Origin of the sequence: Vibrio sp. 10N.261.55.F4 (assembly GCF_041470465.1) — a bacterium.
GTDB classification, from domain to species: domain Bacteria; phylum Pseudomonadota; class Gammaproteobacteria; order Enterobacterales; family Vibrionaceae; genus Vibrio; species Vibrio crassostreae_C.
Window position 1 is genome coordinate 1 of record NZ_JBFRMM010000041.1, and the last position, 57,671, is coordinate 57,671.

Here is a 57,671-nt window from a genome sequence, read left to right on the forward strand (position 1 = left end):
CAGGGCAAGATTACGAAGCCCCTTGCCCTGCAAGGACTTGCGAAAGGTAAGCGTTATTGCGGTTCGCTTTTTTCTGCTTTCTTTTGATCCCTGCTTTGAAGCTGATTTCTTCCGTCAGCAGATTTAAAGCTATATGTCTTATAACTGCTAAATTCTCACCGGCTTGCTCTCGACGTATCCGACATTCATCTTCTTTAAAACCAACGTCTAATCGCCAGTGCATCTGATTTTCAATGCTCCAATGTGCTCGCGTGCTCTCTAGTAAAGCTTTAGCCGTTAGTTTTGCTGAGCTTATGTAGTGCTTGATTTGCATTGTTTCTGCTGGCTTATCACCTTCTTGACGAATTGAAACGACCATACCAATTGTGGAGAGTTCAGCCCAATCAAACGCTATATAGCCTAAGAAATCTGTATTGTGAACAACCATACTCAAACGCGTTTCTGTACGACCATGCCCTTTCTCTTGAGTGACGTATTTATCACCTTCAAAACTATTAATCATACTAGAATTAAACACTTGGCTAATCGCTTGCTCCAATCGTTTTTGATTACCTTTTACCGCTAAGAGATAATCTGCATCTTGAGCGACTATCTTTTCAGCTATATCCTTCTGGCATCCCATAGCATCAATAGTCACTAAACAATCTCGCAAGGAAAGCATTTCAAGCAGTTCAGGGATCGCTTTTATTTCATTGCTTTTATCCGCAGTCTTCACTTGTCCTAGTACAACTTGGTTTGCTGCACTAAAGGCACTAACCATATGGATTGCACCACAACGCTTGTCTTTGTTGTATGTGCCTCTGAGAGTTTTGCCGTCGATAGCAATCACTTCACCCTCTGTCGTCTCATGACAGTCTTTCATCCACGCAGTAAAGCATCGTTGCAGTTGCTTGGCGGAAATAAGATTGATAACTCGGGCAATGGTATCGTGTACTGGTATGCCTTGTTTGAAATCACCATACTGCCTAAGCCATTCCAAGTTATCTTCACCAAAATCTTCAATATCCTCCCAACCTTCAGCACCAGCAATCACTGCTGCAATTGTTAAGAAGATAATGTCGGTTAGCGTGTGCTCTATTTTCCAAGCTTGGCGAGGGTCTCGAATAACTGAAATATGGTCCAAAAGGCTTAATCCATTCATTGTGGCTAAATATCTGCTGTTAAAAAACAGTATATGATCACACCTAAATCTGATCATCAAATCGATCTTGAATGTATTGAATTTGTTGTGACTTCAGTGTACAAATTAGTGGAAACATCACTTCACGCTACCCCTTATTCCATATGGGTTTTTCATGATCTTGCCCTGGGGTATTCCCTTTATGAATCAAACTCAGATTGTGAATTGATTAACAAAGGAAAGAGTTTACCGTTTGGAGGAGTAAAGGTTTATGGCAAGCATTTTCGATATGTCAGAATAAAAGCTAACGCTGAAAGCATTTTAGCATCCAAAGTGGTCTCAGATATTGTTCCATTCACGAGTGAATACATACAGAGCCTATTAGACAATCACTCGTAATTACCGCCTAAGCTCTTGTATCCTTAGCTCTAATCAAATAGAAATATAAAGGCCTTTGGCTATTTGGATGGCACACTTTCATATTGACACTCAAATTGGAAACTGAACTCGATAAATAATAAAAACCCATTAAATCAAACACTTAAAACTGGCACGTAACTTGATTGAATATCTAGACCTTCCATCACAAGGATGTAGATATGAGAATTACAACGTTAAGTTTGCTATTAAGTGCCCCTCTAGTCGCCAACGCAGCGCCATTCGATACCTGCCCTAGTCAAGCATACCTCTTTCAGTCGAAACCCGTTGAAGTTTGGGGTGTAAACCTAGTAACAGGTTCAACCACACTGTTAGAAGACGATACGGGTATGAATGCCAATATCAATGGTGTCGGTTTCGACTTTCAAGACAGATATATTTATGGCTATGACACCACCAACAAACGTTTAGTGCGTCTTGGTCAAGACTTCCAAGCAGAAGTTATCAATACCAGTGGCTTACCAACCGATCACACTTTCTATGTCGGCGACGTCTATGACCATGTGTATTACCTGTACCGCACAGGGAAAGGCTTATTCACCGTAGACCTCTCTCCTTTAGACTCTGATCCGAATGCGACCGTCACGGTCAACAAAATCGCTGGTAGTCCAGCAACTGTGAGGTTGACCGACTTTGCCTTCCACCCAAGTGATGGCTCTTTATATGGTATCGATAATAACTCGGGTGGCTTGTACCAATTCAACCCAACCACAGGCGCAGAAACCTACATTGGTGACACCGGCGAGTTAGGTACGTTCGGTGCTGGCTATTTTGATGTCAACGGCTACTACTACGTATCTCGAAACCAAGACGGTAAAATTTACCGTATCAATCTGTCTCCAGACAACGCTGCCAATATCGCGGCAGGTATTGTTCCAGCCGTTGAATTTGTTTCGAATGGCCCAGCTTCTGGTCAAAACGATGGTGCTCGTTGTGCTAATGCACCTGTTGTTGATGAAGACTCAAACATCGACTTCGGTGATGCTCCAGACAGCTACCTAACGTTACTGGCGAGCAATGGCCCTCGACATGAACTCGATGGCATCACATGGTTAGGTACAACTCCTCCAGATGCGGATTTAGATGGTTATGTCACACCTCAATCAGATGAAACTGTCGGGGTGGATGATGAATGGGCAAACGGTGGTATCGGTTTTGTTACCGCACTTGAAGCAGGGCTTGATTCAAAAGTAGTAATTGAAGCTTCAACAACCGGTTACCTTTCAGCTTGGATAGACTGGAACCAAGATGGCAGCTTCGATGGCGCCAACGAGCAAGTGTTTACAGATTACGCGCTCGATGCTGGTGAAAACGATCTATTCCTAAATGTCGACATCAACGCACTAACCGGTACTACGTGGGCAAGATTTAGATTCAGCCAACAAACCAACCTAAGTTACTTTGGCGGTTCAACCTCTGGTGAGGTGGTCGATATTCAAGTCGATGTTCTTAACGATGGTGCCACTGCTCGTTACTTCCCAAGTGCTTCTGGTTACGCAACGCTCGCGTACGAAGATAACTGGCCTTATAAAGCTGACTACGACATGAACGATGCTGTTCTTATGTATCGTATTACTGAAATCCTTAAAGATGGAAAAGTCGTTAAATCAACTATCGACGGCCGCCTAGCTGCTGTCGGGGCATCGTACAGAAATGGTTTTGCTGTTCGACTTCCTAACCTCGACCCGAGCTTGGTGAGTAGTGGTAGCTCTTACATGAAACACAACGGCGTATTCACTGACCTTGACCTAGAAGATGGACGTAGCGAAGCAATCTTTGTTATCGCCAATGACCTGACAGAAAAAATCAGCACTGGCTGTACCTTCTACCGCACCAGTAATGGATGTAAAGAAGATGAGCAGTTCTCGTTCCAAATTGGTATTACTTTAGCCGGTGACGGTGTGAGTACTGGCAGCTGGACCGATATGCCTTACGACCCGTTCATCTTCGCAACGCCTGGGTATTATCATGGTGAAAACCTACCTCTACATCCAGGACGCAGCTGGGAGGTTCACTTGCCAGACCAAGCTCCAACCGAAGCATTTGATACCACTAACCTCTTTGAAGCTGGTTTAGGCGTCGATGACAGTAATCCATCAACAGGTAAATACTTCAAAACAGTAGAAAACCACCCTTGGGCACTAATAGTGACTTCGGATGACGAATGGGAGTGGCCTTTAGAGTACGTCGATATTGTTACCGCTTACCCAGGGTTTAAAGAATACGCAGAATCCGGCGGTGAAACGAACCAAACATGGTACCAATCACCTGCAGACAACCAACGTTACGAACCATAAGGAGAGACGTTATGACTATTCACACTAAACAATATCGAGACAATCATTGCGTTGATTCAAGTCGCAATCTCTTTGAGGAAAAACGTATGTCTGTACAAAGCACTTGGAACATCAAGAAGTCACTAGCCGTTATTTTAGCTGCAGCGCCATTAGTATTAGCCGGCTGTGGAGGCGGCGGCGGTGGGGGCGGAAGTACATCTACGGCATCACCATCTACACCCTCGACACCTGCAACTCCGTCGAATCCGGTAACAGCAACGACTCCGGTAACAGCAACGCCTTCGCCGTCTCCCGCGACAAGTGCGGTAGCAGCGCAGAGCTATACGATGAGTGATTTGGTGGTACCTGATGGATTTGACTACAACTCTGTTGAACAGTTTGATCTCAACATTGACATCAGCAGCATTTCGACAGACCGTTCTTTTGTGACCGTTTATAGCCGCTTTAGTACAAGAGATGACTCAACCTTGAAGCCGGATTACTCCAGCAAGGTCATTGCGGGCCCACTAGATAACGGTGTGTTCGCCTCCAACTTTGCAGCACCAGTAAACCATGACGCACTCTTGATAGAGATTTGGTTTTACGATGGTCAACCTCCATTACAACAAGTGGTTTCTAGCGGCGACTCTCAGATTGTCTGGCAGTAAATTGTTTAACAGCAGGTAACTTGTCGTTAGCGAGATCTCTGACGAAACAGAGTCAAAATGGATTGTTTGTAAGTAGGAAGTGAGCAGAAATGCTCACTTTTTTATTTTCGTCGAAGAGCAGTTAATTCAGCTTTCTTAGCGAGTAGCATTCACTTTACCACCAACCTCACTTATATTTTCAACATAACCTTCAAAGACTTACTCTCATGAAACAGTTAAAAATAGGTCTATTTATCTTAATGTGTGGCGTAGGCGTGTTAGTTGCCCTTGCCTATTTCCCGCTAACATCAGAGACGGGGCAACGTATTCAAGCCAAAGTAATTTCGAACACGCTTACTCAATCCTTAGATGGGCACAGGCGTTATCTGACGGTTCAGACAAAAGATAATGACGTATTTCGGCTCTCTATTGCTCCTACCACAGACTGCCCTATTGATTCTGTGGTCGCGCTTGATACATTAAACAATCAAATAACCGGACAAAGCAGTTATCAGTTCATCCACTGTCGAGCTGCACAGTAGCCATCGATGCAACAACGGTATTCGTAAAGCAACTGTATTCGCAAAAGCAACAGTAATCGCTCTACCACTGTATTCGCTAAAACAGTAAGAATCGCTAAAACAACAAGAATGGATATAACAATAATGAATCAGCCACTCATTTCACCACAACAACTTCAACAACGTTTGCTAGCAGAAGACAATATCATCATCCTCGACGCCAGCATCGAGTTTCAAATTCCAAGCGAGTCAGAAAAGATCAAAGGACAAATGATTCCTGGTGCTATTCGTTTTGACTACGACAAAGACTTTTGTAACAAGCACACTCTGCTTCCTCACATGTTTCCGAGCGAAAAACACTTCAACACTCGCGCAAAAGAAATTGGCATCAATCAAGACAGTACGATTGTGGTTTACGATAACTCCGGAACCTTCGCTTCTCCTCGTGCGTGGTGGATGTTTATGGCAATGGGACACAACGACGTATTCATCTTAGATAGCGGTTTGCCAGCTTGGATCGAAGCCGGTTACGCGACCGAGACTGACTATCGCACCGAAGTAAAAGCGGGCAATTTTGAAGGCCATATTCAAGACAACTACTTTGTCAGTGCTCAGCAGATTGAAGGTTACTCAACTGACAAGAGCGCAAACATTGTAGATGCTCGTTCTCAAGCTCGTTTCGATTCAGAAGTTCCTGAACCACGTGAAGGCTTGCGTAGTGGCCATATACCGAATTCTATTTGCCTACCATTTGCCCAAGTACTCAAAAACGGCAAGTTAAAGTCCCAAGAAGAGCTTATTGATATCTTTTCAACGCTAGAATTAACGCCTTCTCAACCTATGTTCTTTAGCTGTGGATCTGGCGTAACAGCTTGCATCATATTATTAGCCGCTAAACTCGCTGGCTATAACGGTGAAATGGGTGTTTACGACGGTTCATGGACGGAATGGGGTGCTAACGACAAACTCCCTATCGCCGTGACTAAAAAGTAATTCAACTTCGCTTAATGCAACTATTAGAATATACTGCGCATGCATAAAGAGCTTACTGATAATGATGGCCCCACGTCTCATGAAGTAAGCCTCTATGTCGCAGTTAACGCTATGTTCATTTGAGACCAAGACTCGATTCACGCCGTTTGATTTGTAACCCACATCAACTTGCTAACCATAATTCGTGATTAATCATAAACTAATCGTTATCGACGTTATGAATACTAATTTTTCACTCAAGAATCTCTGCTCGTAGTCGTTACACTATTTAATCATTAATACTTTCATCATTGATGTTTGTATTTTTCGTTGCATGAATCGCGCTGACAACCCAATAGTTTGTCACTTGCAGTCTGTTAAAAGTAGTAACCAACAAAGGCATCTCATGGCTCTATTTAAGCAAAATATCTGGTCGCTGTACGCGTTTGTCGTACTACTGACCCTGATACTTTTCGCCGCGTTGGGAATAACAAACTGGAAAGCAAACAGAGACGACTTCATAGAGCAGCAACACATTCAGGTTGAGCTTTTTTCTAGCTCCGTCAACTCGCTGCTGACCAGTCAAGAAGCCTTGTTAGAAGTAGTTGGCCATCAACTGGCTCAACAGTCTGATTTCACACGTACTGCATCTATCCAGATTAGGCCAATATTAGACAAGCTACTTGAGACCCACCCTGCGATAGCAGCGTTTGGCTTGTTGAACACCGACGGTGATTACCTCTCGATTAGCTCAAATCTCGAACTTGCGAATCAAAGGAACTTGCTGCAATACGCGCCAACCAGAGGCTCCTTCCTAGACGCCCTATCAAGCAGTAGCATGGTGCTTGGCCGTACCTATTTTCAAGATTCGTTGAATAGCTTAGTCATCCCGCTGAGAAAATCCATTTCAATCGATGGCAAGAAAACCGATGCAGTAATGACCGCAGGGCTACGATTAGACGCAACGATCGTATTTGAAAATAATGCTCACGCCGGAAGTTTCAATACACTAAGCCTGATCAGAAAAGACAGCTATCGCCAGTTTTATTCAAGTGATATTGAATCTGAGAGTGCCTATTCCTCTCCAGTCGGCAAAGATGTCATACAGCGTATTGCAAGTATCTTTACCGACCACTTCGGAATTAGCGTACAAGAAGCGATGAATGGGCAAGAAACCTATTCTTTTGTCGTCGACGATGAAGAGTACCACTCTTTGATGAGCGCGAAATACATCCCAAACTACAAATTATGGGTGGTAGGACGTACGGATCTAACTCACGTCGATAGTATATTCATACAAGAGTTCAGCATTCTTTTCGTTGCCTTTATTTTTCTTCAGTTTGGTTTCTACTTTTTGGTTAAGTCGATTGCCAAGAATGAACAACGGACTCGTAGCCAACTCATTTATCAGGCGAACCATGACCCTTTAACCTCTCTGCCAAACCGTTTGTACATGCGTAGAAACATTGGTAAATGGATTGACGATGAGTCAGAGCCGTTTTCGCTGTTGTTTATCGATATCGATAACTTTAAATGCGTCAATGACACCCACGGGCATGACTTTGGAGATAAGGTTCTCAAACAGATCGCTTTGCGTTTGATGAGGTTCCGATCTCGCCTCAGCCTATTGGTACGTGAATCCAGTGATGAGTTTTTGTTCTTGACGCCCTTGTCGAATGAAGCTGAAATTAAACGACTCGCCAAGCGCATTATTGAAGTGCTTTCTCAACCTTATGAAGTTGAAAGCGCTCAGTTTTTGTTAGGTTGCAGCATCGGCGTAGCGCGTTTCCCAGAACACGGAAAAGATCTGGATAGCCTGTTACGTTCTGCCGATATTTCAATGTACAAAGCGAAACAGCAGCAAAACTCGTACAGTATTTTCACAACGGAAATGCAAGATGCTCATCTCTACAAAATGAAAGTAGAACAAAGGCTACGCATCGCTATCGAGAAACAAACGCTGTTCATGGTTTTCCAACCGCTGGTTCGTGCAAATGAAAGTATTCATGGTGTAGAAGCACTCGTGCGCTGGATTGATGAGGAATTGGGTTTTGTTCCGCCAGATGTCTTTATACCGATAGCAGAGAACACGGGTTTAATGCAAAAACTGGGGACTTTTATTATTGAGTCCAGCATTATGCAGATCGCCCACTTGCACCGAACAACAGAACAAAAGGTCGGGCTGTCGATCAACATATCAGTGCGTCAGTTTTCTCATCAATCCTTCTCTGAGCACTTGTTCGCGACACTAGAAAAGTATCAACTCTCTCCTAGCTGTTTAACGCTAGAAATTACCGAGAGCTTGTTCATTGAAGATGTGACTTTGGTGAAACCGACTTTTGAAGCCCTCAAAGAGAAGAATATAAAGATCTCTTTAGATGATTTCGGGACAGGTTATTCATCACTAAGTATGTTGAAAGCACTGCCTATCGATGAACTTAAAATCGATAAGAGCTTTATTGAGAACATTGCTGTCGATCAGCAGTCACTCACCATGGTGCAAAACATCATCGCAATCGGTAAGAACTTCGGCATGGTGGTATTAGCAGAAGGCGTAGAATCAAACGAACACTTCGCAATTCTAAAGGCATGTGGATGTGACTTAATGCAAGGCTATTACTTCTCTCGCCCTATTCCTTATGATGAGCTGGCTACTCACCTAAACAAGAAAGTGACCGAGCACGCGGAATGTTCTGTTTAAGAACGTGAGTTAAATAGACGAGCTAAATAAGGTAGGCGGCTAAACACCTACCTTATTTTCTAGGTATTTTCTGTTCAGTTATTTATTCATTTCACTTTTTATTCATTTCACTATGCATAACATCGATCAACTGCCCGGAAGGATCTCCTGATAATTCCCAAGTAAAAATGCCGCCTAGGTCTGATTTCTTCGCCCATTCTGCCTTTGCTTTAATAGAACGCTGATCTTCAAAAGATATGAATACTTTTTTATCTGGGTTCCACAAATAAGGTGCTTGAGCTTGCTCATCATACTTATACTCATAACCTTGTTTACTACTGTAGTTATTCATAAGATCCCAAAACATGAAGTAACCGTTTTCACCGGTACCAAACTGCGCCCCTTGTTCAGAAACTAGGTCACCTTTAGGCAGCTCTCCAGCAAAGTCTTTTGTCCCTTGCCAACCTCGACCATAAAAAGCCGCCCCGATCACGAGCTTCTCGCTAGGAATACCTTGCTCTATCATCTGATTAATGAAGACATCAGCTCCCATTCCCCACCAACTACGCTCGGTGGCATGTAAGTTTGTTGTGTGACCTGTTTGAGTTCCCCAGCCTCCGAGGAAGTCATACGTCATCGCAAACATGTTCGTCAGATATGGGCTAGCTGCGTTCCAGTCAATTTGAGCTGCCTTAGCACCAACACCGACAGCCGTTGAAAGCTCGTAATCTCTTTGAGTCGTCTTTGATAGAGCGTCCAAATCACTTCTGATTGTTTTTACTAAAAGAGTAAAAGCTTCACGCTCTAGCGCTTTTTGCTCATCCGTTAGTTTCGTCTCTGGGTTCCAAGGCGAAGTGGTTAAGCCGCCGCCTCCTGGGTATTCCCAATCAAGATCAATACCATCAAAGAAGTCGTATTTTTGGATCAATTCAACAGCAGTTTTTGAAAAGTGCGCAATGGCTTGAGGATCTTTCGCCATCGCATGGAAAGGTTCAGACATTGTCCACCCTCCAAATGAGGGCAAAATTTTGATATTTTGATTGTCGGCCTTCAGTTGAGCTAACTGGGCAAAGTGACCTTTATAGGCGACATCAACACCCACGTCTCCGAAATCGACTTCTAACGCAGCTTCTTTATCCACAATAATCGCGGTATATGGTTGTTTGTCTGCACATTGCTGCTGAATTTGTTTTTGGACGGGCTCACCAGCACCGCTATGAGGACCACACATGCTCAAGAAGGCGTAAATAATATGTGAGAGCTTGTCTGCAGGTATGTCGTCAACGGTATAAGGGTTGTCTTTATTCAGATATTGCCAATCTGCAAAATACCCAGCGACGACTTTATCATCAGCATGTGCCGTAGGCGTGAGTATACAAGCAGCGGCTATTAAGCTAAGCGCACTGATAGAATTAAATTTAAAGATAGAACTTGATTGGTCACTGTTACTAGAAATAGCTTGTGTGATAAATGACAGTTTCATAATTATCTCCTTTAGTGTGGCTTAACATTAAAGAGTGATAATTCTTTCAACCGCTGAACAAATTCACTATTCGAGTCATGTCTAATAGTTATCCCCTTTATTGCACTGGTTTCATTAGGGGGAATTACCATCATTGCTCAAATAGTGAATTCAACGAAGCATGAGTATCTTACTATTTACTGCTGTTTGGTTTATTCACGCTAAGTTGTTCATCTAAGTTAAGTACCGTCAAAGCATTACTTACGCTGGTCGCTATCACATCGACCACACCGGTCCTTAGTGCGCCTAATAGAGCTAATGGCTTACTGTTCTCGGCTGCAATGGCAATGACTTCTGCAATTGGGCGGAATTCTTCCAAGGCCAAACCAATCACACGGTCACTCATTACTGTGTTTGCTGTTTTACCGTGAACATCGAAAAAGTCATAACCCGCAAAGTCACCGACGACTCCTTGCAATAAACGAGATTGAACGACCTCACCTGCGGTAAACCAACCTAAGTCGACCATATAGCTGTTTTCACTCATATCACCGATACCGACTAATGCAACATCGGCTTTTCGAGCGAGATCGAGTGTCTGCTTAACGGTGCTGTTTTCCATAAATGCGGTTTTTTGCGCTTTATTCTCGGCATAAGCCGGCGCGTATAAGGTTTCAGAAGATCCACCGTACTTTTTGGCTAGCTGCCTGCATATATGGTCGGCATTAAACATACCGCCTCTTGGGTGAATACCGCCGATACCACACACGAATTTACAGTCTCGTGGCGTAATTACGCCAGTGTGGTGAGCAACAGACGATACGTTTCGCCCTTGTCCTACTGTCACCACCATACCGTTTTTCAGTGTACTGGTAAGATAATTAGACACTAAACCAGCAACCTGTAATCGCTGCTTCTCTTCATTTGGTTGGTCTAGTGCTACAAGAGCACGCTTTACACCAAATCGTTCGATCAAACGTTGCTCGATCTTCGCACTAAAGACGGGGTGATATTTCACGGTGATCTCAACAATGCCCTCATCTCGGGCTTGCTTGAGCATTCGACCAACCTTTGCACGGGAGATAGAGTACTTTTTAGATATCTCTTCTTGCGTGGCACCATCTTGATAATAAGCAACCGCTACTTCAGTGAGGAGATCAGTGTTTTCTTCGGAAACATCTTGGATATTCTTACTCATATACCACTCAACCAATATTTAACAATTATTTTACCTGCTTGAAGAACAAATGTTCGATGCTTAAGCAAGTGATACACAAGTTTACACCCCGAACATATGTAACAGCAAGGTACATTTGCTCATAGTCATAACCATGGTTTTGTTGTTGATTAATTCACCTCACTTTGCTCGTTAAACGTTTGCTTGCATAGCCCATGATTACTAGAGCGAAATATATTTGACTGAAGTCACCATACAGTACTATTTACCGTTGACTTTGGGGCTAGATCGGATAAATATGGCTACATCATTTACTCATCGAGCGATCAAATGTTCTGTGCAAATGTTCGTTCGGAGAAAAATTTAAATTAATGTAAGTTTGGCTCACTGGTACAACCATTGAGAACTTCATTAGTTAGCTTGCAAATGCCCACACCTCTCCCATTAATGAGGTGTTATGCGATACATAGGATGATCAAAATGAGCAATAAATTAGAGCAACTTCGTAAACTAACAACTGTTGTAGCTGACACTGGCGATATCGAAGCTATCAGCAAGTACACTCCTGAAGATGCAACAACTAACCCATCTCTAATTCTTAAAGCTGCTCAAATTGCTGAGTACGCTCCTCTAATCGATGCTTCTATCGAATACGCAAAAGCGCAAAGCGGTGATAAAGCACAGCAAGTTCAAGATACTTGCGACATGCTTAACGTGAACATCGGTAAAGAAATCCTAAAAGTTGTACCTGGCCGTATCTCTACTGAAGTCGATGCTCGTCTTTCTTACGACATGGAAGGCAGCGTTGCTAAAGCTCGTCAACTTATCAAAATGTACAACGACGCTGGTATCACTAACGACCGCATCCTTATCAAACTGGCTTCTACTTGGGAAGGCATCCGTGCTGCTGAAATCCTAGAGAAAGAAGGCATCAACTGTAACCTAACGCTTCTATTCTCTTTCGCTCAAGCTCGTGCTTGTGCTGAAGCTGGCGTATTCCTAATCTCTCCTTTCGTTGGTCGCATCATGGACTGGTACAAAGCGAAAGAAGGTCGTGATTTCGAAGCTTCAGAAGATCCAGGCGTAATCTCTGTTTCAGATATCTACAACTACTACAAAGACCACGGCTACAAAACTGTTGTTATGGGCGCAAGCTTCCGTAACATCGGCGAGATCCTTGAGCTTGCTGGTTGTGACCGTCTAACTATCGCTCCTCAACTTCTAGCAGACCTAGAAGCAGCAGAAGGCGAAGTAGTAGAGAAGCTTATCGACTCTAACGGTACTAAAGAGCGTCCAGCAGCGATGACTCACGCTGAGTTCCTATGGGACCACAACCAAGATGCAATGGCTGTTGAGAAACTGGCTGAAGGCATCCGCAACTTCGCCATTGACCAAGGCAAACTAGAAGACATGATCGCAGCTAAGCTGTAATCACTCTTACCAAATTCAAATAGGGGAACGTTCAGTTCCCCTACTTTTATCAATTTTGTTTTTCTTAATTTTTATTCGGAAGTTCTTATGAATCGCAAACATCTAGCTAACGCTATTCGTGCTCTAAGCATGGACGGCGTACAACAAGCAAACTCTGGTCACCCAGGCGCACCTATGGGTATGGCTGACATCGCTGAAGTACTTTGGCGTTCTCACTTAAACCACAACCCAGCAAACCCAGAGTGGGCTGACCGCGACCGTTTTATCCTGTCTAACGGCCACGGCTCAATGCTGATTTACTCTCTGCTGCACCTAGCAGGTTACGAGCTTTCAATTGAAGATCTTAAAAACTTCCGTCAACTGCATTCTAAGACTCCAGGTCACCCTGAGTACGGCTACGCACCAGGCATCGAAACAACGACTGGTCCTCTAGGTCAAGGCATTACTAACGCTGTTGGTATGGCTATGGCTGAGAAAGCGCTAGCTGCTCAGTTCAACAAAGAAGGCCACGACATCGTAGACCACTACACTTATGCATTCATGGGTGATGGCTGTCTGATGGAAGGTATTTCTCACGAAGCATGTTCTCTAGCAGGTACGCTTGGTCTTGGTAAGCTGGTTGCTTTCTGGGATGACAACGGTATCTCTATCGATGGCGAAGTTGAAGGTTGGTTCTCTGACGATACACCTAAGCGTTTCGAAGCTTACGGCTGGCACGTAATCCCAGCGGTAGATGGTCACGATTCTGACGCTATCAACGCAGCGATTGAAGCGGCTAAAGCAGACCCTCGCCCTACTCTAATCTGCACTAAAACAGTGATTGGCTTTGGTTCTCCAAACAAAGCAGGTACGCACGACTGTCACGGTGCTCCACTAGGCGCTGAAGAAATTGCAGCAACACGTAAAGAATTAGGTTGGGAGCACGGTCCTTTTGAAATTCCGTCGGAAGTTTACTCAGAGTGGGATGCGAAAGAAGCAGGCGCAGCTAAGGAAGCAGCGTGGAACGAGAAACTTGCAGCTTATGAAGCAGCATACCCTGAGCTGGCAGCTGAATTCAAACGCCGCGTAAACGGTGACCTACCAGCTGAGTGGGAAGAGAAAGCATCGGCAATCATCGCTGATCTTCAAGCTAACCCAGCAAACATCGCATCACGTAAAGCATCTCAAAATGCTCTAGAAGCGTTCGGTGCTATGCTACCAGAATTCATGGGCGGCTCTGCTGACCTTGCGCCTTCTAACCTAACTATGTGGTCTGGTTCTAAGTCTCTTGAAGCGAACGACTTCTCTGGTAACTACATCCATTACGGTGTACGTGAATTCGGTATGACGGCTATCATGAACGGTATCGCTCTACACGGTGGTTTCGTACCATACGGCGCAACGTTCCTAATGTTCATGGAATACGCGCGTAACGCTATGCGTATGGCTGCTCTGATGAAAACTCAGAACATCCAAGTTTACACGCATGACTCTATCGGTCTTGGCGAAGATGGTCCAACTCACCAACCAGTTGAGCAAATCGCTTCTCTACGTCTAACTCCAAACATGAGCACATGGCGCCCATGTGACCAAGTTGAGTCTGCTGTTGCTTGGAAACTAGCAATCGAGCGTAAAGATGGTCCTTCTGCACTTATCTTCTCTCGTCAAAACCTTGCACAACAAGATCGTGACGCTGAGCAAGTAGCAAACATCGCTAAGGGTGGTTACATCCTGAAAGATTGTGAAGGCAAGCCAGAGCTTATCCTTATCGCAACGGGTTCTGAAGTTGAGCTAGCGGTTAACGCTGCTGCTGAGCTAACGGCTGAAGGTAAGAAAGTACGCGTAGTTTCTATGCCTGCTACTGATGCGTTCGACAAACAAGACGCGCAGTACCGTGAGTCTGTACTTCCATCTGACGTAACGGCACGTATCGCTGTAGAAGCTGGCATCGCTGACTTCTGGTACAAGTACGTTGGTTTCGGTGGCAAGATCATCGGTATGACAACGTTCGGCGAATCTGCACCAGCAGGCGAGCTATTCAAGATGTTCGGTTTCACTACTGAAAACGTAGTAAACACAGCGAAAGAGCTTCTAGCTTAATCTTGAATACATTGTCTCGCCCTTCAATGGGTTGATGCATACAGAAAGCCCCGCATGAAAATACGGGGCTTTTTTTGTCTTTTCTCTCATTCGGATTAAATCTAACGGCTATTTTTCTTCGAAACGCTTTGCCAGTTGGTAGAACTCATTGACTTGTTCTTTTAGCTCTGTGGAGTGGTCTTTCACAGAATGCGTTGCCACTAAGTTTTGTTCTGCGGTCGAGGCGATAGACTGCATATGCAGATTGACTTCACTCGACAGCTCACGTTGCTTATGAGCAGAACTTTCAACAGACTGCATGAGTTCATTCATGGATTGCATTAGGTTTTCGACTTCCGACAAGCGCTCTGCACTCACCTTCGCAACACCACCACATGCGTCCGTTTGCTCACGGTTCGCCAGAATATCTTTTTGCCACCCTTCAATCGTCGTTAGCATGGTATCGATGCTCTCTTTGATCTGAACCGTAGCCTTTGAGGTTCGACCCGACAATGCACGGACTTCGTCGGCAACAACGGCAAAGCCTCGTCCTTGCTCGCCCGCTCTCGCCGCTTCAATCGCAGCGTTCAGGGCCAACAAGTTGGTTTGTTCGGCGATTCCACCAATCTCTTCCATTATCTTGCTTACGCTCTGCGCTTGATCGCTCAGTTGGTAAGTCGTTTGAGTCGCCTTTTCAGCCTGAGAAGCTAGGCTCTCTAAGTTTTGATGAGTTTGATTAATGCTTTCTTTAGCGCAAGCACAGGTTTGCAAAGTCACATCAACAATCTGGTGCGCTTCTTCTGTGCGAGAAGAGACCTCATTGGCGGTGACTTCAACCTCTTCAGTCGCCTCTCGTACTTGAAGAATGTCTTTTGTTTGTTGATCTAAGGCTTCTGATACTTCAAATGACGTCGCATTTAGGTTGTCAGCCAAATCTTGTAACGGCTTGGCTGAGTCTGTCATGCGACCTAATACGGTGTGGATTCTTGCAGACAATAGTTTTAAGTGAAAATCGGCAATAGAGAACTGACTATTACCTGAATAAACAAGACGACTAACACTATCGAATTTAGATTGCAGCTTTTTCAACTGCAGTGGAGTATCAATCAGCTCTTGTCGGAAAAGCAGTGCTAATGCTGAAACAGGAAGTAGGCTCAACAACCATTGTGATACTTGCCCTACTTCAATGAGATTTGAAATTAACGGCGCAGCCAAAGAGCCTAGCAACACGGCGTAACGAACACTGTCACTGATCTTTAATGACCATTGGCGACCCGACTTTTCAGCCTTCAAGAGGCCTTGGTAAGCCTTATCTGCAACTTGTATCCATTCATTCTTTGGCTTAACACGAACAGATTGGTAGCCACTCACCTTACCATTGTCGTAAATTGGAGTTACATAAGCATCGACCCAGTAAAACCCACCAGATTTGGTTTTGTTTTTTACGATGCCACGCCAAGCTTTACCTTGCTTTAGGTTAACCCACATATCAGCAAAAGCGGCTTTCGGCATATCGTTATGCCTTACGATATTGTGGTGTTGCCCTAGCAATTCTTGTTGGCTGTATTCCGCTATGCGACAAAAAGCATCATTACTGTACGTAATCACGCCTTTTAAATCAGTGGTAGAGACAAGTTGTTCGTTTTCGCTGAGAAGCGTTTCACGAGATTGAGTAGATGAGCTGACAGTCATTATATTAACTTAGGTTAATTATTATTTTAGGCGAGGAATATATACAATTATTAAAGTTATGACAAAATGTGAACGTCACATTTTGTGTAAATGCCTGCTATTTATACAAATATTAGCTAAGTACCTCACAAAGCTAATAACTTCACTATCTTCTCATGCCAACAGTCACGACTCATCTAAGTTTACGGCAGTGGTAAATTTCACGGTTCTCATTGAGACAGAGGTATGGAATTTACGAATATTCAGATCTTTGCGTAGTACTCGCTCCACAAAGTCTTCGTAGGCTTGAATGTCTTTGACCGTCACAATCAGCATGAAATCAAAGCTGCCTAATATCTGATAGCACTGCGTGACCTCTTCTGCCTTTGAAATAGAATGGCGAAAGATTTGGTAAATATCCCCTCGATCACGCTCCATTTCCACGGACACAACCAAAGTCATCTTACTGCCGGTCAGTTCTGGATTAATGATGGACACACCACCGACAATCACGCCCTCTTCTCTCAGCCGTTTCACTCGCTTTAAGCAAGCAGGCGGTGACAACCCGACCAGCTCTGCTATTGTTAAATTTCACGTCATTGAAACACTGAAAGTTACTCTCAATACCCTAATTATTGATATTTTGAGTAAAAATAATTTGAGCATGGGTATTTACTAATGACTCAGTTATTACATGCGTATTTTAAAACACCGATAATAAAAAATTATCTTATTAGTTAGAACCCAACGCCTTGTATAAAGCGCCCTCCAGAATAATAACCACGACCTAATCAATGTTATTAAACATCCAAACTATCAACTATTCATTCAACAAAACCCATTAAATAACTGACAATAGAATAAATAACACTCCTTATTTTATATTAACTCTAAATGTTGAAACCGGAACGAATAATTAATTGTAATAATTATCCATTTGATTGGTAAAATTTATAAATATATTTTGTTACATAATCAAAACTGATGGCTTGATATAATAATGTCACACAAAACAATGGCTTTAATGGTTCTAATTTTTTCCTCACTGTCACAGGCTTCCACTATTGAGAACGACGAACTATTGCTGAAGTCATTGATAAAACAAGGTGTTATCTGTTCAGGCTTAACCTATGAGGAAAATCAAGAAGCTTTGCGTATCTATCTCAACGCTAAAAAAGTGAAGAGCACTCCGTTTGATTCAAAAAATAGAAAAGAGACAACCAATACAAAAGAGATAGAAGATAAAAAAAATACAACAAACACACGTCAGTTAAATAAGACACCACAAGAGTGTATTAGGCCAAACTCGGACAACAGATCCGAATAAGGCAAGTTGATACTGATATCGACATGGAAATATAAAAAGGAAATATAATGAAAATGATGAGAAGAACATTGTTGGCTTCAGCAATGCTTACTCTATTTAGCGTCAGTGGTTATGCAAAAACACCTATTGATTTAGGCGTAGTTAATGAAGACAAACTCATTGAAATGCTAGTTAGACAAGGCTTAGTCGACCAAGATGCAACCGATGTGGCAAAGCAGGATGCGCTTGACCGTTACTTGAAAAATAAAATCAATTCCGGTTTCAAAGGCGATGCTCAATTCGGAAAAAAAGCACTTGAGCAACGCGCAAAAATACTCAAAGCCATAGAAAAAGGGTCTGGCGTTAAAAAAGCGAGTGTCTTTGCTTTAGAAGTCGGCACCAAGCGCACCGATAAAGTACTCGCTCTATTGGTCGATTTCCCTGATTTGAACTGGGATGACAACAAGTTGACCGAAGAGCACACGCAGATGCTCTATGAGAGCTACAATCCAGAGCATTATCAAGAGCTGTTGTTCTCAAATTCTGGCTACACAGGGCCCAACGGCGAGAACCTAATCTCGATGCGCCAATATTACCAAAGCGAATCTGGTGACAGTTACAGCGTTGCAGGTCAAGCGGCAGGTTGGTATCGCGCCTCCAAGCCTGCGTCATTCTATGGTGGCAACTCCCCTACCACCGACAACGACTTAAACGCCCAAGAACTGGTTCGTGAAGCGCTAAATCAACTGGCGCAAGATCCGAGTATCAACCTTGCCGATTACGACATCGAAGATCGTTACGATTACGACGGTGACGGAAATTTCCGCGAACCCGATGGTGTGATTGACCACCTGATGGTGTTTCATGCATCGGTAGGCGAAGAAGCCGGTGGTGGCGTGTTAGGCCCTGATGCGATTTGGTCTCACCGATTCAACCTTGGTCGCACTCATGTACTGGAAGGTACTTCTAGCTCGCTTCCAGATCGATTTGGTGGCCAATACGCGGCGTTCGATTACACCATTCAACCGATTGATGCGGCTGCAGGTGTTTGTGCCCACGAATATGGCCATGATTTAGGCTTACCAGACGAGTATGACACGCAATACACAGGCAGAGGCGAACCGGTTTCTTACTGGTCAATCATGTCTTCGGGCAGTTGGGCTGGTCAAATTGGTGGTACACAACCAACGGCATTCAGCTCTTGGGCAAAACACTTCCTACAGAAATCGATTGGCGGACGTTGGGTTAACGATGATCAGCTCTCGATTGATGACCTAGAAGACAATCCACAAGTGTATACGCTGTTCCAAACAACGGATAACAGTCGTCCTAACATGATCAAAGTGGATCTTCCTGAAAAGCAGATTGAAAGTCTGAAACCCTTTGAGGGCGAGTATTCATTCCACTCTCAAAAAGGCGATGATCTGAAAAACAGTATGACTCGCAAGTTGATGATCCCAGCGGGTGATTCTGCACTGCTGTCTTTCAAAACTTGGTATGAGATTGAAAAAGACTACGACTTTGCTCGCGTGCTAATCAACGGACAAGCCATTGCAGGCAACATTACCTCAATGGACGACCCATACAACACGGACCTCGTTCCTGCTATTGGCGGCGAATCTGGCGGATGGGTTAACGCTGAGTTCGACGTTTCACAATGGGCAGGACAAGAAGTTGAACTTTCATTTGAGTACATCACCGATGGCGGCTTAGCAATGGAAGGCTTCTATCTGGATAACCTCAGTGTTGTCGTTGATGGTGAAGTCACCTCAATAGATGATGCTGAGAGCAACTCCACCTTCTCCCTTAATGGTTACAAGCTGAGTAATGGATTCCATCAAGCGCAGCACTACTATCTATTGCAATGGCGCAGCCACATGGATGTTGATGAAGGCCTAGCGAACATCAAACGCATGGGACAACTGATGTCATTCGACCCTGGCTTGATCATTTGGTACGTCGACGAATCACTAACCGACAACTGGGTAGGTAAACACCCTGGTGAAGGTTGGTTAGGCGTGGTCGATGCAGACCAAAATGCCATGGTGTGGGCAAACTCTGGTGAAGCGGCTCAAACACGCTACCAAGTTCGAGACGCAGCGTTTTCACTCAAAGATCATACTCCAATGCGTCTTGTAAACAGCGACAACGATGTACTCGAAGATACCAGTTTGGTTGGCAATGCTAGCTTCTCGGATGACCAAGATTACACATCGCCTCAAGCACCAGATTCAGGACGCATCCTGACGGAGTTTGGTTTAGCGGTCGATATTGTGAATCAGAGTGATAACAACGAATACGGTGTGGTTCGCTTATCTAAAGTAAGCCAACACAACGTCGCTCCTACTGCGAACTTCGAGCTGAATGTGACTGGCCTGAATGTTTCTGTAAACAACTTCAGCTCAGACCAAGACGGTGAGATCACCCAGTACCTGTGGGACTTTGGGAACGGCACAACAAGTACCGAAGTGGCACCAACTTGGTCTTATGAACAGGCCGGTGAATACACGTTGAACTTGACTGTTGTCGACGACAAAGGCGCTACCGATTCATTTAGATCTGTAGTGAGTGTTGAATCTCCAAACGCCCTTCCAGAAGCGAGCGCGAAGTACATTCACTTGGGCCGCTGGGTAACCATGTGGTCTACAAGTTCAGACAGCGATGGTCGTATTGTTGATACCGAGTGGACACTTCCAAATGGAAAGGTCAAACGTGGTCGCACATTCACGTCAATCTTCCCTTCATACGGAAAGCACGAAGTGACGCTAAAGATAATCGATGACCAAGGTGGAATTACCACCAAAACGATTTTGGTCGACCTGTAAATCATCGCAGGCTCTGTCATGCGTATTTACAACACAAGCTTAAGTACTGTTGTCACAGGATATAAGCCAAGACAGCAGTTTTAAGAAAACGTTATTATTTAAGCCGTAAGCAAAGGCCCTACCGATTTGGTAGGGCTTTTTATTGGTCGCAGTTCGAGATACTAGGGTTTTAATCACAGTAACAAATTTACTGAACCACCATTCGATGAGCCATTACACAGGCTGCTTTTGAATACGCGATTTACGAGCACTGAATGCGAACAGCAAGATAACAGCTAACACGAATGGTAATACGTAGATATTGAGGTTCTGCCACCCTGCTGTCGATTCTAGCCAGCCAGAGAGCATGGCGGTAATCGTCACACAGCCAAAGACAATAAATTCATTAAACGCTTGTGCCTTAGCTTTATTCTGCGATTGGTAGGACTGACTAAACAAACCTGTTGCCGCGATAAACATAAAGTTCCAACCGACACCAAGCACAACTAGAGCCGCTCTGAAGTGCCAGATAGATTCGCCATGAATGTTAATCGCGATGCAGACGACGAACAGAACCCCGCCTGCCAAGATCATCATTCTTGAGCCAAACTTCTCGATAAGTGAACCAGTAAAGAATGCAGGAACAAACATCCCCAATACGTGCCACTCAATGACGCCCGCTGCTTTGGTAAAATCAAAGCCACAACCAATCATTGCCAATGGCGTTGCTGTCATCAGGATATTCATCACCGCATAAGCGACCATGGCAGCAAACACTGCGCCAATAAAGTTAGGCGCTTTTACTATCACACTGAGAGGATCGGATTTAGGTGCCTGACTATTAAAAGAGACTTTTGGAAACTGAATTGTTTGTAAGATGAGTAACGCAAGAATGTTCAATCCAATCAAAGAAGCAAAAGCACCAATGTACAAGCCATCTTGCGACCACTGTTGCGACATAATCGCCAAATTTGGTCCTAATACCGCGGCTAAAACGCCACCAGCCATCGAGATAGAGATCGCTCGGTGACGGGCATTTTCATCACACACCTCGATTGCAGCAAAACGATAAAGCGTGCCAAAACCTATGCCTATCCCAAGTAAGAACGTAGCGAAACAAAACAAATAGAAATGTTGTTGAGACAGTGCGTAGGTGGCAAGACTAGCTCCTGTAATGCCAACCACATTACCAATGCTAAATCCTCGCTTTCTCCCTAACTTGCCTGAAATTAAAGATGCTGGAATAGTGGCTGCCATTAAACCCAAAAACTGCAGTGCAACCGGCAAGGTGATCATGCTGACACTGGGTGCAATCTGCTTACCGATCAAACCAATCACAGAGATCAGTAATATGTTACCCGTCATCAACAAGGCCTGACAAAGTGAGAGCAGCCAAACATTTCTATTCATCTTCGTTCCTAAATATGAGCACAGTTGGTCAATAGACCAAAAATTCAACAAAGTCGCAACACTTTGTTACTCATAGCAACTCTACAAAGCGACCAATAGACCAATAGACCAATATAGAGTGCTACCACCACATGACTTTGATTAGCGTTACTTAAGACGCTAGAGTTGAAATTATCATTACTTAAGATAATAATAATTTTCTGTTATTTATAGGCTTTAGTATTTGAAGGTGAGTATGATTAATCCACTTTGGCTCAATACGTTTAAGACTCTGGTTGAAGTTGGCCATTTCACCCAAACGGCAGAAAAGTTGTATATGACACAACCTGGAGTCAGCCAACACATCAAGAAGCTTGAACAAGCTTGTAATTGTGACCTGCTATCTCGAGAAAACAAGAGCTTCGAACTGACCGAACAGGGTCGGATTATGTATCGCTATGCGATCAAACTAGAGAAAGACCAAGAAGATCTTTTTGAGTCTCTGAGTTTTGATAACCCTTATGCTGGGCAATGTCACTTGTCTTGCTCTGGCTCACTCTCTTTGCGTCTGTATCCAAAGCTTCTTGAACTTCAACAGCAACACCAAGAGCTCAGCATTAACTTAGAAGCCGCTCCAAACAAAAAGATATTGAATGACCTAAGCGAAGGCACTACCGATATCGGCATTGTTAGGCATTCCCCGAACGACAGCTACTACCAAAGCCAAGTCATCGGCAAAGAAGCACTGTGTCTTATTGTTCACCACAGCCTTGCTGATTTAGAGATAACGCCGCAAGTATTGAATGACATTGGCCTGATTGCCCACCCAGATTCTGCACATTATCTTTCTTTGTATTTCGACCTTTGCGGAGATAAAGACTTAGCGAACATCAACGTTAATGAGATACCAAGATCTGGCTACATCAATCAGCTTCACCAGATCTTGCTACCCGTATCAAAAGGATTAGGTTTTACCGTGTTACCGGCTGGCGCGGTTGAACACTTCCCAGAAAGAGACAAGTTGCACGTTGTGCCACCCAAAGTAGAGGTTGAGGAAATACTGTATCTGGTTCAAAAACGAAACCGAAAACTGCCGCACCGATACGATACGGTTGTTGAGCTAATCAAACAGAACGTGAGTCGTTAGTTCGGTATAGATAGATTTAAAGCCTTTAGCTAGCGCGTTATTTCGCTGTAAGAGCTAAAGGCTTTAATGTTGAAGTGATATTTATAAAAGACAACTACTCAGAAGCGCCAAGCCCCTCTTTGGCTCGTTCAAAGTCATAATTATCTAACGCACTTTGAACATCTTTAAGAACAACAGAATGTGGATACTGTGCCAGTAACTCAGTCACATATTGAGTTGCATCGTTATCATACGCATCCAGCAGTGATAGCAACTGAGCATGCTGTTCTGACGTGATGCTCGGTGAGTCAGAGGTATCAGCAAGACTCACATCGGCTACTTCAGAACTTGTCGTATTAGATCCTTTGGCACCAGGCACATCAAAGCTGATCTCAACTGCTTTAATCAGTTCAATTAACCCAAGCTCACCTTGTTTAAGATCCTCTTCATCACACGCCTTGTTATGCGCTTTGCTTTCTAAATCACTGAGTAACTCTGCCAATCGCAACCCACCAATCGAAGCTGCCATGCTTTTTAAGGTATGTAGATTACGCTCTAACGTCTCCCATTCGCCTTGTACTAAGCTATCAAAAGCATCCGACATCATGTCTGGTGATCCTTTGCAGAACCTATCCAGCATTTTGGCTTGCAGTTTCACATCATGATAAGTCAGTTGCTCAAACCTCGACTGAGAGAAAACAGGCGGTTTTATGTGAGTATCAGAGTGTAATTCCGCACTCTCATCAGAATCACCTGTCTGTATCGCATCTGAATGCGTTCTACCTTCAACTAATACCTCAGGAACAATGTATCGAGTAATCAGAGACATCGCTTTATCAATAACAATAGGCTTGTCTAAGAAGTCCGTGACACCCGCTTCCCTCGCTCGTTGTTTCGCATCAGCAAAAACATTGGCTGACATTGCAATAATCGGTACATCTATATCGAATTCACGAATCAAACGGGTAGCTTCAAAGCCGTCCATAATCGGCATTTGAAGATCCATGAAGATTATTTCGTAGTCGTTGTTTTTAGCTAACTCCAGCGCTTCCTTTCCGTTTTCAGCAAGATCGGCATTTAATTTAGAGCGACTGAAAAATGCTAAGGCTAGATCTTGGTTCAGCTCATTGTCTTCAACCAATAACACTCTTTGGCCTTTGAACTCTATCTGGTAATCCAGTTGCAGTTCTTGGGCTTTGAAGTCGGCTAACGCATCCGAGCTTGATCGTGGCAATGTCAGTACAAAGGAGAACTCACTGCCTTGCCCGTAAACACTCTCCACCGTAATTTGACTGCCCATCGCATGCACTAATTTCTGGCTAATGTTGAGTCCAAGCCCTGTACCGCCAAACCGACGTGTCGTTGTGGTATCCGCTTGGCTAAAGGCTTCAAACAGCTTGTGACGGTTCCCATCCGAGATGCCTATCCCGGTATCCATCACACTCACCTTCATGGTTAGACTGCTATCGTTCGAGTCAACATGCTCCACCGTTAACGCTACGCTGCCTTTTTCCGTAAACTTAATCGCGTTACCCACAAGGTTGAGTATGACTTGGAACAACCTCAATGGATCGCCTTGCAATGGCGTGTCTAACTCAGAGTCTATGACCATCGACAAATTGAGCTGCTTCTCAGCCGCTTTCGACTCCATCAGCTCAATCACATCTTTAAAGGTCGTTACGGGATCAAACGGGACGTTATCAATAACAAGTTGTCCAGCTTCTATCTTTGAGAAATCAAGGATGTCATTGATGATACCGAGTAACGAATGGCCAGAACGGTGCACTTTCTCAATATAATTTCGAGCGACAGGATTAGATATTTCGCCAATCGCCAGATAAGACAAGCCAATAATGGCGTTCATTGGGGTTCTTATCTCATGGCTCATATTGGCTAAGAATTCCGATTTAGCTTGGCTCGCCAAATCGGCTCTCTGTTTCTCTTCTTCCAATTGTTCGTTAAGGCGCTTCATTTCTGAAATATCGAATGCCCAAAATAGTGTGGCGACTTCACCATCAATCTCAAAAAGATAGTAACTGACCAAAGCAACAAATCGGGTTCCATCAGACTTTCTGAGTACCAACTCCCTATTTTCAACTTTACCGTTAAGGTCGAGCTCTTTATGCACGCCATCACGAACGCTCAGCGAGTCATGGATAGCAGCGACGTCGATAGAAGACAACGCCTGATTATCCACGCCAAACAAACGTTTCGCCGTATCATTCGCGTAACGAACCTCTTCTTCAAATACCACGCTGGCTGCAATTGGAGAGCTATTTAGCATGTTGTAGAGTTGGTTCTGCGCCTTTTCCAGAGCTTCGGTCGCTTCCTTAGCAATACTGATCTGCTTCGCTAATTTACGATTCCAGAAAATAATAAGAAGAAGGATCACCAGAGAAAAAACCGAAATGGTGTAAACCAATTGATAATCAACTCTTTCTATCGCTTTGGGTGCAGCCCATTTTGCAGAGATCTTCTGGTGTTCTTCAGCTGAGATACTGCCTATCGCTTTGTTCACAATAGACAACAGCAAAGGTTCAGATTTGATGACATGCAGAGTTGGCGACAGGAAGAAGTCTAATCGACCGATGATGCCAATTCCTCGATAGCCAAATGAGTCGATTAAGTAATTTAAGACGTCAACGGTATCAATCATCGCATCAAACTCACCCGATTCGACGAGCTCTAATCCATCATTAGTCGATGACACCATCGACCAATTGATCTCAGGGTAACTATCCACAATAGCTTCTGTGTTGGCTCCCCCTTCTAAAATACCTATTTTCCAACCTGCAGCTTCTTCTAAGACAAGGCTGTTCACATCTCGTCTTGAGGCAATAGCCAAACGACTAGAAAATAACGGCTTACCCGCCTTCACGCCCTCGCCAAGCGAACGATTCTCCACAGCGGCCGACACAAGGTGCACTTTTCTATGGTCAACGAGTCGTCGAGTCTCCTGCCAACTGCCGACATCAACATGTTCCAAGCGTAAACCTGTTTTCTGCTCGATCAGCTTTAGGTAATCATCGATCATGCCGATGTATTCCCCTTTGCTCGATACGGCTTCATAAGGCAAAGAGTTAGGATCAATACCGATTTTCAATACTGGATGAGATTTTATCCACTGACGTTCATTTTGACTAAGATTAAGAAGTTCACCGGCTAAACTGTTCGATTGATAAACATCTGAAATATAACGTTTTGCACCATCTCCGAATGAATCAAACTGCTCAATGGCAGGGAAATAAACATAACTTCCTTCCACGGAATCCACATCGAAATAGAACGTCATAAACCCAGCATTGGTGCTGCCCGTCTGCGTTTTATAGCCAACGCCTTTCGTTACGGATGACAATTTAGAGGTGTTTTTCTTGTCCAATGATGGCGTTGATACATCTCCTAGGAACCAAGATTCAAGCGGTCGCTTATTATTATCAGCCAGTGTCGAAATAACCATGAAAGTATTATCTGCATCAAATATGTCAAAAATCTTAGGCAATTCGTCAAAGCGATCATTAACAATAAAGTACGCTGAGATTTGAGCAATAATATCGGCCTTCTTCAGAACCGGAGTCAGGTCGTTCTTAATTTGTCTTCTAAGAATTGGCTCAAACTCCCCGTCTTCCCTTTTCAGGTTTGCCAATGCGGCATTGAAGCGGTCTCTTAGCTCAGCCCCCCTGAAATCCACGTAGATGGGATAACTGACTTTATAATCTTCATGGATCTGAATCTCGCGCATTTCAATAAACCGGGTATTGGTGACAAACCAGGTTAATACGCGCCTTTCTACCATCAGGAGATCAACATTTTGAGCTCTCAGTTGGGAAAACGCCGACTCTAAGCTGTCGAGATCATCTATCCGATCAATGCTCAATTGGCTTTCCAACACTTCTACGGAGTTTTTAATCGGCGATGTTTCATCGAACAACAATGCACCTAAGGACAAATTTTTTGCCGACTTCAAATCCAGCTTACGCCTCTTTAATGACACTGGCACAAAATCAACATCCATCACCTTGTCACTGACAAAGTGCAATGAAGAGTCATCAAGTTGAACGCCAGAAACAAATGATATTGAGTTGTTGTTATCGATAGCTTGACGAGCTGCAGTACGAGGCAAAGTGACAACGTCACCCAATCGATACCCCATATCGTTCAATGCCCTTTGCATAATGTCATGCTCTAAGCCAACAGAAGTACTGTCTGGATACATGTAAGGCGGGTTGCCGAATCCAAATACACCTTTAATGGGAGAGCGATAAGGCGAGTCATCTAACCATTTAGATAAAATGCGGTTCTTTTTACTGATATCAAACGTTGCAATCTGTTGATTCAATAAGTTAAGCAGCTCATTGTCGTTTGAACGAATAACCATGGCTGCTTTGATGTTCTTCCAGCGATCAAGTACATGGTTGACCGCTAAATTCTCGACTCCGCTTTTATGAGCAAGATCCATGGTGGTTACAGGTTCAGCCAGTAAGCCATCAACCGACCCATCTTCTAATGCACGAATAGCATCAATGGCCGTATCGAATTCAACTCTCTCAATCGAACTAAGCTGCACGCCAGATCGCTTTAGGTCGATGCTTTCTCGAACCATGGCAATTCGCCTTTTGGCCTCTTGCTCTATTTTATTATTGAGATGATCTTCGGTAGGAAGAATGACGGCAATTTGGTACGAGATATAAGGATCAGTTTGAAGGAAACGTCCTCCTTCGCTGGGATCAAACTGTTGAAACGGAAACACATCGCCTTTCCCGTCTAACAAAGCTTGCTTTGCTTCAGCATGAGAATCTACGCTGATGAAGTTGGTTTTTACGTTGAAACGCTCTTCAAGATCGTAAGCCCAATCTCGAATAATCCCGTCGACTTTTCCGTCATCACCAATAAATGAGTAAGGATAATGACTGGATAGTGTAACAAACGTGATTTCACGATCAGGATCTTGCCATAGGTTTGGTTGTTGATCCGGAGCAGCCTCAGCGTTAACGCTAGCGGCACGAACAACGAATACAACAAACAAAATTATGGCGATGACATAACGCTTACCCCACTTACCCCACATCTGCCAGAGGTCACTCATCTTTGAACTTCTCTTTAATCTCTAGAATCTCTGGCAATTTAATGAAAAACAGATCAACGATAGTCGGGTCAAAATGCTTACCTTTCTGCTCAGTGATTAAAGCCAAAGCATCTTCGACACTCCAAGCTTTTTTATAAGGGCGTTCTGCCGTTAGAGCATCAAACACATCAGCCACAGCAGCAATTCTTCCAACCAATGGGATACCTTCACCAGCTATCTGGTTTGGATAACCACTGCCATCCCATTTTTCGTGATGATATTGCGCCACCTGAATAGCCATACGCATCAGTTTGGAATCACTCTGCCTACCAAGTATATCAACACCATATTCGACATGCTTTTGCATAATTGTCCACTCGTCGGCGTCCAATTTACCCGGCTTGAGTAATACGCTATCAGGAATACCGATCTTGCCAATATCATGCATTGGTGCTGCATCACGCAACGTCTCGGCATCTTCGTCAGTCATTCCCAAGGCTTTAGCTAGCACTTCACAGTAGTGACTCATACGCTTAACGTGCATGCCTGTTTCATTGTCTTTAAATTCAGCAGCTCTACCCAGTATGTTCAGTGTTTCTAGCTTACCGAGATTGATCTCTTGAGTTTTCTCTTTTACCTGACTAAACAACGCGCGTTGTTGGTCATAAAGTGCGATATGCGTTTTCACACGCTGGAGTGCAATTGCAGGGGTTATCGGCTTGGTTAGGTAATCGACAGCCCCCAAGGAGAGCCCTTTTACTTCGGCTTCTGGACCAATTGTGGCGGTCACGAAAATGATAGGAATGTGAGCCGTATTCGGCTGAGCTTTAAGTTGGCGGCACACCTCGTAACCATCGATGTCAGGCATCATGATATCAAGGAGGATAAGGTCTGGCTGCGGCACCATCTTCGCAATTTTGATACCAATTGTGCCGTTAATCGCTACTTTCACTTGATAAGTATCTTTGAGTATTGCCGTTAACACATCCAAGTTACTTGGGGTGTCATCCACGACTAACACTATGGGTTTCCGACTCATTGATACCTCTTATACAAATCAAACAGTTATAACCCTAGTGTAGAACGGTTTTTAGAGGTTAAGCAGAAAAAAAGCAATTGATTTTCAAAAATGAAGAGTAGATCTGTGAGTGACTTCAAACTGGCGTTATTAGAAGTACGACCAGTCAATATTACGTCAGTTAAGTTATTATTATACAAGGGGAATCACCTTTGCATTGCAACATTTCACTAACAACACAGATACTATCCGAAAACAAAAAGAGCTCCTCATATGGGAGCTCTTTTCGTTCAACGGCTAGAAAGCAAAACAACCGAGTTATTCAGTAATCTAACGACCTGAATAATACATACAGATTCGAACACCATCGAACTCACGAATCTCAAATGGGATCTCGTAAATCGACTCCATCACTGACTTTTCAACCACTTCAGAGACCTTGCCCGACTTAACCACTTGGCCCCTCTTCATCGCGACAATGTTATCTGAGTAACAAGAAGCAAAGTTGATGTCGTGAATCACAATAACCACCGCCTTATTAAACTCATGCGCTAGACGACGTAGCGTCTGCATGATTTCTACAGAGTGTTTAATATCTAGGTTGTTTAGTGGCTCATCCAAGAACACATAATCCGTATCTTGCGCCACAACCATCGCGATAAACGCCATTTGACGCTGACCACCACTCAATTCATCAAGGTATCTGTTTTGGATATCGGTAATGCCAAGGTGCTCTAGCGCTGTATCGACGATCTTATGATCTTCGTCTTTCAAGCGGCCTTGAGAATGTGGGAAACGCCCAAAACAGACCAACTCACGAATCGTAAATCGCATATTGATGTTGTTTGATTGTCTTAACACAGCAAGGTGCTTCGCAAGCTCTTTGGTATCCCATTCAGCCAATAATTTATCGCCAATAACGACCTCGCCCGCATCACTTTCGGTTAAGCGACTCGCCATAGAAAGCAGCGTACTTTTACCCGCACCATTTGGGCCAATGATAGAAGTCACTTCTCCTTTCGGGAACATGGCACTGGCATCATCCACCACAAGTGTCTTGCCATACTTCTTACTTAAACCTGTTAATTTAATCACTACATACTACCTTTACTGAATTCTGGTGCGTAACAACAAGAACATAAAATACAAACCGCCGACCAAGTTAATGATCACGCTCACAGTGGTTTCAAACGCCATTACTTTTTCGATAAACCATTGGCCTGAAACCAATAGAACGACCGCTAACAAACTGCTCGCGATGATAAGCACACGATGTTGATAAGATTTGAATATCTGACGAGCTAAGCTCACGGTGATTAAACCAAAGAACAGCACAGGGCCAACCAAAGCAGTCGATACTGCGACCATCACTGACACAATCACTAAGGTAATCTGAGTCAATCGCTTGGTGTTCACGCCCAAGCTTGTCGCGTTATCAACACCAAGCCAAAGCACATCAAGCTTGGGAGCCAACAACCACAGGCCAAGCAAGCTCAAACCCAGTGGAATAAGGCTGAGGTAAACCAGTTCACCTTTCACGTTATTGAAGCTCGCGAACATCACATTTTGCAGCACGGCAAACTCGTTCGGGTCAATCAACATCGCAAGGAAGTTAGCCAAGCTTGAGAATACGCTGCCGCACACAATACCAATCAACAACAGTGTAAATACGTTGTTTCGCTTGCTCTTGAAGTAAAAATGGAACAGCGCAAACGAGAACAAGATCATCACAGTCACAGACAATGAAAAGTTTGCGATTGAATCAATCACCCAGAAACTGGTACTGCCAAACACAAACAGAAGTACCGTTTGAACCAGCATATACAAGCTATCAAAGCCCAAGATGGATGGGGTTAAAATTCGATTATTAGTAATGGTTTGGAACACCAATGACGATGCAGAAATCGCCACCGCCGCCAACACAATTGACAGTAGTTTAGGTAGTCGTAGAGACAAGAAGAACTCGTAGTTATCCCACGTCAGCCCCTGCCCGATGAATAGCGCTGTCATACCCAAAGACGCGATAGCCAGAATCGCAATTTTTACTGAATCACGCATTCGACTTGTCTCTCATGATTAGGTAAATAAAAATCATGCCACCAAAGATGCTGATTACCATCGAGATTGGAATCTCATAAGGGAAGATGACGATTCGAGCTAGCAGGTCACAAGCCAACACCAAGATCACCCCCCAGTAGGCAGTCCAAGGCAGAATCTTCTTCATGTTATCGCCCATCATCAGCGACACGATATTCGGCACGATAAGGCCAAGGAATGGGATAACACCAACGATCATCACCACAGAGGAGGCACTGATAGCCACTAACGCAACACCAATGAAGACGATCTTCTGATAATTCAAACCGATGTTTTTCGCGAAGCTCTCACCGATGCTCGCCGCACTGAACTGGCTCGCGAAATAGTAAGCCAATACACAAGCAGGCACCGCGAGATAAAGGATTTCATAGCTGCCCTGCAACACGCTCGCAAAGTTCGCCATAGTCCATGCCGACATGGTTTGTACTAAGTCGTACTTATAAGCAATAAAGGTTGTTAGAGACGAAACAACGTTGCCATACATAATGCCAATCAAAGGCACCAATACCGCGTTCTTAAACTTGAGGTGTTGTAGGAAGCGAACCAATAGCATGGTGCCAAACACTGCAAACGCGAAGATAAAGCCTAAGTAGCTCCATTGCGCAGCATTGCCTAGCACTAGAATGCCGACAATGTAACCCAACATCGCACAGTCAATGGTGCCCATCGTCGAAGGCGCGGCAAACTTGTTCTGTACGATTTGCTGCATGATCAAGCCAGAAACACTCAATCCCGCTCCGGCAAGCACGATCGCGAGTAGTCGAGGGATCCGACTAACAATATAAATAGAGTTGGCGTGTTGGTTGCCATTGAAAAAGTCACTAAAACTGATTTCAGCGACTCCAATCATCAATGACGCAACGCATAACACAACAAGAAATACAGCAGCTGCAATGGGTTTCAACATAGAAATAATACTAAAGGTAGGTCTCGGGTAGCCCGTATAAAAAAGTGAAAAAGGGCTTATAAGAACACTCTTATAAGCCCGAAAATCTGATGGTTAGTAACTATTGAATCGTACGTTCAATGTCACTAATCATTCTGTGAATCGCCGTCACACCGCCACCAGCCAGATACCAAGCACTTGAATCAAGGTAAACGATATTGCCGTGCTGCGCTGCAGGTGTTGCCGCAACCAGTGGGTTATCAAACAGTTGTTGAGCGCGACCTTCTGATTTGCCAATCGCTTTTTCGCGGTCAAGCACGTAAAGCACTTCCGGTTTTGCATCAGCAATGTATTCAAAAGAGATTAGGTTGCCGTGTGTTCCTTTGATCGGAGCCACGGTTGCACTCTTTGATTCCACGAAACCAAAGTCATCAAAGATGATTGAGAAACGGCTGCCTTTGTTGAACATCGCAATGTTGTTACCGTTGTTCATTAGCATCATTGCTGAAGTTTCGTCAGACGCTACTTTGTCGTTTACCGCTGTGATAGAAGCTTGAGTCTCTTTAATGATCGCTTCGACTTCAGCTTGCTTACCAAAGATGTCGCCTAGCACACGCCAGTTTTGCTGAGCATCAGCCCAGTACTTGTCGCCTTCAATAGAAAACATGACAGTAGGAGCAATTTGTGCCAGTTTGTCGTAAACCTTAAGCATGCGGTTTTCCGCGATGATGATGTCAGGCTTCAACATGTAGATAGCTTCAAAATCAGGTTCGCTTAAAGAGCCTGTATTTGCCGTCGTATCTTTGTACGAAGCTAGGTAATCAGGCAGCAAGCTATGAGGCGCGCCAACTGGCTGTACACCAATTTTATCGAGCACGTCTAAGCTACCGTGGCCTAGAACCACCACTCGCTGTGGTACTTCAGTAAACTGCGCTGTGCCTTTCACATGCTCAATGGTGACGGTTTCCGCATGCGCGGTCATCATGAATGATGATGCTAGAACGATGGCAAGCCCGCTCAATAACTGGCGAACTGAATTGATTGTTTTCTTCATGTTTCTTCCTTTGCCATTGATACAAACCACCACTCATGACAATGAAAGTCACATTACTCATAGACGAGCATGGGGCGTACACAACTGCTAAATAACGATAATTTAAAGTCTGTCATTGGATTGACAACAAACTTGTAACGCAAGTGAGAACTATTATCAATTATATTTGCACTAAATTGGCGATACAACAACTTTATTATTCAGAAATGTAAAAGTGAGTATTCATATTTTGCGTAGTCAGGAGAGGTATTAGGAATCAGAAATATCAAAAAGACGCGAAGAGGAAAATACTCATCAACCTGAAGAAAAAAAACAGATGGGGAAAGCACCCAAAAACCCTGTAATTACAACGCTGAACCCCAAAATCATGGATTGTAATTTACAATGTAAAGATCATATACAACAGAGACTTAATCATCACCAAATTAGCTGATCAATTAAACCCACTAATGACAACGAATACGAACAGCTGAAAAGCCAAGACTCAGTCAGATATCATGGTCAAATCCCTGACCTTCGCTCATTTAACCTTCAGTAACCGATGGTAAATCACCCAAAAATATTTTTGAATTTAATTGAAATAGGGTTGTAATTTTGAAAACTAGGCGTATAGTTCGCCACCTGGCTCTAATCTATAGAGCTGTTAATGCTAAAGTAAGTCCAAGTTCCACATAGACAGTTCTCGATTCCCTCGTTACACCATCTCTGCGTCAGCTTTCACCCAGATAGTCATTCAATAGCTTTTAAATTCGATCCTACTACCGATCTATCGTCATTTGCTCTTTTGTCAGCGAAGTCAGAATAGATCGAGCACTTAAATACAAATGTAATAAACACAAGGCACAGTTATGTCACGCAGAACAACACGACAAACCCATTGGTACCAACTATCACGCGAAAAAACAGTCAATAAACTAAAAGGTAATAAATGCTCAAGATTAAAATAGATTTACACAAAGAAGAGATTTCATGGGTCACCGAGATTCGACAGCTCAATAGCGATATACTCCACCGCCACATATTGCCCAAGCTACAACATCACAGCTATCTCATCGACTTTGAATTTAATGAACGAGAAAGCATCGGAACTATCGTTTCAGGCAACGGAAACACCCTAGGACATTTCACACTCCTATAGCATTTCCCAAAGGCTACAAAAGAAACACCATCTAGTCCCAAAGATGTAAAAGATGTCACCCTCAATTCGCTCTAGCAGAACAAAATAGAGTAGAAGTAAAACAGATCTGAAACCTAGCCTTTTTGCATTTCACACGCGGCTAACGCTAGCTAGGTTATCGTACTTCTATTGAAACCAACTTATATCAAACTCTGAATCACCATTGAGTCATTATCAGTGCATTCATGGACTAATAAGTTAACGGCATCGACCTTAACTTCTGATCAAGAGTATATAAGTGTTCTGCAGCTTGCATGTGTTGAGGGTAATCACTGAACTTCTCACGATTCTCCTCATTCATCTTACATGTCTCATCCACCAGCATTAACTTCCAATACAGCTTCGTTGTATGCAGCATCGCCAGTAACGGTTTGAACACCTCTTTCTCATAAGCTTGAATCAACTCTTCAATCAACTCGTCACGTTCGTCTTCGCTTGCGATTGAACCTTCGGTTGCCGACAACACTTTTTGATACTTCAGATTTTGTTGCAGCTTATCCATAACCGTTTGGTTATCTTCCGCTAAGTCAACAAGCTTCGACTTAATGATATTTACCCAATTCGCTTGGCTCAGTACTGTGTCATCAACGCTGGTAAAGTCTTCTCGTATTTGTCGTTCAACGTCTTTTTGAGCTTTCTTTAAAACCGCACGCACCTTTTGGAAAGGCAACTGATACTCCTTACTTAGCTCGATAATCAGTTTATGAAAACCACCGTTTGGAAGGTGTAAGTTTTCCTTAAACGTCGCCATTGCAGCTTCTTGCTGTTCGGTAAGGTGAGTCATTCTGTTTCCTATTCTTTATCACTTATGGTGCTGAGCCCGCGATCATACCACTATATAACCTCGTTTTTTCGGTAACTTGATAGGTTATATCTAGGTGCGTACTTAAATTCTCTCAATACGTTATCTTTTGGTTACTTATTAATCCATATGGCGTTAAATGGTAAAACTGATCATCGATTAAAATCCATACTACACCTGTTCCAACAAAACAGACTTCTAACTTATACAGGTACTTAAATGAAAAAGATTGCACTTAAGATTGAGACTGTGCAAGTCGAATGCTCACCAAACTCGCCACCATGATAACTAAGTAAAAGCTGCCGATAATGGATTCCATAAACACAAAGAATTGAGCAATAGGCAGAGCTGGTGATATGTCGCCGTAACCAACCGTAGTCAAGGTGATAAAGCTAAAGTACATCGCATTAAACAAGTTCGTCAGCCAGACTTGCTCTTCTAACCCGTTAAAGGCATTAGGAAAGATCTCTAAAATTAACAAGTAGATGGTCGACCAAGCAAACCCTAGCAACAAGTAAATACAGATGGAGCCGATGATGTGATTGGGTGTCACCGTTTTGGCTTTCATCACCTGCTTCAACGCCGAGTAAATGTGTGAAAACAAGAACACAGCCAACGCCGATAGCGTCACTATCGACAGGTTATAGCCTTCCAAAAATGAAAACACGCCAGACACGAGCGCCGTAATCAATAACAGCCCATACCAAGAGCGATACAAGGCTCGCTCTTTATGAATACCGGCAATTGAACTCGCCAACGTAATAATGATAAGAAATAGGATTGTTTTCTGGCCTTGCGGATAAAACTGCTGCATCACCGCGCAACCAAGAAACAACACCAACAGTGCATAGAATAAGAAGTAGAAGTTGTCGTCTTTAGAGACTGGCTTCATCTATTTTCCCTCGACCTCTGCAGGTTTTTTCTCAGTTTCTTGTTGGTTTTTCTCTTCAAGTCCAAGCCACGCCATCATCAGCTCATAGCTTAAACTCAGTATCACAGCACCGACAAACAGACCGACGATGCCTGACATCGCCATTCCGCCCAGTGCACCCAATAGAATTACCAACATTGGAATGTGAGAGCCACGGCTCAGCAATACTGGCTTTAAGATAGCGTCACTGCCGCTCACCAAAATACACCACACTAAGAACAAGCTCGCCACCAGTGTCGATTCAACGCTGAACATGTAGATGATCGCCGGTAATAGAGCGAGAATCGGTGGAAGTTGGATTATCGCAATGAGCAGCACAGCTAGCGCCCAAAACGCAGCTGCTGGAACGCCTGCAATCACCAAACCGATTGCCGACATCATGGATTGAATCACAGCCACACCAATCACACCTTGCACAACGCTTCGCACGGTCGATTTAGAAAGCTCTACCAATTCTTCACCTTTACCGCCCGTTAAACGCGCCACTAAGTGAGTCACACCAGTTTTGCATTTATCCGCATTGCTCATGAATGCACCAGCAATGATGGTAGAGATAATGAACTGAATGAAGCCACCACCTAACGAGCCAAGAACAGAAGCGGCTTTCGTCGCGAACTGTTTAACTTCGTCTGCATACTTTATGAAAGTGCCTTCAATATTGTTCGAGGCGGCAACCAAGGTTGAATAAACCTTTTCCCCTATTAATGGAATATTTTGTAAGGACTCTTTCGGTTTAGGCAATGACAATGTGCCATCTTGAAGGCCTGTCATCAGGTCAGTCGCGCTGGTATAGATACCAGAAGAAAGCGCCGCCAAAGGAATAAATAGAAGAATCACACCAATAAAGCTCAGCAATGCACTGGCTTTACCTTTCGACATCCCGGTTTTATTTGAAATGGCGACCGCCACTGGATACAACGCAGTCGCAATGATCGCACCCCATATCACCAAAAGAATGAATGGGCGCAAAATCGAAAAACACCAATACACGAGCATGGCAATCGCTGCGATCTTGATGGCAGCGTCTATCGCCTGTTTTGAAAAATCATCGGTTAACTTCATGAGACGTCCTTGTTAGACAAAATTAAGGCTGATTTTGTAGGAACTTCCAATTCCGTGTTTCTAGGAATAGAGAAGCCAAAATCATATATATGCCAATTAACACTAATTGGAATATGCGTATAAGGGTGTTGCTATCGATATCACCGGAGCTCATCAATGTGCTACCAACAAGTACGAGCAACGTACTAAATGCAGTGGCGAAAATAGGTGCTTTTTCGGGAACCGTGTAGATCTTGGTAGCCATAAGAATGGCAATAAGTCCTATAAACAAAGAATAGAAGACAATGTTGGGTACTATAGAAAGAATTGAAAAAGCAGCAATCGCCAGCAATCCCCCGATACCGTTACTTATCACCAGAAAAGCGCTCAACTTTATCGACTTCTCTGACGTAATCATCAACGATAACAACGCAATGAACATCATTGTCAGCAAAGCTTCAGATATTTGAAAAATAAAGAAAAAACACACCACTGGATAGGAGATAATCATCGTTCTAAAGGCCGCATACCAACGCTGTTTCTTTTCGAGTGGCGCAGCAGCGAAGCCAGAGAACGCCGATTTAGGCTCAGGGAAAAACACATGCACTAACGCAAAACAGGAATGTGTGTAACCATAACGCTCTGCCAGGTTAGAATAATGTTTTAAGTCGTTATCAAAGCGGCGTCGATTCCAGCACCCTGTCAGTGAATCCGTTTCCACCAGCATTCTTAATCGACGCTCCAATATCTTGCGTCGGCTAATATCCGTAAAGGTCACCACGTACTTGTTATTGTGCGGCAGAATTTCAGTTAGCTTTTCCACCACAACGTTTACGGTAAACTGCTCACCAAGTCGACTGACGCCACTCAACTCACCTTTCCATCTCTGGTTTTCCTTCAGTGAGCGAGTAATGGTCGTGATTAGGCTGCTGTTATTCATAAAACAGAGATCAGAAATCGGACGAGATTCGACTTGGTCAAAGGCATAACCTGAAACCCGAGAGAATTGTTGATTCACTTGTATGACCCTCAATTGACTATCGAGGACAATAAAACCTGCGACACCATCAATGATCGCTTCCGACAAGTTATTCTTGCTTTGAGCCATTTCATGTCGATAAAGGCGTGCGGTAATAAGAGTGCTAAGTAAAAACAACGCACACACCGAAAAAAACATGGCTGGCGTAGAAGCAATACTCAGCAACCACAAGCTAAATGCCATATTGAGGACAAGTGCAGACACCACGTATAGCGGCATTTTTCGGTCATAACTTAACTTGTTCATAGTTTGCTCTGGTGATGGGCGAATGACTATGATGGCTAAGTTTTAATTAAGATATTTACCATTTTACGACACATACAAATTCAAATTACATATCGAACAATAAGTGCATAGGGTTACACTAACTATTAAGCGGAAGAGATTGAAAAGATTCGAGACCGCCACTTTGAATGCCAACCAGTGCCGGGTTACCTAGGCCTACTAACCGAATATCTCCGTCAAAATAACGAATAAACAAACGGTTAGTGGCCAAGCTCGTGTTTACTGACTTGGTAGATTACTGAACGGCTAGCTCCCCTCTACGTACCCAGAATGCTCGAACATGATCGTAAATCAGGTTGAATACAAACGCGTAAATGGTGATAAAAATGGTCACGCCGATATCCATCAAGAACGCCTGCCATATACCCACATTAAGTAAGTAAGCCATCACCGGGATAGTCGCTATCAACAGGCCCGCTTCGAACAGCACCACGTGAAAAATGCGCAATTTCAGTGAACGCTTAGATTTTTCACCCGTGAAATAACGATCAAAAATACGGTTAAAACAGTAGTTCCAAATCATCGCGATAGTCGCAACAACTATCATGGTTCCTGATAAAGCATTCACATCGTGATCAGTAAATATCGCTAAACCTATAATTGACAGTGTGACGGCCAATACTTCAAACAACACCGAGTGGAACACTCTTTCTAACGTACTCATACATTCCTCTAAATAATCTATTACGTGTTGGATTGGTCGAGATTATGTCACCTGAAATAATAAGAGAAAGTTAACAGCCATCACGAATAGTGATAGCCTAGGAGTTATTACTCCCTTTGGTATTGAGCGAGAGATAACATGTACAGTTTTGAGCAACTAAAAGTCTTCGTCACGGTGTGTGAAAGTGGCTCTTTCTCTGCCGCCGCTCGCAAACTGAAACGAGCTCAGTCTGGGGTAAGCCAATCGATAGCCAACCTCGAAATTGCCATTGACCAAGAGCTGTTTAACCGAGAGAAAAACATCCCCGTTTTAACCAGCAAAGGTAAAGCGTTATTGCCTGTGGCTAAGTCCATTCTTGACCAGCAAAAGTACTTCGATCAAAAAGTAGAATCGCTGACCCAAGAAGATGAGCACGAACTGATCATTGCGGTTGATGAAAGCATCATAGATAAGAACTTCATTAAGATAATCAGCTCACTCGCCGATCAATTTCCAATCACACACTTCGATATCATTACCACCTCAACCTTTGATGTTGAAGACCTAGTAAGACGAGGAAAAGCACAGATTGGCATCATCTACGCGGATGGCGAACTGAAGGTCGATATGGATTTCTTTTTGCTGGGCCAAGCGCGTTTCCTAACTGTTAGCTCTGCCACTCACGAACTGAGTCGCATGTCCGTTGTACAAGACTCAGACCTAAAGCGCTATCGCCAATGTGTGCATCGCAGTTCAAAGCAGCGCGAACTGTGGTTCACCTACGGTATTAGCTCGATGCTTTGGTATGCCAACAACCACAAAACGATCATCGATCTCGTTGAACAGAACGTTGGCTGGGCAAATGTGCCTGAAATGATGGTGATGGAAGGCATTCAAAAAGGCGTACTTGTGGCGTTACCTGTCTCACACGAGCATGGTGGTTGGATTACTCCAGTGGGTTGTTTGGTGTCTCGCAGCCACATCAATGGGCCAGTGTTAACAAGTTTACTTGAAAAACTAAAAGGCCACTCATTAGAGAACAATCAATGGCAAGCCAACTAGCCTCCCCCAATTCTTGAGTTCAGCCTATTTCAGCAACTGAATCCTAAGTCAATAACGGTGGTGTTTTCTCCAGCACTACCTCATTTCCGCTTTTCGTGCCGATAATTTTCTTTGTCGTGTGGATAAAACACCCTAGTTGATATCCCAAAGTGACATAACTAGTATGCGATCCCAAAGGGTTTGTCTTATCAAACTGATATCGACAAACCCAAATCGCTCTTTAACACCACTGACCCAACTTCAAATCTCCCACATAAGTGCCCCTGCCCTGCAACCACTTGTGAAAGCTTCAAATAGATCACTTTTGAATATTGATTCGCACCCAGTTTATGAGCCCTCTTCGAGTGCTTTTTTATATCTAAATGAACCTTTTGGAAAATTTGTCGTGAACGTTTTAAGAAATATTTGCCCTGAGAAAATGGGCAAAGAGCGTAACAAACGAGAGTATGATTTACGCGTACTTAATTGTGTCAGTGAAAGCGAATATGAATCACGTATGGCAGTTTGGAATAGCTTAACTTTGGTTGCTACTCCGTCTGTTTCAGAAACAAAAGGTTTCATCGATGAGGCTTTCAACAAACTTCAGCAAGACTTGAAAGAAGCCAGCCGTGAGTTATCGATTAACTACACAGACTTCATCGCAATGGCGCATGAAGAGCTCAACTATATTAAGGTGTTTGTTGCTGATAAGACCGCACAATACGGCTGGTATGCCGCGATCGTTATTATGATCATCGGCACTATTGCTCTGTGTGCTCAGTAGATCAAACTGTGTATTCAATAGACGCTTTCAGGATTAATAAAAACTTCATGTTCCACAAACAGCATGGCGCTCTTAATAGATTGTCTTAGAAGCTCAGTCGATAACCTTAAAAGCTCAAGCGATAGGCCAATTTAGCCTTTCTATGAGCCTGTTCTTTAACTAGAAAACAAATGGTTAACCTCATTTGTTTTCTAGTCTATCACCCCTTCACTCTCCCATTAGAGACAACAAATCCTGCGTCGCTTGTTTTGGGCTTTCAGCGTGACATATCGCAGACACCAAAGCCAACCCATGAATGCCTGTCTTGACCAACTGCGGAATGTTCGACTCGTTAATTCCACCGATACCCACAATCGGCAACTTCGTTGTCTCCAAAGCCATTTGAATGCCTTCATAACCCCAATGTTTCTTTAGATTCGTCTTGGTCGGTGTGGCAAAAAGCGCACTGAGGCCAATGTAATCGATCGGCAAGCTATCGGAATCTTGTAGCTGCTGCTCAGTTTCAATCGATAGCCCAAGAATCTTATCCGGACCAATCAACTGACGTGCTAACTCTGCAGGCATATCCGATTGCCCTAAGTGCAAACCATCGGCGTCGACAGCCAATGCAACGTCCACTCGGTCATTGATGATCAGCGGAACACCTGAGCCAACCAAAATCGACTTTACGGCTTGTGCTCGTTCAATGAAGGCTCTTACATCCCCATGTTTCTCTCTTACTTGAACCATAGTGACGCCACCCGCGACCGCTTGTTCAACCACAAACTTAAGCGTTTCTAAATCTTGCTGGTCATCCGTTACTAAATAGAGCTTATAAGGGTTCATATCGTACCTTTGGAGTCGATGTCTAAAATTGGCGTTGTACTATTTTACCGACAAATCGCATCATGTGCATGGAAGTTAATACTAAATTAGCTCAATTACACACGCACCATCGAATACGCAACTCGTTGAAAGCATGCCGAAAAACCTGAATCTTTTAACTAAAGCGTTACTTATTACACAAAGTATTCACTTCAAGCATGCCCAGAACGCTGTTTTATGAAATACTCCGAGGTGAAGGAATCAGGTAAATATAGGGATAGTTATGCGCCACCTTTCTATAGCGCTCAAGATCAAGCTGGGTTATGCCATCTGCTTGCTCTTTTTCGTCATTTCAGGCTTTGTGAGTTACAAAGGTATCCAAACCTTGTCGAACGGCTTTAGCCAATACAGTGAGCTCAGCCAAAAAGCGACATTATCAAGCAACATTCAAGTGCACTTTCTTCAGATGCGTTTAGCTTCTGAACGTTACTTAGAGTCATTGGATGAACAGTACGAAACGAATTATCAATCAAGCAAACTTGCGATTGATGAACTGCTCAACAACTTAATCCAATCCACCACCAAAACCGATAGCCTAGCTAGCCTGCAATTAGTGCAAGACAATGTGGCGGCGTTTGATGTGGCTTATGGTTCAATGAAACAGAGTGAGCTTCTCATAGACCAACTGGTCAACGTTGAGATGGTCCAACGAGAAACCAACGCACTGAAAGCTGCTCAGAGTTTGTTGTATGAGTCTTACAATAACAATGATCCAAACGCGAGCTTATACGCGGGCATGTTGATGGAGAATTTCCTCGCAGCCAAGATCACCGTACTCAGTTATTCAAACAACAATGATCTTAAAACCTATGAAGCGGGTAAAGATATCTTTGAATACGCGCTACCAGGTATTGAAGGCGACATTGAATCTCTCAAATCATCGCCTTATCAAAGTGAACTGATTGAAGACTTCTCGAATCAGCGCGAAGCGTATGCAAAAGGCTTTGAGCAAGTTCATCAACAAATGATTGAGAACACGCAAAGAACCGCTAGCCTTGCCTCTATTGGTGACAGCTTAGCTATCGCGGTAGCGGATGCTCAAAGTATTCTCGAGCAGCAGAAACAAGCACTCACGCCAGTACTGCAAGCCAGTGAAAAACGTTCAGTTCAAATCATCATCTTGCTAACGGGTGTCGCTTTAGTTATTGGCATGACGAGCGCCGTTTTGGTGACTCGTTCTATTACCAAGGGCATCGCACAGGTTAAACAGATCACCAATGAGCTTTCTCAAGGCAACTTAAATGTTGAAGTGAACATTGAGAGCAAGAATGAGATTGGTGAACTGCTGACTAACATGGAGATTACGATTGAATCTCTGCGCGATATTGTTGGTCAAGTGAACCGTTCTAGCGTGCGCATTGGTGAGATGTCCGAATCTCTTAATCAAGTAACCAATAACAGCTCGACCAACGCAACACAATTGAACAGTGAAATGATCAATATCTCTTCTGCCGTTGATCAATTGGCTTCGAGCACATCAGAAATTGCGGCAAGTGCTAACCACGCGTCTCAAGTTGCAAACCAAGCAACCGAGAATGTCGCGATGGGACTCAAAGAAGTAGACAAAACACTGCATGAAATTGGCAGCGCCGATGAAAGCATGCAGGTCAGCAGCCAGAAAGTGACGGACCTACACAAAGAGTCGATGAACATTGGTGCCATTCTTGAAGTAATTAAAGGCGTTTCTGAACAAACCAACCTATTGGCATTGAACGCTGCCATTGAAGCCGCACGTGCGGGTGAGCAAGGCCGTGGGTTTGCCGTGGTAGCCGATGAAGTGAGAACGCTAGCTAAGCGTACTCAAGATTCTGCGAGCCAGATTGACGAACTCATCACCTCGTTACAGCGTGGCGCTAAAGATGCGTTAGAGTCGATCAAAGAGAGCCACAGCACGGTTTCAGATGCTTCGACTCAGGCACAACAAGCCTCTCAGAACCTGCATGTGATTAACCAACACATCCAAGATTTGAATCAGGCCAACAGCCAGATCGCAGTATCTGTCGATGAGCAAGATTGTCTGACCAAATCATTGGGTGAGAATGCACAAGGTGCAAACACCATCGCACAAAGTAACCAAGAGTCAGTCAGCAGCATTTCTGGTGCCGCGAGTGACTTAACCGAGGTTGCTCATCATCTAGAGAGCCAAGTAAATCGATTTAGAACCTAACGAAGCCAATTTCTCATATAACGGGATAGCTAACGCGACGAGATAGTTAATACGGTTTTGAAGCAATAATAGAAAAGCCCTCAACACATATGTGTTGAGGGCTTTTTAATAAGCTACGAATGCAGATCTAGATTGAATCTACTGAATCTTCAAACGTTGAATCAGTGTCTCTTCATCTAGCTGATACAGCTCATCGAGTAAGTTCATCTGCAAGCTACCTGGGCCGCGTGAGTTCTCAGCCGCGATTTCGCCAACCACACCCAACACAGCTGCAGCAGCCAAACCACTGTCATCACCGACTGCAGCGAAAGCTCCCGTCAGCGCTGTTAGCGTACAACCCATGCCCGTCACATACGGCATCATTGGGTGGCCATTGTTTAACGTCACAACGCTGTCTTGAGTGACAACGTAATCCGTCTCACCAGAAATCACCACATTCGCACCGTATTCAGCGACTAAGCATTGCGCTGCGCCTAGTGCGGCATCACTGCTATCTAGCGCATCAACGCCTTTGCTCTGCGCCTGCTCGCCCGCTAACGCGATAATCTCAGACGCGTTACCACGAATGATCAATTTATCCGCTAAACGTGCGAGTTCACGAGAAGTCTCGGTACGCAGCGTACTTGCGCCACAACCCACAGGATCAAGCACCACAACCTTGCTGTTCGCATTCGCTTGTTCAACCGCAAAGCGCATTCTTGGCGTCCACACACTATCAAGCGTGCCAATGTTGATCACCAAAGCGCCAGAGAATGACATCATCTCAGCCAGTTCTTGTTGTGAGTGCGCCATGATAGGCGAAGCGCCAATCCCCAATAATGCATTGGCCGTGTTGTTCATCACGACGTAGTTGGTGATGTTCACCACCAGTGGTTTTTGCTCTCGTACTGCGCGTAGCGATTGAATAATTTGTTCAGTAAGCATGGGTAAATCCTTATTCGTGAAAGTCGCTTTTAAGCCGCTGTTGAATCATTAAGAGCGTTCAGCCCTTGCTGCCAAAAAGCCACTTCCATACGCGTTGCGGTTTTGAAGATATGAACGATGTTCTGACCGCGTTCGCTGTTGATATCAATTTCAGCAAGCAGCTGGTTGAAGTATTCCGCGCCCGTTGCTACGCCAGACTGGAACTCTTCACTGCCATACAGTTGCAGCCAGCTTGCGTATGGATTGCCTTCCAAAACAGTTTCACTGCTTTCTAACAGCGCTTTACCGATCACAGCGTAACCAATGGAACACGGAGCCAGTGCTGCATATAAGTCAACAAGATCACCCGTCATGCCTGCATCCAGAACGTAGCGCGTGTAAGCAACTGTACCGAAATCTTCCGGTTCGTTTTCTAGGTCAGATTCGGTTAAACCCCACTGACCACAGTAAGTCACGTGGTGAGAGATTTCAGAATCTAGCAGAGCATGAACACTTGGCAGTGCACGACGCATATCAGCCAAGGCTTTCGCCTTGTAAATCGCCAACGCATAAGCTCGAGCATATTGCTTCAAGAACAGAAAATCTTGTTTCAAATAATGCAGAAAACACGGCTGAGCAAGAGTGCCGTTTGCCAACGTTTTAACAAAATCATGTTCAGTGTAGTCTTGCCAATCTTGTTGACAGGCTTGAATTAAGTCTTGGTATTTCATGAGATTCCTTAGTCAAAAGTCGGTACGTAATCAGCGGCTTTTGGTAGTGATTTGATGATGCCTTTGTCGAACATGAACTGTGCGTAATCGTCGTAACGCTTCATATCTACAGCAGAAGGGCGAAGTGCAAAGCGAGTCAATGTGTCGTTCCATGCGCGTTGGTTAAGCTCGTTATTCAACGTATCTGGTGAATACGCCACAAACTCACTCCATGACTCTTGTGGGTGGTTCACAATGTAAGTCGTTGCTTGTTCCAATGCTTTGTTGAAGGCTTTGATTGCTTCGTCGTCGTGTTTCTTTGCGTTCGCAACAAAGATAAGCTCGTCGTAAGCGGGCACACCGTGCTCTTCAGGGAAGAATGCCTTAGCTTTAAAACCTTCAAGTGCTAATTGGTTAGTTTCGAAGTTACGCAAGCCACCCCAGATTGCGTCTACCTTACCCGATGCCAATGAAGATGAAAGTGCCCAACCGACATTGATGGTTTGCACATCTGTAAAAGCAACGTTTTCTTGCGCTAACATAGTACCGATAGTCGCTTCTTCGTTGCCAGCAATCGCAATACCGATTTTTTTACCTTTAAGATCCGCTAGCGAATCGTTCTTGCCGTTATCCAGTACCATTAGTGTGTTCAGTGGCGTCGCGATAAGGGTTGATGCACGAACTAAAGGAAGACCCGCCGCCACATCCATGGTTAAGCTTGGTTGGTAAGTTACCGCTAAATCAACCTTACCTGCAGCAACCAGTTTTGCAGGTGTGCTTGGGTCTGCTGGTTCTTGAATTTCAATGTCTAAGCCTTGGTCAGCAAAGTAGCCACGCTCTTGAGCGATCACAATCGGACCATGGTTCGGGTTCACAAACCAATCCAACATCAGCGTCAGTTTCTTCTGTTCAGAGTCCGCTAGAGCATGACCTGAAACCAATGAAGCAAGCAGTGCCACTGCACCTATCAATTTTGTATTTTTCACGGTTAACCTTTCCTCTTGAATATTATTCTTATGTTGAGCGAAGCCATCATTGGTTTTCCCAAGGGATAGCTTTTTTGAGTAATTTATCTGTAACGAAGTAGAGCGAGATAGACAGCACCGCCAAGATGAACAAGGCAGCAAACATCTCATCGATGATCATGCGCGCGTTGGCCTGCAGCATTAAGTAACCCAGCCCCTCACTCGAACCAACCCACTCGCCGACAACCGCTCCAATTGGCGCAATCACCACAGCCACACGAATGCCAGACGCTAAGGTTGGCAGTGCGGCAGGAAGTTGGATATGACGTAGCAATTGCCACTTCGATGCACCCATCGTCTTGGCAAGATCGAGATAACCTGTCGGAGTATTACGTAAGCCGTCGTAACAACAAGTCGTCACAGGGAAGAAGATAATGATCGCCGCCATCACCACTTTTGAGGCGATGCCATAGCCAAGCCACAACATCAATACTGGAGCAATCGCAAACACAGGAATCGCTTGGCTGGCAATTAAGATAGGTAACAGCCAGCGTTTTAGTGGTTCGAACATCAACATCTGCAAGGCGAAAAACAGCCCCATCGACAAACCGAGTAGCAGCCCAAGTAAGATCTCCTGCGCAGTCACCCAAGTGTGCTTGAGTAACACATCGTAACGTTCGATTAGCTTAATAAAGACTTCTGCAGGCGCTGGCAGAATGAAGCTCGGCATCTCGAAGATAACGACCACCATTTGCCATAAACCGAGAATCACAGCACTGCTGATCAGCAAACGCATAACGGGATTCATCTGACGAGGGCGCTTAGTCGTGATCTGTGTGTTAGTTGAACTTTCTTCCATTGAGTTTTCTATCTTGGAGCTATCAGTAGCTTCGCTTCGCGTTAGATCATTCATAATCACGCTCCAACTGATCTAAGATCGCTTGTTGTAACTCAGCACATTCACCATCTAACACTCTTGGTGTGGCAGTGAGAGGCACAGATAAAGACTGAGCGTTCGCCGGTGTGCCTTGCAACACATACAAATTGTCCGCCAAACGCACCGCTTCTTGTGGGTCATGGGTGATCAACACAACGGTTTTATATCTCAACAGCTCACACGCTAAGCTCTGTAGTTTGTGTCTCGTTACCGCATCCAGCGCAGAGAACGGCTCATCCATCAGCACCACTGGCTTGTCTTGCATTAAAGTTCGAGCCAAAGCGACACGTTGACGCATACCACCAGACAACTGATCCGGCATCGCATTCGCATAATCAGCCAAACCAACCGCAGCGAGCAACTCGAGTGCTTGATTGGTTTGCAGTGCTTTGTCAGAAGCTGAATTTTGAAAACGATGACTCAGACATACATTGTCGATAACCGACAGCCACGGCAGTAACAAATCCTGCTGCGCCATGTAAGCGATGCGATCCGTTAAAGGCAATTCATCAGAGGTTGTCAATGTTCCCTGCCACTCCACCTTGTCGTCCAACAAGCCTGCCAGATAACGCAATACCGTGGTTTTCCCGCAGCCACTTCGACCTAGCAATACCGTCCACTTACCTGCGTTTAAGCTAAGCGACAATCCCGATAAGGTTGCGTGCTCACTGTCGTTATAACGTAAAGAGGCATTGCTGAGCTGAACACCCACCGTATTAACGGACATTCCCGTGCCCAGCGAAGAAGTGATTTACGGGCCCATGACCTTGGCCGACTTGCAACTCATCAGCATGAGCAATCGCGCGCGAAATGTATTGTTTGCCTAGCTCAACAGCCTCTGACAGCGTGTTGCCTTGCGCTAAGAAAGAAGCAATAGCAGATGAAAGCGTACAACCCGTACCGTGGGTGTTTTTGGTAGGAAAACGCTTCGCACTAATCAAAGCAGACGTGGTTGGCAGAATCAGTAAGTCGTTACTGTTCTCATCCTTCTCTAAATGACCGCCTTTGAGAAGAACGGCTTTAGCACCTAGTGCACGCAGGTCTTCAATCATATCCTGCATTTCGGCTTCGCTTTCAGGCACAGCTTTGCCCGTTAGTGCTGCGCCTTCCGGCAAGTTAGGCGTAATGATGTCTGCGAGCGGAATCAGTTCTTGTTTTAGCGTGGTGATCGCCGAGTTTTCTAAAAGAAGGTCGCCACTTGTCGCCACCATGACAGGGTCAATCACTAGGTGTTTAGGTTGGTATTGTTTGATTTTGTCCGCGACGACTTTGATGATTTGCGAATCCGCCAACATGCCGACTTTTACCGCCACGATATTCAAATCGGTAAACACTGCATCTAACTGACTAGCGACATGCTCTAGTGGGATTGGAAATATAGCGGACACGCCTTGGGTGTTCTGAGATGTAATCGCGGTAATTACCGAACAAGCGAAGCTACCCGTTGCAGACATGGCTTTAATATCAGCTTGAATGCCCGCGCCACCACCACTGTCAGAACCCGCAATGGTCAAAACAATCGGAGTATTGATCGAAGAAGATTGGTTTTCTGGTGTTTGAGTGCTGTTAGGTGATACTTGAGAATTGGAATGCTGTGTCATGGTCGCTCCTACTGTCTAAAAGACGTAAGAGAACCGAACTTTGGCCGCAAAGAGAGTGTGGAGGTGAAAGCAATGAGAGATCATTGTTGAACCACGTAGGCAAAGTAATCATAGTTCCCTACGCCAGTGTTAACTGAATCAGGTTCAACGGGTCTCGAATAACGATCTCAGCAAACACCAACTAAGGTATATGCCCCCCGACTATTGATAACGATAGTAACAGCACTCTCGCAACTGAGATACTCATTTTATTCAATTATAAGAATCACGCATGAATTTAATTCAATTAATCCCGTTTTAACAAATACTTATAATGGCTTTTTAGTTGGCTGAGATTGGATGAATAAACACATCACTATCAAGAACATACCTAGCCATCCAACCAATGGAATAAGCTCACCCACAATACACACGGCCAACACGGCGGCAACAACTGGCTCAAGTAAGGTAATCAAGTTGGCGCTACTCGCTGTGACATGGCGTAGCCCAAAACTGAAAGCGATATAGCCTAAACATTGAGGAAGTAACACCAAGTAACTCACCACCAATATATTGGTATTCGATGCGAACAAGTTATCCCCCGTAAACCAAAGCGTTGGCAGTAGCAACATCGCTCCTAGCCCAAATATGCTGCCCATCGCTGCTTGCGACTTAATGCCTTCGTCTATCAGAGCTTTTGTCGCCCATGAATAAATGGCGTAACACAACCCAGCAATCAACCCTAATCCAATGCCCAAAAGCTTCAGATCGTCACCAGAATCATTCGCTGATGATGATTCTGAAAATACCAGTAGCCCAATACCAACCACGCCAATGGCAAAGCTCGTTAACCAACGTTTGTTGATATTATTCTTTTTGCTAATAAGACACTCTAAAAGTGCAGAAAAGAAAGGAGCAGTAGCTATCGACACCACTGTGCCCATTGCGACACCCGATAACTTCATCGAAGAGTAAAAAGCCAGAGGATAGATCGCCAAAGCCAGCGCACTCGCCGCTAACAACTTTTTGTTGAGCAAAAGCTTATCAAGTGAAGATAAGATCTTTCGATACGCCAAGACTGCTTGCATTAAGCCGCCGACGCCCATTGAAAAAGCACCAATCGCTAATGGGCTGAGATCAGGCGCAAAGCTTGCGGCGGTGCCTGTCGTGCCCCATAAAACAGAAGCAAACACGATGGCTAAAGTGCCCGTTTGGAATTCGTTAACGCGATTGATGGCAAGATTCATTTCTATTACCTAGTCTATTTTCATTTCTGAAATAGATAATAGTGAACATATACTAAGTTGAGTTTGCCAAAAGGACGCTATTCTTGTTTTGGAAGACTCTCTTTCATCGAGCCCAAAAACGCCCTTGGAGACATGCCAAAGTGCTGAGAGAAGCGTCGACTGAATGCAGACAAGTCACTATAACCCACATTTTCTGCGACCAATTGAACGGGTAAATCGGTATGGCTAAGCAAGGCTTGAGCTTTCTCCATACGATAGCGAGTGATGTACTTAAGCGCACTGATTCCAATGCACTCTTTAAAGCGCTTCTTAAATTGAGTGGGGCTCAAGCAAGCCGTTTCTGCAAGCTGAGAAATAGAGAGAGGCTGGGCGTAATTATCCGCAATGAGCCTTTGGACCGCTCGAATACGAGGGTCGATGCTCTTGCTGACTTTTTGTTGCTCTAATAACAGTGAAAACACATCCAAGATGGATGATTCAATGCCACTGTCCACTTGGTATTCCAACTGCTTTTCAACAAACAGCAAGAAGCTCATTAAGGGTGGCGTGATAGTAAACACCGAGAGCTCATGCTCTAACAAGTGCTGCGGTAACTCTGCCATATCTGCGACAATAAACCGCGCTGCTTCATCCGCCTTAAACGCATGCGCTGTGGTTACCGGAATCACCACGCATTCGCCCACGGCCACCTTGCCGACATATCCCACCATTTCAATACTAATACTCCCTTGAATAGGCAGCACGAGTTGATGGTAGCCATCATGGGCATGAGTATTAAATTGCTTGGTGTAAGATCGAATGCTTAAGCTAGATTTCATAATCAACGCCGGAGTAGATCGGTTCAGAACGAGTTAAAACACGAAAGTACATGATTTGAACAAGTGAGTCACATCGAGTTGGCATTTGTTAGTACCCTAACCCATTCTAATGGCGATCAAAAAAGCCGCTCAAGCATCAATCACAATGCTCAAACGGCTTTTTACTAGAGTCTAATTAGCGCTGCCAAGAACAGTTAGCCAAACCAGCTATCGCTCATGAGCTCAATCGCTATATCACACTCGGTTATTTTTGAAGTTGCTCTTTAGCGGCTTCAACCTTAGAAAAATCTAGGCCAAGCTCTTCAACTGCTTCTTTGATTAGCGCAGGGTTTTGCATTACCTGGCCCATCAGCATTTGAAGTTTATCTTGTGGTAAGCCAAGTTGGCTGATCGTCGCCATTGCTGCAAGAGGGTTCTCGGTCAACGTCTTGAATAGCTCGCTGATCTGCTCGTCGCTAATATTGTTCTCTTTCAACATTGCTAAAATCGGGTTCATTTTTTTGCCTTTGAAACACTAAATTAAGTAGGAGCACAGCATACCATCTAGCTGTGCTCGATTGTACTAGCAACTTATACTTTGCCTACTGTGAAGTAACCCTAAGCCTAGCGAGACTCTAGTGGGTAAGAGCGGTAGCTCCACATACCATAGGTTCTAAGCGCATCTCGGTAGATACCTAGTAGCTCACCATCACTCGCCTTCTTAAGATCTGCGAGTGGCTTGTCTGGGTAAGAAACCGTATCAAAAGTAATGCCCTGAGGGCCGGTTTGCCAGCTAGCGATTTCAAACAGAGTTTGACCACGACGAACATGGCTTGCCGAGCTAATAATGGTCGCGTGCTTAATATCATGGCGAGCAAGTGCGTAGCTACTGAACAAGGCATTGCCAACCGTGCTAGTCGCATAGTTTTCTTCAATGATGCGATCTTTGCTTACCCCTTTATCGATAAGCCAGTCCGCCATCAACTTGCCTTCAGTCTTGTGGTTCTTCGGCACGCCACCCGTTAACACGATCATCGCATCCGGATTCGCTTTAGCCATCGCCAATGTCGTCTCAAGACGCTCAATCAAGATCTGATGCATTGAGCCGTCTGGGTTAAGCGCGTAGCCCAATGTAACAATTGCGCCATGATCATCAAGCAAGCCTTTATCCGCAGACTCTTTCAACGGTGTTTCTAACACGCGGTCGACCGTAGCAAAAATGCGTTTGATGTCTTCTGCTTTACCTTTGTTCAGGCTTTTCAGTTTCTCCATGTGCTTATTAGATTCACTTTCATTGCCTTCAAATCGCTGCCAAACCGCAAGATAAGCGTGAAGATCAACATCGTCTGGTGCAACCGTCAGCGCTTGTTCAAACAGCTCAATAGCGCGCTCTGCATTCTTGTTGTAGATCTGAGCGTTCGCTGCCGAGATAAGCAAGTCAGTACGGTAAGGTTCTAGTTGGTAAGCTTCTAACAATCGGTTAGTCACAATTTCCATGTTGCTTGGCATTTTAGCCGTAAAGCCCGCGTGAGAAATTCTTGCCGGAGACTTAAACGCCTGCAACGCATCAAGAAGTAATTGGTCGACAACTTGTCGCTTAGTCACCAACTGCGCGTAATCCGCAGAAGCCTGTACTGCGCCGTCGTTAGCAGCAAAAGAATAAGGTGTTGCGCCAAAAGCCAGCATGCCACCAAGAGCGAGGGCGATAATGTTCTTTTTCATGAAAAGATCCTGTGTCGTTAAGTGTTCACATCAGATTTGCTCACCAATGTAAGTCCCTAAGATTAAAAAACCGTGAAGCACACCTTAATCTCTAACGTTTATATTCATTTGTTGCATAAGGTGTGGCAGCAGATCACGATTTTGAACTTACCAATAAGCCTGTGCATCCAGATAATTCTGGTTTGAACCAGTGCTCAACGTTTTTGTTGGAATATCTGACTGCGGATTTCATACGCCCTATCCCGCCAAAAACCACCCATCACAAATCCGAACTCCGCATAAAGCAACGAATCAAAAAAACCACTTTAAGCTCATTTTTTCAACAACTTAAAATCCAACACACTGAATCGCGCGATTTTACCCCTCGCTCAAATAACGAGGTCTTCAACACATAGAGTTGGAATGCGAGTCAGAAGATCTTCAAATAATTCAAAATCAACCATTGAACGATCGTTCAAGTGGTGCTTTAATAAATGACCAATACAAGGAGTTACCCCATGCTTAAGTTCTATTTTCACCAAACACCAAACCCAATGAAGATCGCTCTGTTTTTGGAAGAGACAGGCCTAGATTTTGAACTTGTTCCTGTCGATACCTTAAAGGGTGAGCAGCATTCACCGGAATATCGTTTAATCAATCCAAATGGCAAAACGCCTGCGATTGAAGATGAAGGACAACGTGTATTCGACTCTAACGCTATCCTTCTGTATCTCTCAGAGAAAACAGGCAAGCTTGGCGGTCAGCCAGAAGACAGAGCTGAACTACTCTCTTGGATGATGTTTATCGCGAGTGGCCTTGGTCCATATTCAGGCCAATCGGTACACTTCCGCCATGCTGCACCAGCAGGCTTAGACTACGCTGTGAACCGATACCTACGTGAAGCACAACGTCACTACGAAGTGTTAGAGAAGCATATGGAAGGTCGTGAGTTTATCGTCGGAAATGAGTACACGATTGTCGATGTCGCTGCATGGGGCTGGATTGATAAAGCACCTGTCGTGCTTGGTGAAGAAGGCTTAGAACCTTACCCGAACTTGAAGCGCTGGTTTAACGCAATCAACACTCGCCCTGCTGCACTGCGTGCTCGCGAAATCGGCAAAGGCATTGAGTTTAAAACCGAACGTGATGAAGAAGCGAAACGAGCACTGTTTCCTTCGAATTTCCCAATCAACGAATAATTCAGCATGAAGTAAACGATGTGGAGCGAAAGCTCATTACTGGGCGAGCTATCTAAAAATCAATAGTATTGTTTCTATTAACTGATACCACACTAGTTAAAATATCAATACTATTGATATAGCTATTGTAAGAACCCTTACCGACATCCGATGGTGTCTCTGTCGGTCGTGCCGGGGAAAAGTCCTGAATCAGTTACTCTGGATCGCAGCGAATTTGTAAAGCATATGTTAGGCATGAATTAAACTTCGACGACAAAGCATAAACTTATTTTCAAGATACCAAATGAAAAAACAATCATGTGACAATCAACTAAAGAGACGATAAATGAGTTTTACAAAGACTAATAGCATTTGAAAGTAATATTAATTTTTGAATGCTAATTCAAATAATTGGCGTTCTGATAGTTTTGCTTTTTTCGTTGATATTCTAGGCAACAAAATGAGATCAGGCTGCCTTAGTGCTTTACTTGTTACAATATCTGGTACGTGCTATCTATCTATAGGTTTTTCAGGACTTGAGAATCAGTTTGGTATGGTATGGGCAGGAGTTGCGTTAATCGTCTTAATCGTGTTTAATTTGACGCTACCACTCTCTTTAGGCGCTTACTTTTATACTACAAGTATATTAGGTTGGCACTGGTTTGAGGCATCATTATTCACGTTAGTACTAATAACCATCATAGTTCCTGCGATCATTAAATCTGTTAGTCACATTCTAAATCCAGCGTCTTCTGAAAATTAGACAGATTATTAGCGCGCAGGTTTAATGACATTGATTTTATCAATTTCACGTAAAAAAAGAGCCGCTTTAGCGGCTCTTGATTTTCAAACTATTCGAATCCGTTCAGATTACTCTTTACCGAATACGTTGTTCTCTTGCTCTTGTACACGGATGAAAGTCGTACGCTTAGTTAGCTCTTTAAGCTTTGCTGCGCCTACGTATGTACAAGTTGAACGTACACCACCAAGGATGTCCGAAATTGTGTTGTGAACTGAACCACGGAACGGAAGTAAAACAGTTTTACCTTCCGCAGCACGGTACTTAGCAACACCACCTGAGTGCTTGTCCATAGCCGACTGTGACGACATTCCATAGAACTTCATGAATTGCTTACCGTCTTGCTCTACAACTTCGCCGCCTGACTCAGAGTGACCTGCTAGCATGCCGCCTAGCATTACGAAGTCAGCACCGCCGCCGAACGCTTTAGATACGTCACCCGCACATGAACAGCCACCGTCACCGATGATCATGCCGCCAAGGCCGTGTGCCGCGTCGCCACACTCGATGATTGCAGAAAGTTGAGGGTAACCTACGCCTGTTTTAACACGTGTAGTACAAACAGAACCAGGGCCGATACCAACCTTAACGATGTCTGCGCCAGCTAGGATTAGCTCTTCAACCATGTCACCCGTTACAACGTTACCTGCAGAGATAACTTTAGTCGGGAATTCAGCACGTACTTTCTGTACGAACTCAACAAGGTGCTCTGAGTAGCCGTTAGCGATATCGATACAGATGAATACAAACTCTTCGCTAAGAGCCATGATCTTCTTAACTTTCTCAAACTCAGCTTCAGACGTACCTGTTGATACAAAAACGTTGTTCAGAGTTTTCTTGTCTGCTGTTTTAGCAAACTCAGCCCACTGCTCTACTGTGTAGTGCTTGTGTACTGCAGTCATAACACCGTGCTCTGCTAGAGCAGCTGCCATTTCAAAGCTTGCTACCGAATCCATGTTAGCTGCAATTACTGGAGTACCAGACCATTGACGACCGCTATGCTTGAATGTAAAATCGCGGGTTAATTCAACTTGAGAACGGCTTTTAAGGGTAGAACGCTTCGGACGGAAGAGTACATCTTTGAAACCTAACTTAAGTTCTTGTTCGATACGCATGGTGTTTTCCTTGATTCATAAAATTATGTGTCTCTCGCGAAATGCGTAGTAAAACCGTTGGCAGACGAGTTTACTTTTCTTCGGACACAAAAAAACCGGAGCGTTGGCAGACGCTCCGGTTTTCAGCATTATAGGTCGTGATTTAGTAACAGCAAGTCTGATATTTCATTTTTTTTTATGCTATCCTCTCAAAGATTCTATATCCGCTAAAACTCCCCTAACTATACTTTCCAACTAAATTCTTACTAATTAATAACTTAGCGAACCATTCACGCAAACACTGGCGGTTTATTGCGCAATCGTTTTCCTCCCTTTTTCGCGTAATATCCCCCTCATAAAGCAATAATGTGAAGAAAGCGCCTCGAAATCACATAAAAACCACACTTTTATCCAACAAAAAAATGCCTTTTTTCTTAAATAAATTCGATTTTTTTCTAATTTTTATCTGTTTTTGACCAAATTGGCCAATCTCGTGACGTTTTTATTTTGTGGTCACTTGGAAAAGTAGGGTGATAACGACTCAATCTAGAGACCAAGATTCACTTGGGTTTGAGAATTCAGCCCTCGCGCTCCATTAAATAATGCTTTCAAGCTCAAACTTTATAAATCCAATTTCTATTCACCCGTAGCATTGCCGCGTCGAAAGCACGTTTCGTGGCTTCCCGGTCGTTCATGTAACCTGGAATATTGAGTAAAGCGCATAGAAAAAGAGGATGGGTTGACGTGAAAAGTGAGGGGGAAGATTAGATTTGAACAATAAAAAGCAAAAAAAATGGCTCAGGTAATTAACCTTAGCCATTTTTATTCGCTGATTAGACTGATGCTAATACGCGTATAGGAAAGCGTTGTTTGGCGAATAGAGCGATCTAGTTCTTTTGAGAGACTAACGCTTCAGCGGTCGCATCTTGAATCGACAAGAACAATGAGCTGACTTGCCCTGTTGGTGAGCGCATTGGGTTTAGCGTCACGTTTTGATACATGAAGTCAGCTTGTTGGGTTACAGGCCTAACATTGCGGCACTTAAACAGATAAGGCCTTTGTTGCCATGTAATGAAGCTACGACAACCGAGATCGTAGACGGGTTTGGTTTTGAGCCTAAACCACTCTTCTGGGATCTCAGGGAACAGTTCAAAGATAGACTTACCGATCGCATCGTGCGATTGCTTACCGCTATGGTGCGTCATGAAGCCATTCCAAACTTGTACCTGAAAGTCACGGTTAATGACCACCAGCCCCATATCGACGTTTTGAACCATGTCCACCATCCAGTGGAACTGTTCAAATTCAGCAGGAAGATTCAGCATATTAAAACTCCTCCATTAGGTAGGCCAATTTGTTGTCTAGAAGAGGCAGAGACTCATCAACGAACATAAACAGAAGGTCACAACGGATTGAAGTGCCATCAATGTTGTAACTGACTTCAAAGGTCATGGTCTTCTTAAACGAGCCGCTGGTATTCTCAATCACGGAATCAATTGAGATGTGTTGCCCGAGCAGAACCGGAGAACTCTGGAAGAAACGAACCTCAGATTGCTCCCCTAGACCGTTAAGAAAAGAACCAACTAGGATATTCGATACATCCATCAGCAGTTCTAGTTCTTCAAGCTGTTCGCTTTCGGTTGGCACCTTCATGAGCTTCTTAAGATCGCTCACACTAGAATCACTCAACAAGACTAATGCTTCGCCTGCAATGCCTTCTCCGCTGAAGCCTTGGCAAACACCTGACACTTGATCGTTGTCTGCTAAGTCACGAAGTGCCATGTGCAATTC

At 44.1% G+C, this 57,671-nt stretch carries 43 protein-coding genes, 4 pseudogenes and 1 riboswitch (1 of these 48 running past the window's edge); of the genes and pseudogenes, 15 read left to right on the forward strand and 32 right to left on the reverse strand.

Features of this window, described 5'->3' with window-relative positions:
* Positions 1–10: 10 nt before the first annotated feature.
* The gene (locus AB4249_RS18685; protein ID WP_102332848.1) at positions 11–1,141 is read right to left on the reverse strand and encodes an ISAs1 family transposase; all 1,131 of its coding nucleotides are present in this window, start codon (positions 1,139–1,141) and stop codon (positions 11–13) included.
* Positions 1,142–1,719: 578 nt separating this feature from the next.
* Here AB4249_RS18685 and AB4249_RS18690 point away from each other — a divergent pair.
* The 5 genes from AB4249_RS18690 (at position 1,720) to AB4249_RS18710 (ending at position 8,675) form a co-directional block, all read left to right on the forward strand.
* Positions 1,720–3,855: an LruC domain-containing protein gene (locus tag AB4249_RS18690; protein WP_372104365.1), complete on the forward strand. Its 2,136-nt coding sequence runs from the start codon at positions 1,720–1,722 to the stop codon at positions 3,853–3,855.
* Between the two features lie 11 nt (positions 3,856–3,866).
* Complete coding sequence (locus tag AB4249_RS18695) at positions 3,867–4,502, forward strand: hypothetical protein (protein WP_017064433.1); 636 nt, start codon at positions 3,867–3,869, stop codon at positions 4,500–4,502.
* A gap of 206 nt (positions 4,503–4,708) precedes the next feature.
* Positions 4,709–5,023, forward strand: a complete 315-nt coding sequence (locus AB4249_RS18700; protein ID WP_017061706.1) for a hypothetical protein — start codon at positions 4,709–4,711, stop codon at positions 5,021–5,023.
* 123 nt (positions 5,024–5,146) lie between these two features.
* Positions 5,147–5,995 carry a sulfurtransferase gene (locus AB4249_RS18705; RefSeq protein WP_372104368.1) on the forward strand — a complete coding sequence of 283 codons (849 nt, stop codon included), beginning with the start codon at positions 5,147–5,149 and terminating at the stop codon, positions 5,993–5,995.
* Positions 5,996–6,380: 385 nt separating this feature from the next.
* Entirely contained in the window at positions 6,381–8,675 is a 2,295-nt protein-coding gene (locus tag AB4249_RS18710; protein WP_372104371.1) for a putative bifunctional diguanylate cyclase/phosphodiesterase, read from the forward strand.
* A gap of 91 nt (positions 8,676–8,766) precedes the next feature.
* Here AB4249_RS18710 and AB4249_RS18715 read toward each other — a convergent pair whose 3' ends face one another.
* On the reverse strand, positions 8,767–10,137 hold the full coding sequence (locus AB4249_RS18715) for a glycoside hydrolase family 18 protein (RefSeq protein ID WP_198599066.1): 1,371 nt from the start codon (positions 10,135–10,137) through the stop codon (positions 8,767–8,769).
* 172 nt (positions 10,138–10,309) lie between these two features.
* On the reverse strand, positions 10,310–11,314 hold the full coding sequence (locus AB4249_RS18720; protein ID WP_102428999.1) for a sugar-binding transcriptional regulator: 1,005 nt from the start codon (positions 11,312–11,314) through the stop codon (positions 10,310–10,312).
* A gap of 459 nt (positions 11,315–11,773) precedes the next feature.
* Here AB4249_RS18720 and tal point away from each other — a divergent pair, with 459 nt between their 5' ends.
* Both tal and tkt read left to right on the forward strand, forming a co-directional pair.
* A complete protein-coding gene (tal, locus tag AB4249_RS18725; RefSeq protein WP_372104374.1) occupies positions 11,774–12,724 on the forward strand; it encodes a transaldolase in 951 nt (316 codons plus the stop codon).
* 87 nt (positions 12,725–12,811) lie between these two features.
* Positions 12,812–14,803: a transketolase gene (tkt, locus tag AB4249_RS18730; protein ID WP_009845572.1), complete on the forward strand. Its 1,992-nt coding sequence runs from the start codon at positions 12,812–12,814 to the stop codon at positions 14,801–14,803.
* A 108-nt stretch (positions 14,804–14,911) separates the two neighbouring features.
* On the opposite strand, the gene AB4249_RS18735 is transcribed toward tkt, so the two are convergent.
* Positions 14,912–16,474 carry a methyl-accepting chemotaxis protein gene (locus tag AB4249_RS18735; protein ID WP_372104377.1) on the reverse strand — a complete coding sequence of 521 codons (1,563 nt, stop codon included), beginning with the start codon at positions 16,472–16,474 and terminating at the stop codon, positions 14,912–14,914.
* Between the two features lie 165 nt (positions 16,475–16,639).
* Positions 16,640–17,044 (reverse strand): annotated as a pseudogene (locus AB4249_RS18740) (Lrp/AsnC family transcriptional regulator); the annotation flags it as partial.
* 409 nt (positions 17,045–17,453) lie between these two features.
* Here AB4249_RS18740 and AB4249_RS18745 point away from each other — a divergent pair.
* The gene (locus AB4249_RS18745) at positions 17,454–17,780 is read left to right on the forward strand and encodes a hypothetical protein (RefSeq protein ID WP_102428996.1); all 327 of its coding nucleotides are present in this window, start codon (positions 17,454–17,456) and stop codon (positions 17,778–17,780) included.
* 47 nt (positions 17,781–17,827) lie between these two features.
* Entirely contained in the window at positions 17,828–20,584 is a 2,757-nt protein-coding gene (locus AB4249_RS18750) for an immune inhibitor A domain-containing protein (protein WP_372104380.1), read from the forward strand.
* A 213-nt stretch (positions 20,585–20,797) separates the two neighbouring features.
* Here AB4249_RS18750 and AB4249_RS18755 read toward each other — a convergent pair whose 3' ends face one another.
* Positions 20,798–21,973: an MFS transporter gene (locus tag AB4249_RS18755; RefSeq protein WP_017061890.1), complete on the reverse strand. Its 1,176-nt coding sequence runs from the start codon at positions 21,971–21,973 to the stop codon at positions 20,798–20,800.
* 235 nt (positions 21,974–22,208) lie between these two features.
* Between AB4249_RS18755 and AB4249_RS18760 the strand changes: the two genes are divergently transcribed.
* Positions 22,209–23,099 (forward strand): LysR family transcriptional regulator, encoded by an 891-nt coding sequence (locus tag AB4249_RS18760; protein ID WP_372104383.1) that lies wholly within the window; start codon positions 22,209–22,211, stop codon positions 23,097–23,099.
* Positions 23,100–23,193: 94 nt separating this feature from the next.
* On the opposite strand, the gene AB4249_RS18765 is transcribed toward AB4249_RS18760, so the two are convergent.
* The 6 genes from AB4249_RS18765 to AB4249_RS18790 form a co-directional block, all read right to left on the reverse strand.
* Positions 23,194–28,161 (reverse strand): ATP-binding protein, encoded by a 4,968-nt coding sequence (locus AB4249_RS18765; RefSeq protein WP_372104386.1) that lies wholly within the window; start codon positions 28,159–28,161, stop codon positions 23,194–23,196.
* Positions 28,154–29,179 (reverse strand): HD-GYP domain-containing protein, encoded by a 1,026-nt coding sequence (locus tag AB4249_RS18770; RefSeq protein WP_372100316.1) that lies wholly within the window; start codon positions 29,177–29,179, stop codon positions 28,154–28,156. Before AB4249_RS18770 ends, AB4249_RS18765 begins: the two co-directional genes overlap by 8 nt.
* Before the next feature lie 309 nt (positions 29,180–29,488).
* On the reverse strand, positions 29,489–30,253 hold the full coding sequence (locus AB4249_RS18775; RefSeq protein WP_102257601.1) for an ABC transporter ATP-binding protein: 765 nt from the start codon (positions 30,251–30,253) through the stop codon (positions 29,489–29,491).
* Between the two features lie 12 nt (positions 30,254–30,265).
* Positions 30,266–31,216 (reverse strand): iron chelate uptake ABC transporter family permease subunit, encoded by a 951-nt coding sequence (locus AB4249_RS18780; protein ID WP_372104389.1) that lies wholly within the window; start codon positions 31,214–31,216, stop codon positions 30,266–30,268.
* Complete coding sequence (locus AB4249_RS18785) at positions 31,209–32,162, reverse strand: ABC transporter permease (protein ID WP_017061896.1); 954 nt, start codon at positions 32,160–32,162, stop codon at positions 31,209–31,211. The genes AB4249_RS18780 and AB4249_RS18785 overlap by 8 nt, the downstream gene beginning before the upstream one ends.
* Positions 32,163–32,262: 100 nt before the next feature.
* Positions 32,263–33,195 (reverse strand): siderophore ABC transporter substrate-binding protein, encoded by a 933-nt coding sequence (locus tag AB4249_RS18790; protein ID WP_017066720.1) that lies wholly within the window; start codon positions 33,193–33,195, stop codon positions 32,263–32,265.
* Between the two features lie 928 nt (positions 33,196–34,123).
* Between AB4249_RS18790 and AB4249_RS18795 the strand changes: the two genes are divergently transcribed.
* Positions 34,124–34,333 (forward strand): hypothetical protein, encoded by a 210-nt coding sequence (locus AB4249_RS18795; protein ID WP_004731601.1) that lies wholly within the window; start codon positions 34,124–34,126, stop codon positions 34,331–34,333.
* A gap of 229 nt (positions 34,334–34,562) precedes the next feature.
* Here the strand turns inward: AB4249_RS18795 and AB4249_RS18800 are convergent, their stop codons facing one another.
* The 6 genes and pseudogenes from AB4249_RS18800 to AB4249_RS18825 form a co-directional block, all read right to left on the reverse strand.
* Entirely contained in the window at positions 34,563–35,156 is a 594-nt protein-coding gene (locus AB4249_RS18800; protein WP_017064416.1) for a hypothetical protein, read from the reverse strand.
* Positions 35,157–35,409: 253 nt separating this feature from the next.
* A complete protein-coding gene (locus AB4249_RS18805) occupies positions 35,410–36,066 on the reverse strand; it encodes a potassium channel family protein (RefSeq protein WP_372104392.1) in 657 nt (218 codons plus the stop codon).
* Positions 36,067–37,167 carry an AI-2E family transporter gene (locus tag AB4249_RS18810; protein WP_372104395.1) on the reverse strand — a complete coding sequence of 367 codons (1,101 nt, stop codon included), beginning with the start codon at positions 37,165–37,167 and terminating at the stop codon, positions 36,067–36,069.
* Positions 37,168–37,189: 22 nt separating this feature from the next.
* Positions 37,190–37,762 (reverse strand): annotated as a pseudogene (locus tag AB4249_RS18815) (hypothetical protein); the annotation flags it as partial.
* Positions 37,751–38,431, reverse strand: a pseudogene (locus AB4249_RS18820) (PAS domain S-box protein); the annotation flags it as partial. The pseudogenes AB4249_RS18820 and AB4249_RS18815, both read right to left, overlap by 12 nt.
* Before the next feature lie 274 nt (positions 38,432–38,705).
* Positions 38,706–39,134 (reverse strand): PACE efflux transporter, encoded by a 429-nt coding sequence (locus tag AB4249_RS18825; RefSeq protein ID WP_017061906.1) that lies wholly within the window; start codon positions 39,132–39,134, stop codon positions 38,706–38,708.
* A 138-nt stretch (positions 39,135–39,272) separates the two neighbouring features.
* Between AB4249_RS18825 and AB4249_RS18830 the strand changes: the two genes are divergently transcribed.
* Both AB4249_RS18830 and AB4249_RS18835 read left to right on the forward strand, forming a co-directional pair.
* Positions 39,273–40,175 (forward strand): LysR family transcriptional regulator, encoded by a 903-nt coding sequence (locus AB4249_RS18830; RefSeq protein WP_372104399.1) that lies wholly within the window; start codon positions 39,273–39,275, stop codon positions 40,173–40,175.
* Between the two features lie 418 nt (positions 40,176–40,593).
* The gene (locus tag AB4249_RS18835; RefSeq protein ID WP_372104454.1) at positions 40,594–40,938 is read left to right on the forward strand and encodes a thiamine-phosphate diphosphorylase; all 345 of its coding nucleotides are present in this window, start codon (positions 40,594–40,596) and stop codon (positions 40,936–40,938) included.
* A 207-nt stretch (positions 40,939–41,145) separates the two neighbouring features.
* Here AB4249_RS18835 and thiE read toward each other — a convergent pair whose 3' ends face one another.
* Complete coding sequence (gene thiE / locus AB4249_RS18840; protein WP_372104402.1) at positions 41,146–41,763, reverse strand: thiamine phosphate synthase; 618 nt, start codon at positions 41,761–41,763, stop codon at positions 41,146–41,148.
* A 262-nt stretch (positions 41,764–42,025) separates the two neighbouring features.
* Between thiE and AB4249_RS18845 the strand changes: the two genes are divergently transcribed.
* Positions 42,026–43,969, forward strand: a complete 1,944-nt coding sequence (locus AB4249_RS18845; RefSeq protein WP_372104405.1) for a methyl-accepting chemotaxis protein — start codon at positions 42,026–42,028, stop codon at positions 43,967–43,969.
* Positions 43,970–44,107: 138 nt separating this feature from the next.
* On the opposite strand, the gene thiM is transcribed toward AB4249_RS18845, so the two are convergent.
* The 10 genes and pseudogenes from thiM to AB4249_RS18895 form a co-directional block, all read right to left on the reverse strand.
* Positions 44,108–44,893 carry a hydroxyethylthiazole kinase gene (thiM, locus tag AB4249_RS18850; protein WP_372104408.1) on the reverse strand — a complete coding sequence of 262 codons (786 nt, stop codon included), beginning with the start codon at positions 44,891–44,893 and terminating at the stop codon, positions 44,108–44,110.
* A 29-nt stretch (positions 44,894–44,922) separates the two neighbouring features.
* Positions 44,923–45,603, reverse strand: a complete 681-nt coding sequence (gene tenA, locus AB4249_RS18855) for a thiaminase II (protein WP_372104411.1) — start codon at positions 45,601–45,603, stop codon at positions 44,923–44,925.
* A gap of 8 nt (positions 45,604–45,611) precedes the next feature.
* Entirely contained in the window at positions 45,612–46,568 is a 957-nt protein-coding gene (locus tag AB4249_RS18860) for an ABC transporter substrate-binding protein (RefSeq protein WP_108203193.1), read from the reverse strand.
* 46 nt (positions 46,569–46,614) lie between these two features.
* Positions 46,615–47,349 (reverse strand): annotated as a pseudogene (locus tag AB4249_RS18865) (ABC transporter permease); the annotation flags it as partial.
* Positions 47,350–47,452: 103 nt separating this feature from the next.
* Positions 47,453–48,211 (reverse strand): ABC transporter ATP-binding protein, encoded by a 759-nt coding sequence (locus AB4249_RS18870; protein ID WP_372104414.1) that lies wholly within the window; start codon positions 48,209–48,211, stop codon positions 47,453–47,455.
* A complete protein-coding gene (gene thiD / locus AB4249_RS18875) occupies positions 48,201–49,085 on the reverse strand; it encodes a bifunctional hydroxymethylpyrimidine kinase/phosphomethylpyrimidine kinase (RefSeq protein ID WP_017064402.1) in 885 nt (294 codons plus the stop codon). Before thiD ends, AB4249_RS18870 begins: the two co-directional genes overlap by 11 nt.
* Positions 49,086–49,183: 98 nt before the next feature.
* Positions 49,184–49,295: riboswitch (TPP riboswitch) on the reverse strand.
* Positions 49,296–49,393: 98 nt separating this feature from the next.
* A complete protein-coding gene (locus tag AB4249_RS18880; protein ID WP_017061917.1) occupies positions 49,394–50,311 on the reverse strand; it encodes a DMT family transporter in 918 nt (305 codons plus the stop codon).
* A 77-nt stretch (positions 50,312–50,388) separates the two neighbouring features.
* Entirely contained in the window at positions 50,389–51,129 is a 741-nt protein-coding gene (locus AB4249_RS18885; RefSeq protein ID WP_017061918.1) for an AraC family transcriptional regulator, read from the reverse strand.
* 244 nt (positions 51,130–51,373) lie between these two features.
* Positions 51,374–51,625: a DUF2999 family protein gene (locus AB4249_RS18890; RefSeq protein ID WP_004731647.1), complete on the reverse strand. Its 252-nt coding sequence runs from the start codon at positions 51,623–51,625 to the stop codon at positions 51,374–51,376.
* A gap of 107 nt (positions 51,626–51,732) precedes the next feature.
* Positions 51,733–52,830, reverse strand: a complete 1,098-nt coding sequence (locus tag AB4249_RS18895; RefSeq protein ID WP_372104417.1) for an ElyC/SanA/YdcF family protein — start codon at positions 52,828–52,830, stop codon at positions 51,733–51,735.
* Between the two features lie 497 nt (positions 52,831–53,327).
* Here AB4249_RS18895 and AB4249_RS18900 point away from each other — a divergent pair, with 497 nt between their 5' ends.
* Positions 53,328–54,008, forward strand: a complete 681-nt coding sequence (locus AB4249_RS18900; protein ID WP_017061920.1) for a glutathione S-transferase family protein — start codon at positions 53,328–53,330, stop codon at positions 54,006–54,008.
* Positions 54,009–54,857: 849 nt separating this feature from the next.
* Here the strand turns inward: AB4249_RS18900 and AB4249_RS18905 are convergent.
* The 3 genes from AB4249_RS18905 to AB4249_RS18915 form a co-directional block, all read right to left on the reverse strand.
* Positions 54,858–55,901, reverse strand: coding sequence for a GMP reductase (locus tag AB4249_RS18905; protein ID WP_102488897.1), 1,044 nt, complete (start codon positions 55,899–55,901; stop codon positions 54,858–54,860).
* Positions 55,902–56,767: 866 nt separating this feature from the next.
* Entirely contained in the window at positions 56,768–57,205 is a 438-nt protein-coding gene (locus AB4249_RS18910) for a PAS domain-containing protein (protein WP_004731659.1), read from the reverse strand.
* Position 57,206: 1 nt separating this feature from the next.
* On the reverse strand, positions 57,207–57,671 hold the final stretch of the coding sequence (locus tag AB4249_RS18915; protein ID WP_017074861.1) for a response regulator. It continues 540 nt past the right edge of the window; 465 of the gene's 1,005 nt are visible here — the last part of the coding sequence; its start codon lies beyond the right edge, outside the window — the gene reads right to left on this strand; its stop codon occupies positions 57,207–57,209.

Coding starts and splice junctions, on each gene's coding strand:
- AB4249_RS18710 (WP_372104371.1), top strand. CDS start 6,381: ATGGCTCTATTTAAGCAAAATATCTGGTCGCTGTACGCGTTTGTCGTA.
- AB4249_RS18755 (WP_017061890.1), bottom strand. CDS start 21,973: ATGAATAGAAATGTTTGGCTGCTCTCACTTTGTCAGGCCTTGTTGATG.
- AB4249_RS18805 (WP_372104392.1), bottom strand. CDS start 36,066: ATGAAGCCAGTCTCTAAAGACGACAACTTCTACTTCTTATTCTATGCA.
- AB4249_RS18800 (WP_017064416.1), bottom strand. CDS start 35,156: ATGACTCACCTTACCGAACAGCAAGAAGCTGCAATGGCGACGTTTAAG.
- AB4249_RS18750 (WP_372104380.1), top strand. CDS start 17,828: ATGAAAATGATGAGAAGAACATTGTTGGCTTCAGCAATGCTTACTCTA.
- AB4249_RS18895 (WP_372104417.1), bottom strand. CDS start 52,830: ATGAAAAAGAACATTATCGCCCTCGCTCTTGGTGGCATGCTGGCTTTT.
- AB4249_RS18700 (WP_017061706.1), top strand. CDS start 4,709: ATGAAACAGTTAAAAATAGGTCTATTTATCTTAATGTGTGGCGTAGGC.
- AB4249_RS18825 (WP_017061906.1), bottom strand. CDS start 39,134: ATGAGTACGTTAGAAAGAGTGTTCCACTCGGTGTTGTTTGAAGTATTG.
- AB4249_RS18760 (WP_372104383.1), top strand. CDS start 22,209: ATGATTAATCCACTTTGGCTCAATACGTTTAAGACTCTGGTTGAAGTT.
- AB4249_RS18720 (WP_102428999.1), bottom strand. CDS start 11,314: ATGAGTAAGAATATCCAAGATGTTTCCGAAGAAAACACTGATCTCCTC.
- AB4249_RS18910 (WP_004731659.1), bottom strand. CDS start 57,205: ATGCTGAATCTTCCTGCTGAATTTGAACAGTTCCACTGGATGGTGGAC.
- AB4249_RS18695 (WP_017064433.1), top strand. CDS start 3,867: ATGACTATTCACACTAAACAATATCGAGACAATCATTGCGTTGATTCA.
- AB4249_RS18905 (WP_102488897.1), bottom strand. CDS start 55,901: ATGCGTATCGAACAAGAACTTAAGTTAGGTTTCAAAGATGTACTCTTC.
- AB4249_RS18745 (WP_102428996.1), top strand. CDS start 17,454: ATGTCACACAAAACAATGGCTTTAATGGTTCTAATTTTTTCCTCACTG.
- tenA (WP_372104411.1), bottom strand. CDS start 45,603: ATGAAATACCAAGACTTAATTCAAGCCTGTCAACAAGATTGGCAAGAC.
- AB4249_RS18715 (WP_198599066.1), bottom strand. CDS start 10,137: ATGAAACTGTCATTTATCACACAAGCTATTTCTAGTAACAGTGACCAA.
- AB4249_RS18780 (WP_372104389.1), bottom strand. CDS start 31,216: ATGCGTGATTCAGTAAAAATTGCGATTCTGGCTATCGCGTCTTTGGGT.
- tkt (WP_009845572.1), top strand. CDS start 12,812: ATGAATCGCAAACATCTAGCTAACGCTATTCGTGCTCTAAGCATGGAC.
- thiM (WP_372104408.1), bottom strand. CDS start 44,893: ATGCTTACTGAACAAATTATTCAATCGCTACGCGCAGTACGAGAGCAA.
- AB4249_RS18835 (WP_372104454.1), top strand. CDS start 40,594: ATGGGCAAAGAGCGTAACAAACGAGAGTATGATTTACGCGTACTTAAT.
- AB4249_RS18845 (WP_372104405.1), top strand. CDS start 42,026: ATGCGCCACCTTTCTATAGCGCTCAAGATCAAGCTGGGTTATGCCATC.
- tal (WP_372104374.1), top strand. CDS start 11,774: ATGAGCAATAAATTAGAGCAACTTCGTAAACTAACAACTGTTGTAGCT.
- AB4249_RS18870 (WP_372104414.1), bottom strand. CDS start 48,211: ATGTCCGTTAATACGGTGGGTGTTCAGCTCAGCAATGCCTCTTTACGT.
- AB4249_RS18785 (WP_017061896.1), bottom strand. CDS start 32,162: ATGTTGAAACCCATTGCAGCTGCTGTATTTCTTGTTGTGTTATGCGTT.
- AB4249_RS18880 (WP_017061917.1), bottom strand. CDS start 50,311: ATGAATCTTGCCATCAATCGCGTTAACGAATTCCAAACGGGCACTTTA.
- AB4249_RS18900 (WP_017061920.1), top strand. CDS start 53,328: ATGCTTAAGTTCTATTTTCACCAAACACCAAACCCAATGAAGATCGCT.
- AB4249_RS18705 (WP_372104368.1), top strand. CDS start 5,147: ATGAATCAGCCACTCATTTCACCACAACAACTTCAACAACGTTTGCTA.
- AB4249_RS18735 (WP_372104377.1), bottom strand. CDS start 16,474: ATGACTGTCAGCTCATCTACTCAATCTCGTGAAACGCTTCTCAGCGAA.
- AB4249_RS18885 (WP_017061918.1), bottom strand. CDS start 51,129: ATGAAATCTAGCTTAAGCATTCGATCTTACACCAAGCAATTTAATACT.
- thiD (WP_017064402.1), bottom strand. CDS start 49,085: ATGACACAGCATTCCAATTCTCAAGTATCACCTAACAGCACTCAAACA.
- AB4249_RS18690 (WP_372104365.1), top strand. CDS start 1,720: ATGAGAATTACAACGTTAAGTTTGCTATTAAGTGCCCCTCTAGTCGCC.
- AB4249_RS18770 (WP_372100316.1), bottom strand. CDS start 29,179: ATGAGTCGGAAACCCATAGTGTTAGTCGTGGATGACACCCCAAGTAAC.
- AB4249_RS18830 (WP_372104399.1), top strand. CDS start 39,273: ATGTACAGTTTTGAGCAACTAAAAGTCTTCGTCACGGTGTGTGAAAGT.
- AB4249_RS18765 (WP_372104386.1), bottom strand. CDS start 28,161: ATGAGTGACCTCTGGCAGATGTGGGGTAAGTGGGGTAAGCGTTATGTC.
- AB4249_RS18810 (WP_372104395.1), bottom strand. CDS start 37,167: ATGAAGTTAACCGATGATTTTTCAAAACAGGCGATAGACGCTGCCATC.
- AB4249_RS18890 (WP_004731647.1), bottom strand. CDS start 51,625: ATGAACCCGATTTTAGCAATGTTGAAAGAGAACAATATTAGCGACGAG.
- AB4249_RS18685 (WP_102332848.1), bottom strand. CDS start 1,141: ATGAATGGATTAAGCCTTTTGGACCATATTTCAGTTATTCGAGACCCT.
- AB4249_RS18790 (WP_017066720.1), bottom strand. CDS start 33,195: ATGAAGAAAACAATCAATTCAGTTCGCCAGTTATTGAGCGGGCTTGCC.
- thiE (WP_372104402.1), bottom strand. CDS start 41,763: ATGAACCCTTATAAGCTCTATTTAGTAACGGATGACCAGCAAGATTTA.
- AB4249_RS18795 (WP_004731601.1), top strand. CDS start 34,124: ATGCTCAAGATTAAAATAGATTTACACAAAGAAGAGATTTCATGGGTC.